Origin of the sequence: Pseudomonas sp. AL10 (assembly GCF_029960685.1) — a bacterium.
Classification (GTDB): domain Bacteria; phylum Pseudomonadota; class Gammaproteobacteria; order Pseudomonadales; family Pseudomonadaceae; genus Aquipseudomonas; species Aquipseudomonas lactis.
On sequence record NZ_JASBQZ010000002.1, the window covers coordinates 57,672 to 113,725 of the forward strand.

Genomic DNA, 56,054 nt, shown 5'->3' on the forward strand with positions numbered 1-56,054 from the left:
ATGGAAATGTCCAGGCGTATACACCTCAAGAGTACTCAACAAACCCTGAAGCTCTCCGTAGCGCTTTGCAGAATGCTTTCGAATTAGTGATAGCTAAACTAATAGCTGATTTGAAACAATAGGCGCTATAAGGCGTAGGGAGAAAAGGGTACAGATTTATTTGAATGAGGCTTGAAAAGCATATTAAATAAATATGTCCCCTTTGTTCTGCTGTTTGTCACGGTACTCCAGTCAGCAATATATTAAACCAAATTCCAGGGTTTAATGGGTTTGCTACATTGCACGATGGTTGGATGATTAACTTGAAAGCTCACAAACACGCTGATATGTCGTTTTTTGAAAATTTGGGCAGCATGCCGCCTGCTCTGCTTGTAAATTATGGAGCACTGTACGATAAGTACCGCCCAGCAATTGAGTCGCAGAAAAAGCGTGAAAATTAATAAATGGCTTTTGGTAGTATTATTGTCGGCCTTGGCTGGCTGCGCACCTTCCCATTCCAATTGGGAAAATGGAATGAATCTATGGGTAGGTACTCATTTCGATTCCCACCTTTACAAAGACTGCACTCGAGGATGTGGCGACTCATATTGGTCGCCTGTAAATAAAAATAAGACCTTTGATAAGGTTGTTGATGAAAACGGAGGCAGGCGGTATTACATAACTTGGATTAGAGATTGCCGATATTCGGTTTTTGTCGCTGCGGATCGGCTAATAAAGTCATGGAGATACGAAACTTCTAACGTAAAAGGATGTTATGTCTTTTAACTGTTGTTTTAAGGGAAAAGAAAAGAGAGAAAAGGGGGCGAGAGAAAAGGAAGAGAAAAGGGGGCGGATTTATTTAAATGGCTAAGTAAAAAATAAATCTGTTTCGAATGGAGCTGCGATCGAAGGGGACAGATCTATTTGCATGGAGCCGTTTCGGTGAAGAGTCGAATATAGGATATATTTTTTTTAGAGCAGAAAAGGGGGCAGATTTATTTAAATTAGAGTTGAAGAGCATATTAAATAAATCTGTCCCCTTTTGTTCCTTTTGTTCTTTTGTTCGCAACGGCCCGTGAGAACTCTTATCCAGGACGAATCAGGCCGGTATTGGTTGCAAGGGCAAGGTGGGGGAAAATTACCCCTTCAGGTTCTTACGATTTTGTCACATTGCCGGATGGGACTATCAAGGTAAGCCGCCCAAATGTGAATGAGCAATTTTCAACCCATCTGGGGTAGCGTGGGGGGGAAGTTAAATATGCCGGCTCTATACGCTTTGGTAATAATGACGGTCCAGAGCGAGGAAAAATAACAAGATGGGATAATAGTTCCGGTCATTATCAGCCACCTGCTACTCTAAAGGCTAACTCTGGGTTACCGGAAAACTCATTTAATCCAAGGAAATAGTTTGGTATGGATTCAAGATTGATATCACTCTGTAAAGAGTTGGCGAAAATGACTTCTGATCAGGCGGCAGCTTGGATATTGAGCCGGTACCCGCTTACTTCAGATAATTGGGGTGAAGCTTTATTACTCCTTCCTCATAGATCTTGGAAAAAACCAGAGCAGAAACGTTTAGCGGATTATTATTTTAAGAAAATTCCGTTCTCTAGCGCTAGAGGATATGAAACCTTCGCGTCAATTATGCCAGTTAAGTTAATGGTTGCATGCATTAACGATGCATTGCCCAAAGATCCTAGCAGGCTCGAGTTATTGTTTTATCATCTTGTCCCAGTGCTTAAGCGTTTTGCGAAGAATGATGCAGATCGAAAAATTATTGAGACTTTACTTTCGGCTTTTTCGATAAATTTTCCAAAAGATAATTGAGAACAAAAGGAGGCGGTTTGTTTGATCTTGCTAGAGAAGTGAAAAAAGGGAGCGGAAAAAAAGGGAGCAGATTTATTTGAATTAGGGTTGAAAAATCTATTAAAAAAATCTGTCCCCTTTTTCTGATTTCCGGATCAGCATCAGGGTGGAATACATCGTGCTGGAGGTGTGCCCAGAGAGATTTTTTCAGATAAAAAGTAGGGGGTGAAGGTGGATATTAAAACTTTTTTGAAGAGTAAGAAAGAAGAGCATTTGCTTGATGGCTTGGCTGCTGTAGATGATGTCAGTCTTAATGCAATAAAGGTAGGGCAGAAAAATGCTCCTGATGATTACTTGGAGTTTTTGCAGGAGTTCGGAAGTGGGGAAATTGAAACAGCCGGATTTATGCTTTATAACGGCCTCCTAGAGGCAAGTGATATTTTTGATGATGAGACTGCGGCGCAATTCGAAAGTGTTATGATTTTTGGTGATGATATGCAGGGGCGATGCGTCGGTTTTGATAAAAATGATAAATGGGCTGTAGTGAAAATAGACTCTGCAGATATGAGTGTTAAGAAATTATGTGAAACATTTTCTTTGTTTGTTTATAGTTTGTTGAGGTGACTCTGGGAGAAAAGGGAAGGAAATGGGAAGGGAAAGTGATTAAGCCTAGATCAAGGTGGCAGGCGTTTTTGTTATTGTTGATTTATCTGTTTTTATTGTTTTTGTTGGTGGGGGTTATCGCAAAGCTCATGGGGGCGCTGGTTAATTATTCAAAGATTGGTGTATGGGACTTTAGTTGGGCTGAAATCGTAGATATGTTACCCGGTGTTTTTGCCTATGCAATACCTACTGGGGTAGGCGTTTGGATACAGTCCTGGTTGAAAAATCGTAAAGAGAGTGGCCAAGGGAATTGAGCGCAAAGCGGGCGACACAAAGGCCGCCCGATTTTCACTCAGGACGGATCGGCATTAAGCCTGCGACTGATGACATCCAGCAAATCACACCCATCGCGCAGCGGAATGGCCAGCAAATGGGCGAAGTCTGAAAGTACTACGGCATCGCTGCTGAGTTGTTCGCGGAAGGCCAGGTTTTCCAGCAGTTGGGTGACGGCCCGAATGCGGTGCACGGCGGCGTCGTGAAGGACGTCGAGAGGTGCCTGGGTGTCGATGATCAGGGCTGGGACGGTGCAGTCGTGGCCGGTTAGGGGAATGTATCGATTCATCATTAAGCTCTCTGGATTATTGAGGGCTCGTTCTTCGGGTCGCCAAACCCGGTCGCTTTTTGAGTGACGGCCGGACTATAAGCCGCACCACCAAGCCCGCGCAAGGCATCAAAATGCCGCCGCTTCGGAGCGTGTACGCAGCTACTAACGTCTTGCCACCCATTGCCGACATACTGCTCACGAACAAACGCACTACGACTATGCAAATCTGAAAGCCTCACCCCAAACATTAAAGGACCAATGTGAAAAACCTCCTCCTCATTCTCCTCACCACCCTCATCCTCGGCGGCTGCGTCAGCCACCCCCTCACTCCCGAAAACCGCGCGCAGATCAAGACCGTCAAAGTCCTGCCCGTGAAGTGGGAAAAGAACATGGTGTACTTCGGCCGTGAACAGGCCTGGGGCGCGGCCCTGGGGGCCGGGGTTGGCGCGGGTGTTGGCATGGCCAGCGGGGCGTCCAAGCTGGGTACTGCGGCGTTGAGTGGCGCCGGGTTTGCCGGCGGCATGAAGCTCGGGCAGTTGGCCGAGATGCCGACGCCGGTGGCTATTCTGACGGTGATGGAGGCGGAAAAACTCGATGTTGGCGTGTTGCTCAAGCAGGGCTTTGTCGATGAGTTGGGCAAGACTTCGACGCTCAAGGTGGTCGGCGATGATGAGCCGGCTGATGCGCAGATTCAGCTGACCGTGTCTGAGTGGGGTTTTCGCCTGACCCAGGGTTTCAGCAGTGTGATTTATCCGACCCTTAACGTGTTAGCGCAGATGGATCGCGGCGATGAGATGATCTGGCGCACCTTTGAAGCGGTCACGCCGTTTAATGGTCAGAACGTTTATGGCTATACACCGTTAACCTACCGCACGGACCCTGAAGCTTTGCGCCGGGCGCTGACCGGGATTACGCAGATTTCTGCGCAGTACCTGGTGAAGGAGCTCAAGTAGGGCTGTGCGAAGGCTGGGGGTTGTTGGTGGGCGGGCTTGGGCTAATGCCAGTCAGGGTTAAGCGCAGTTCCCCTGTGGGAGCGGGCTTGCCCGCGAAGGCGGTGTGTCAGTCGCTGCATCTGTTGCTGCATTACCGCTTTCGCAGGCAAGCCAGCTCCCACATTTGATCTTCGTTGCTTTGAGTATTGCGGTCGGCAGTAGGGTAAGCCCCCCACCTATGGCCGAAACAACTTGAGAACCGCTCTCAACCCCGTAAAATGCCGCAGCCGTTGCATCACCGTCTTTCAGGGAAGAATTCAGGCCAGCACGTTTTCAGGCTGCCTTTCTCCTTGGAAAACCCAGCAACGCTGATTTCCTCACCCAAGGAGCACCCTGTGAAGACACTGTCCAAAATCCTGCTGTCGGGCCTCACCGCCGCGGCGCTGTTGACCGTGGCCGGTTGTGCCACCGAGAGCAACCGCGCGATGCCGGTGGAGCAAGTCGCCAGCGCCCACGTTGCCTATTCCGGCGTGCGTGTGCCGATTGCCGTGGGTAAGTTCGATAACCGCTCCAGCTACATGCGCGGCATCTTCTCCGATGGCGTTGACCGTCTCGGCGGCCAGGCCAAGACCATCCTCATCACCCACTTGCAGCAGACCAACCGCTTCAGCGTGCTGGACCGTGACAACATGGGTGAAATCTCCCAGGAAGCCAAAATCAAAGGCACCGTGCAGAAGCTCAAGGGCGCTGACTACGTAGTGACTGGCGATGTAACCGAGTTCGGCCGCAAAGAAACCGGCGACCGCCAGCTGTTCGGCATCCTCGGCCGTGGCAAGACCCAAGTGGCCTACGCCAAAGTTGCGTTGAATGTCGTCAACATCAATACCTCCGAAGTGGTGTATTCCACCCAGGGCGCCGGTGAGTACGCGCTGTCCAACCGTGAAGTGATCGGCTTCGGCGGCACCGCCAGCTATGACTCCACCCTCAATGGCAAGGTGCTCGACCTGGCCATGCGCGAAGCGATCAACCGCCTGGTCGACGGCATCAATGCCGGCGCCTGGAACCCGCGTAACTGATCAGCCACACCACAAGGAGCAGTACACGGATGAGCAAGGCAGTGAAATTGGCGCTGACGCTGGCAGCAGTCGCGACGGTAGCCGGGTGCCAGACGGCGCCCCAGCCCCTGTATCAATGGGAGAGCTACCAGCCGCAGGTTTACGAGTACTTCAAGGGCGAGCCCAAGGAAGCGCAGGTGGAAGCACTGGAGCGCGACCTGCAGAAGATCAACGCCAGTGGCCGCAAGGCGCCGCCGGGTTACCACGCGCACCTGGGCATGCTGTACATGAACATGGGCAAGGACGACCAGATGGTGCAGGAGTTTCGCACCGAGAAGGCCCTGTTCCCTGAGTCTGCTGCGTACATGGACTTTCTGTTGAAAAACGCCAAAGCCGGAGTCGCCACTAAATGAGCCTGTTAAAACTCACCGGCGCCTTGCTGGCCCTGGCGTTGCTCGGCGGTTGCGCCGCGCCCAAGACGGTTGATTATTCGGCGTACAAACAGGCGCGGCCCAAGTCGATCCTGGTACTGCCGCCGATCAATGAATCGCCGGAAGTGCAGGCGTCTTACAGCCTGGTGTCGCAAGTCACCTACCCGCTGGCCGAAGCCGGCTACTACGTGTTGCCGATTGCCCTGGTGGACGAAACTTTCCGCCAGAACGGCCTGACCACCGCCAACGATGTCCAGGCCGTACAACCGGCCAAGCTGCATGACATCTTTGGTGCGGACGCGGCGCTGTACATCACCATCAGCGAGTACGGCACCCAGTACATGCTGATCTCCAGCGACACCTCAGTGACGGCCTCGGCCAAACTGGTGGACCTGCGCACTGGCACCACCTTGTGGACCGGTTCTGCGCGGGCGTCGAGCGAGGAGGGCAACAACAACGGTGGCGGCCTGGTGGGCATGTTGATCACGGCGGCGGTCAAGCAGGTGATCAACAGCTCTACCGATGCGGCGCACCCGATTGCCGGTATCACCAGTGCGCGGTTGCTGTCGGCGGGGCAACGCACCGGCATCTTGTACGGCCCGCGTAACCCCAAATACGGCACGGACTAAAAGAACAACGCCATTCAACTGTGGGAGCTGGCTTGCCTGCGATAGCGGTGTGTCAGGCAGCCTTTCCAGCACTGGCCCACCGCTATCGCAGGCAAGCCAGCTCCCACATTGATCGGGGTGAATTTCAAGGGTTTAACCCGAACCCAACCTATCTCGCGTCTGACCTTGTGAACGGCTCATTCATTCACGAGGCTCAGCCCCATGTCCCGCCCTCTGCTTTACCTGCGTCCCGCTGCCCAAGGCTTTACCGTTACCCTGCTGGTAGCGCTGGCCGGGTGTGGGCTGTCTTCCTCTCCCGAGGGGGCCAAACCCGCACAACCCATCGCCGAGTTGCACAGCGCGCCAGTTGAGGGCGCGATGGCCAAACGCATGGCCATGCCGGCACCGATGGCGGTGCGTGAAATGGCGATGATGAATGACCGCAGCGAACCCCGCGAGCAATACGCCAACCTGCCTGACAACCCTGTGCAGCGCGTCGCCGAAACCCCGGTCTCCACCTTCAGCGTGGATGTCGACACGGGCAGCTATGCCAACGTACGGCGCTTCCTCAACCAGGGCCGCCTGCCGCCCGAAGGCGCGGTGCGGTTGGAGGAAATGGTCAACTACTTCCCCTATCACTACGCCCTGCCCACCGACGGCTCGCCCTTTGGCGTCACCACCGAAGTGGCCGCAACGCCGTGGAACCCGCGCACCAAACTGCTGCGCATTGGCATCAAGGCCTCCGATAAAACCGTGGCCGAACTGGCGCCCGCCAACCTGGTGTTCCTGGTGGATGTGTCCGGCTCCATGGACCGCCGCGAAGGCTTGCCGCTGGTCAAAAGCACGCTGAAATTACTGGTCGATCAACTGCGCGATCAGGACCGTGTGTCACTGGTGGTCTACGCCGGTGAATCCCGCGTGGTGCTCAAGCCCACCTCGGGCAGTGAAAAAGCCAAGATCCGCAACGCTATCGAGCAACTCACCGCTGGCGGCTCCACCGCAGGCGCGTCCGGCATCGAACTGGCCTACCAGATGGCCCGCGAAGGCTTTGTTGATCAAGGCATCAACCGCATCCTGCTGGCCACCGACGGCGACTTCAACGTGGGTATCAGCGACTTCGACAGCCTCAAGCAAATGGCCGTGGCCCAACGCAAAAGCGGCGTATCACTGACCACCCTCGGCTTTGGTGTGGACAACTACAACGAACACCTGATGGAACAACTGGCCGACGCGGGCGACGGCAACTACGCCTACATCGACAACCTGCGCGAAGCGCGCAAGGTGCTGGTAGAGCAACTCAGTTCCACCCTGGCCGTGGTGGCGCGAGATGTGAAACTGCAGGTGGAGTTCAACCCGGCCCAGGTCAGCGAATACCGCCTGCTGGGCTATGAAAACCGCGCCCTGAAGCGTGAAGATTTCAACAACGACAAAGTCGATGCCGGCGAGATTGGCGCAGGGCACACGGTGACCGCGCTGTATGAAATCGTACCCAAGGGCGAGAAGGGCTGGTTGGAGCCTCTGCGTTACGCCGCCGCGCCTGCGACCGAAGGCAAATCCGATGAGCTGGCGATGCTACGGGTGCGCTACAAACCCGCTGCGGGCGGTAACAGCCAGTTGATCGAACGCCCCATCGCCAACCAGGCCACCCCGGCCAGCGATGACCTGCGTTTCGCCGCTGCCGTGGCCGCCTTCGCCCAACAGCTCAAGGGCGATGGCCGCTACACTGGCACCATGAGTGTGCAAGACACCGCCAGATTGGCACGCTCGGCCCGGGGCGATGACCCCTTCGGGCTGCGCAACGAATTCGTGCAACTGGTGGAGCTGGCCCAAAGCCTCAAACCCTGACCTCGCTCACAACCGAGATCAAATGTGGGAGGTGGCTTGCTGCTAAAGCTTTTTGTAGGAGCGAGCTTGCTCGCGAAAAACTCACAGGCACCGCGTTTATCCAGGAAGCACGCGTTATCGTTGACGTTCTTCGCGAGCAAGCTCGCTCCTACAGTAATCCTGCTTCGGCTGACAAAAAGGAGTTCGCCCATTACATGGCCGTTCCAGACGACTCACCCAGCGACGAATCGCTGCTGGCCCGCTACCGAACCGGTGACGCGGGCGCCTTCGAAGCCTTGTACACGCGCCACCGCCAGGGCCTGTACCGCTTCCTCGTGTCCCTGTGCAACAAAGCCGAGCTGGCGGAAGAAATCTACCAGGACACCTGGCTCAGCCTCATCCGCAGCACCACCCAGCCACAAGGCCGGGCGAGTTTTCGCACCTGGTTGTTCCAGATCGCCCGCAACCGCCTGATCGACCATTGGCGCAAGCACGGCATCCACAACCCCCTGCATGACAGCTACGATGAACAGCTGCACGCCCAGCCCGACCACAGCGCTGGCCCCGAACAACAGCTGAGCCTGAGCCGCGACCAGGCCCGCCTCGACGCCGCCCTGCAAGACCTGCCCGAAGACCAGCGCGAAGTCTTCCTGCTACGCCTGCACGGCGAGCTCGAAATACCGCAAATCGCCACCCTCACCGGCGCCCCGCTGGAAACCGTAAAAAGCCGCCTGCGTTACGCCCAGCAGAAACTGCGCCGCCTGCTGGCCGAGGAGATACTCGCATGAACGACTCCCGACACACCCCGGACGACGCGCTGCTCCAGCACTTTCGTCAACACAGCACGGGCGAACCGCCCGCGTCCCTCGACGCCTTCATCCTCAACGCCGCCCGCCGCGAAGCGCCCAAGCCCGTGCCCAACCTGTGGCAGCGCTGGCTGCGTGCATGCCAGCAACCGCGCTGGCAAATGGCATTTGCCAGCCTGGCCGGTGTGGCGTTGCTGGTGGGCGTGATCACGCGCACCCCCGAGTTGGACCCGGTACACAACACACGTCTCGCTGCCCCGGCCGCGTTCTCCGCGCCTGCGCCGATGAGCGCACCGCCCCGTGCCGAGTCCTACAGTGCCGAAATGAGCAGCGATGCCTTGCCCCAAGGCAAGCTGGCCAAGCGCGCTGCGCCGCAACCTCTTGAGCTTGGCTTGCAGGAATTAGCGCGCCTGCGCGCGGCAGGGGATGAGGCCGCGGCGACGGCCAAACTTGCCGAGTTGCAAAAGCGCTTCCCTGGGCAAAACCTGGAAGAACGCCTTAAAACCTTGCCGCCGCACTGACCCCGTGGCGATGGTATCGCGCGATACCATCGCCGCTTGGCGGCAACGGGTCATAAGCATATGAATTTATATTCAGTTGCAGGGGGAGTAATTGCTGCTAGTTTAATCAGCGAAAGACGTCATTGTTCCTGCTGGCCAACAGAGCGGGTCATGTTTTCATTGGATGAAAAGTTGCAAGCGGACTTCAAGGATTAAAGTCTTCTCAGCATTCGCTACATGGCCACTGGGAAATAGCTCTACCTGTTGGAAGTCCATTCAATTGGATTAATGAACGGTACCTGATATGACGGCGACGCTGAATTACTCACTTGCACAGGCAATACCTGAACTGCAACAACCCTTGGATATATTCGAGCTGAAAGAGTCCAATGTACGCTCTTATTGCCGGGACTTTACCGATACGTTCAAAACCGCCGAGGGATCAACGCTGACCAGTGAGCAAGGTCAGCTTTTCATCGACTTTTTCAGCGGTGCCGGTGCCTTGAACTACGGGCATAACAACCCGGTATTAAAGTCCGCGCTGCTCGACTACATTGCGCACAATGGCATCACTCATGGCCTGGACTTCAAGACCACCGCCAAGAAAGCCTTTCTCACTGCATTCGAAGCGCAGGTGCTCGCGCCGCGCAACCTGCGTTACAAAGTGCAGTTTCCTGGGCCCACCGGCACCAATGCGGTAGAGGCCGCGATCAAGCTGGCGCGCAAGTACACAGGGCGCCAGAACATCGTAGCCTTCACCAATGCCTTCCATGGAATGTCCCTGGGCAGCCTGGCCCTGACCAGCAACCCGCGTAAGCGGGCCGGGGCGGGCGTTACCCTCAGCAACGTCACCTTCATGCCCTACGATGGCTACTTCGGCGACGAGGTGGACACCTCGCTGTACTTGGCCACTATGTTGCGCAGCGGCAGTGGCATCGACAAACCAGCGGCCATCGTGCTGGAAACCGTGCAAGGCGAGGGCGGCGTCAACAGCGCCTCGGCTGCCTGGGTGCAAGCCGTGCAGCGCATCGCCCAGGCCCATGACATTCTGCTGATCATCGATGACATCCAGGCGGGCTGCGGGCGCACGGGTGACTTCTTCAGCTTCGAAGCCCTGGGCGTCACCCCGGACATCGTGACCTTGTCCAAGTCCATCAGTGGTTATGGCTTGCCCATGTCGCTGGTATTGCTGGCGCCTCACCTGGACGTGTGGGAGCCGGGAGAGCACAACGGCACATTTCGCGGTAACAACCTGGCGTTCGTTACCGGCAAGGCGGTAATCGACCACTATTGGAGCGACGCAGGCTTTACCCGGGCGCTCAAGGCCAAGGCGGGCGTGCTGCATGAGGCCTTGCAGGGCTTGTCCGCAGGCTTCGCCGCCAAGGCGCCCAACCGCCTGAAGGGGCGCGGATTTTTCAGGGGTATCGAGTTCGAGGATGTAAGCCTTGCGCAGAAAGTCGCTGCGCGTGCCTATGCCCACGGGCTGATCATTGAAACCTCCGGCATCGATAACCAAGTGCTGAAGTTTCTTCCGGCCCTGACCATCACGGCTGCGCAGATCGCCCAAGGCGTGCAGATTCTGGAGCAGGCGTTTGCCGAGGTGACCACACCATGAGCGATGCAGTTTTTACTCGGCATGCGTCCCTCGATGACGCCGCCGCCATCGCGCCGTTGTTGGACAAATACCGCGAGTTTTATGGTGAGGCATCCGACCTGACCCGCTCGACGGCCTTTATTCAACAACGCTTCTATTTAGGCGAGTCAATTATTATCGTCGCGCTGGTAAACAATGAAATCATTGGGTTTACACAACTGTTCCCGAGTTTTTCCAGTGTCACGTTAGAGCGCCTGTGGATACTTAATGATTTATATGTTGAGGCGTCCAAACGCAGGGCGGGGGTTGGCCTGGCCTTATTGAATGCGGCCAAGACGTTCGCGGAAACAACCGGCGCCAAACAGTTGTTCATTGAGGGCGCGGACGATAACCCAAAGGCTCGAAACTTATACACGCGCTTCGGGTTTATCGAAAACACGGCGTATCACTATTACCATCTTCCACTGAAGCCAATCCAGGGATAGGAGCTTTTCCATGTCAGACACTGTTTTCGATATCGTAGGTATTGGTTTTGGTCCCTCCAACCTGGCGTTGGCTATCGGGCTGCAAGAGTCGGCTTCAGCGCTGACCTATCGGTTCCTCGACGCCAAGCCCACCCCCGACTGGCAGGATGAAATGCTGCTCAGCGGCTCGGACATCCAGAACAACCCCTTGCGCGACCTGGTCACGCCGCGCAACCCGCGCAGCCACTATGGGTTCGTCAATTACCTGAAAGAAACCGGGCGCCTGTTCGATTACCTCAATCTGCCGCTGACATACCCGTTGCGGCGTGAATATGCCGAGTACATCAAATGGGTGGCCGGGCATTTTCTCGCCAGTGTTGAATCCTCAGCGTTCGCCCACCGGGTCGAGCCGTTGCTATTCAAAGGCGAGCAGGTGTGGAAGGTGACCTATAACGACCAAAGGGTCATCTACGGGCGCAGTCTGGTGCTGGGCACCGGGCGCACGGCGAATATACCAGCGGTGTTCGAGGGCCTGACCGGCCCTCGGGTGTTCCATCTCAATCACTACCTGGAGCGTCTCAACCAGCTACCCCAGAGCGTGCAGCGCATCGGGGTGGTGGGGTCCAGCCAGAGCGCCGTGGAGATTGTGCTCGACCTGACCGCCAGGTTCCCGGACAAAGAGATTTACTCGCTGCACCGCAGCTTCAGCTTCCGCCTCAAAGACACCAGCCCATTCAGCGACAAGGTGTATTTTCCGGAATTTATCGACTACTACTTCAACCTGCCGCCCGAGGCCAAGGCGCGGGTGGACAAGCAACTGCGCGGCACCAACTACAGCTCGGCCGATGAAGACGTGATCAACGCGCTATACGTGCGCATCCATGAGGAAAAACTGCAGGGCAAACAGCGTATCCACATTCTCAACAACATCGCCATCGAGCAGGCGCAGATCAACGCATCAGGGCAGGTGGAGCTGGCGCTCAAAGAGGTCAACCAACTGACCCACTCGACCCTCGCGTTGGATGCGCTGGTGCTGGCTACCGGTTTCAAGGACATTGCCGCCAAGGAAAATGGTGAACTCTATCCACCGCTGTTGGCGCCTTATCACGCCCGGTTCCGAGCGGACACTCATGGCGCGCTGGTGGTGAACCGCGATTACAGCCTGACGGCGCTGGATGAATTGCCTGCCGTGTTCCTTAACGGCTTATGCGAAAGCTCCCATGGCCTGGGTGACGCCGGCTCATTCAGCCTGATTTCACTGCGGGTCGAACATATCCTCGCGTCCCTGGAGGCAAAGCTCGCGCAGGCCGAGGCTCCGTTGCACGCACTGGCCTGATCGGCTCTCGGCAGCGGCCTGCGCGGTCCGCTGCCTCATACAAGGAGTTCCCATGTTTACAGCAGCATTGATCTACATCCTGGCGGTGATAAGCCCGGGCCCCAACTTCATCATTGTCAGCCGCTTCGCCTCGCTGGGCTCGGTGTCGACCGGCATCGGCGCGACCCTGGGCATCTGCACGGTCGGGGTGTTTTTCTCGACGATTTCGTTGCTGGGCCTGGCGGCTTTGTTGCACCAGTACCCGGCGTTTTCCAAAGTCGCCACGTTATGCGGTTCGGCGTACCTGCTGTACATCGCGTACAGCATCATCAAAAGCGTGCTGGCCAAGAACACCGGCACGGCCGAAAGCACCGCACCGGGCGCGACCAGCTTCGCCAAGGCCTACCGCGTGGGGGTGATCACCAATATCAGCAACATGAAAACCATCGCTTTCATGATCAGTATCTATGCCGGCTTTCTCTCGGTGCCGCGCTCGGAGATCGACAAAGTGCTGGTGGTGATGCTGTGCTCGACCCTGGAAGTCATCTGGTATTCAGTGGTGGCGCTGCTGTTCGGCCAAGGTCCGATCAAGGCGCTGTTCCTCAAGTACACCCGGCAGATCGACGTCGGGCTGGCCGTATTTCTGGTGGCGTTCTCACTGAACAACGCCATTCCTGTGCTGATCGCCAGTCGATGAGGTTGGGTCATGGAATGGAACGCGTTGCTCAAGGATGTGGGGGTGCGCTTCAAGCATCGTAGTTGGTTGTTGATTGACCTGAAGCCGGAGGCGTTGGTGCTAAGCGATTCAACGGGGGAACTGACGAGGGATTATCCGGGGGTGACGTTGATTTTGGACTGCTGCCTTGAGGGCATTTTCCAAGTGATCGACAGCTTTGGGCCGGGTATCAATTACGCAGCATCACTGCAGGCTGTTCGGCGCAGGGCTTACTCCGTGCCGGTCGCGTTAGCCAGGGAGGTGGCTTTTCAAGATTTCAAATGGGCGTGCTGAAGGCCCATATAAATAGCCCCAGGTCGTTGGCCTGGGGCTTTCTTATAACCCGCCGTGAGCCCGGTACCAGGCCACCGTGTCCGTGAGGGTCTGCTCCAGCACACGAAAGCTCAGCCCCAGTTCCTCTTCACTTTTGCGGTGGTCAAAGCGGGTACGGTGTTCCTCGCGTATCAACAGCCGTAACGTCGCCATGCTCAGCAAAATGGGCTTGCCGGTCAGGTACGCGTAGGTCTCTTGCACAGCTGCCAACAGGTACAGCGCGGGCAGCGGCAGTTGGCGGGAGGGTACCTTGACCCCGGCAATACGCCCCAGCGCCGGAATCAGCTGGCGCATGGTCAAGTTGCGACCGGCCGCGAGATAACGCTCGCCCCGACGCCCGCGCTGGGCGGCAGCAATGTGCGCCCAGGCCACATCGCGGGCATCGACCAGCGAAAAGGTGCCAGGAATCAGCCCCGGCAACTTGCCGTTGATCACGTCCCTCACCAACTGCCCCGAAGACGTCGGCCCAAGGTCACCCGGCCCCCACATCCAACCGGGCAAGACCATGCAGGCGTGCATCTGCGGGTGGCTTTCAAGAAACCTCAACACCTCACGCTCAGCCAGGATCTTGCTGCGGTAGTAGTCATCCGCATCGGCTTCGTCCCGCAGGCACGTCTCGTCGATCGGCGTACCGGGGGCACCGTCGAGCACGGCAATCGACGAGGTATGCACAAACCGTCGCACACCGGCGTCATATGCCTGTTGCAGCAGGGCTCGCGTACCGACGACATTGATCTTATCCAGTTCCTCCCAATGGCTGCCGCCCTTGTAGTTATCGCGAAAAAACGCCGCGCAGTGAAACACCGTATCGCAGCCTTGCAACGCCGCCGCGAAGGCATCCACATCTGCCATGTCTCCCACCACCTGCTCCACGCCCGGCACATCGCCGAACTGCTGCGCACCCTTGACCGCCGAGCGCACCAGCGCCTTCACCGCATAACCCCGTGCGACCAGCTCCCGTACCAGGTTATTGCCCAGCAAGCCGGTGGCACCGGTCACAAAGGTGCTGTGCAAGCGATTGGGGTTCGTGTTCATACAGGCCATTCCATTTGTTGAGAAGGCCAGTAGATATACCCGCGAGCCCGCGCCGTAAAAACAGCGCCTGCGGCATAATGGCTTTGCACATCTGCACACCAGGGAAGCGCGGAGATATGGCATTGCAGGCAAATTGGGACGATCTTCGACTGCTGCTGGCAGTCTCACGGCGCGGCAGCTTTTTACAGGCAGGCCAGTTACTCGGTATCGCGGCCTCTACCGTCTCCCGCCGCCTCACCCAACTGGAAACCGCCCTGGGCGAACCACTGGTGGAACGCGGCGTGGAAGGCTGCCGGCTCACCTCCCGAGGCCAAGCCCTGGTAGACGTCGCCCTGGCAGCCGAATCCGGCCTGCGCCGCCAGGCGCCCGTCGACGGCACGCCCGAAACCCTCAGCGGCACCGTGCTGGTGAGCGCCGGCGAAGGCTTTTCCGCCAGTGTGCTCGAAGCCGCCAGCCGCTTCACAGCGCAGCACCCAGGCTGCTCCGTAGAACTCCTGGTCACCACCGACTTCCACAAAATCATACGAGGTGTGGCCGACATTGCCATACGCACCGCACACCTGGGCGAACCTTCCCTGATCTACCGAGGGCTTGGCAAACTCGCCTACGGCGTGTTCGCAACCGCCGAATACCTGCAACGGTTTCCTGCGCTAACGCCAGCCACCGCCGCCAGTATCGCCTTGCTGCCACCGCTGGACCTGCTACCGCAAATGCGCGCCGCGAAAGCTGCCGGGCTGGACCATGCGCCGATTAGGGTGAGTTCGTTCGCGGTGCAGCTTGAGTCGGTGAGGCGCGGGATGGGGGTGGCGGTGTTGCCGCGTATTTTGGCGACGGGGTTGAGTGAGGTTTTTCCGGAGATAGAACTGCCGGCGATGGAGGTTTATTTGGTGACGCGGCCACAGGCGTTGAAGCAGGGGCATATTCAGGGGTTTTTTGGGGTGTTGGAGGGGGTGTTGCGCGGTGAAATTTCAAGCCTGGAAAAGCAGCATTCCGGGAATTCATCAAGGCCTTCGTAATATTCAACCCATCGGGATGTAGGCGCTTAGCCACTCGTAGCAACATTGAGTTGCGCGTGCAAGTGGCTCACAAAAAAGCCCTGGGTCTTAAGGCCTCGGGTGTTTCATTCATATCTGGCTCCACACTTCTGCGGCGATGGTGCTGGCGTCCTTTGACATTTCCAACACACCAATGCGTTCTTGCCATTCCTCGAATTTGACAGGTAGAAAGGACGCATTTGTAATGCGCAGCGCAGCTTCGGTGATATACCTCTAAGGCATTAACTGCATCTCCGACAAACCGTATTCCCCCAACGAATACAGCAACGTCCCATACCCCAGCTGGACGTAGCCAGCCCTGTCAGCACCGTAATCCCCGCCACCACCTTCCACTTGGCCGTTATTTGCCATGGCCTGCACATTCGGTGCGCTGAGGCCCTTTCGCACGGCGTAGTGGTTGTAGAGCAGTTCCCATATCGGACGGGGTTCGCCGCGATGATCGGCCGAGATGACGGTCTGTTTGAAGCTGCTGTTGGGGATGGGGGTAAACGGCACCTCCTGGCCAAGGTTGTACTTGGCCACATACTCGGCGCCCTGCAGCACGCGGTTGTTCTGGTAGCCGAACAGGTCGTTGCCCTGGCTCCAGGCCATTTGGCAGAAACTGCCGAGCAGGGCTATGTCGAGCATGGCGTGTGACTGATCACGTCCGCTTTCCTGGACTTGACCAAGGCCATCGCCGTAGAGCTTCCACACCGCGTGGGCGATGGCGCCGTTACCGGTGCCGTGCTTGAAGTAGTCGACGGCCTCGTTGTAGAGATCGCGGCGGTCGGTCAGTACGCCGATGGCCAGCATCGAGTTCATGTTGGCTAGGTCCCAGCTGGCCCCATGATGATCAGGCCGGGCGCCGTCGTGGTTCACCAGGAAGTCATGATTGATGGGGTAGAACACAGTGAGCATCATGCCTTGAAAACGCTGGAAATCTTCCGCCCGCCACTTTGGGTAGCTGCGCAGCAGTTCGGCCGCGTTGGCCAGTTGGTAGCCGTACAAGCCTGCCACCAAAGCTCTGCCGGGCTTGTCTTTGATCGCGGTGAGGGTCAAGGCCCACTGGTTCAAAATACTCACGGCCTTGTCGGCATACGCCGGGTTGTTGGAGATCTGCCAGCGCAGGGCCAGTGCATACGCGGCGGCTGCGTCGTTGAACAGAACACTGTCGTTATTCGGGCCGCCTGAAGTGCGGTACACCACCGGCACCGGGTTGGGCTGCCAGTCTAATGAGGCATGGGGGTTGGCGATCAGCTTCTGCCAGCCTGCCAGCCACGGCTGGTTATAGTTGGCCAGCTTCTCGCGTATCCGCGTGAAGTCCTCCCGGGTCTGGAGCAGGCCAGGATGCACGAACGCTTCGGTATGCAGGGTGGGGGAGGCTTGACTGCCGATACTCATCAATAGCGCATAGAGCAGCACGGCTCTTTTGGACAGGTACTTCAAACGGATCATCGTGTGTACGCCCTGATGGGGAGAACCTTGCGCGGTCTGAAAAGCCATTCGCACAGGACTGGAATCTGCCCCAGGGATAGTTCAGATGAAGCCTGCATACCCGGGGCTTGTTGTCAGAACGTGTAGTTGATTGCAAACAGGCCCAAGCCTGCGGTTTCGCGCCTTACCAGCGGGCTGTCGCTGGCCTGGTCAGCGTATTGAGTCAGCGTCAGGCTGGCCAGCGTTGACCAGTGCGCGTCGAAGGTGTGCTGCCAGTTCAAGGCAGCGGAGTAGGCATAGATCCCGGCGTCGGCGGTGTACTTGCTGTAGATCGAGCGTTGGCTCTGAGCCTGGGTGACGCCGAAGAACGTCTGGTTGTAGCGGCTATCGCCGGCATGGGCGTCGATGGCCAGGCTCAGGGTGTCGCGGTCTGTGTGCAACAAGATGCCTTCCAGGCCAAAGCGGTAACGGTTGCCTCGGTGCTCGCCGGCCATGCGCAGTTCGGCTTCGCCGTTGACCGACAGCCAGTCAAGCAGTTGTTGGCTGAGGGTAAAGTCGGCGACGGTTGCGCCGTTGATATCGCCCATACCTCTGAGCTCGTCGCCGCCCGGGCTGGTGATGCTGTCCTTCTCTTTGCGGCCCAGGTCGTAATTGATCGCTGCGCTGGCGCCGAAGCCACTGTCGGATTGAAATTGCAGGCCCACGCCGCGAGTGGTGTCGGCGAACAACGCTCCGTGCTGGATGCTGAGCATCGGCAGTACGAGCGGACGGTAGCGGTCAGCACCCATGTAGCGAGGCGTGACACCCATGCCAAGGCCCAGGGTAACGGTGGTTTCTTCGGCTGTCGGGCTGGCGTCGGTCGCCTGAGCCTGGGGCGCGAGCGCGCAGCACAGCAGCGTGACGGCGCCCAACAGAACGTTGTGGGTAGGGGAGGTGGTGAAGTTCATGGTCAAGCCCTATGTGCAAAAGAAGACAGCAGTGCGCCCGCCGACGCGCGACACAACGCCTCCCTCTGATCGAGCTGTTCAGGCCCGTTGATAGGCTTGGACAGCGATGCAGTGGTCGGCATAGGATCGGCTCGCGAAAGCGGGCGTAGGGCAATACTGGCAGCGCACTTTCAATAAACCGTTCGTAAATTATCAAGGTTTCATCAAGAGGCTTCTTTGTGTCAGGAAAACGTATCCTCATCGTCGAAGACGACGCCGACAGCGCCAACATTCTCGAAGCCTACTTGCTCCGGGATGGCTATGAGGTGGCCCTGGCCGAAGACGGCCAGCGCGGTCTGGACCTGTACAAAAGCTGGCAGCCCGACCTGATCCTGCTCGACGTGATGCTTCCGCGCTTGAGCGGCACCGAGGTGTTATCCGCCGTGCGCCGTAGCAGTGACACGCCGGTCATCATGGTCACGGCCATGGGCGACGAACCGGAAAAGCTCGGTGCCTTGCGTTATGGCGCGGACGACTATGTGGTCAAGCCTTACAGCCCGCGCGAAGTGGTGGCGCGGGTGCACGCGGTGTTGCGGCGCACCACCGGCAACCAACCGGTCGAACACCTGCTGCGCCATGAAAACCTGCGGGTGGATCTTGTTGCGTTTACCGCGGCCATTGAGCAGGGCGAAGCACCACCGCAATGGCTGGACCTGACCCCAACGGAATTTAAGCTGCTGGTGACGTTGCTCAAGACGCCGTCCAAGGCCTTCACTCGTGATGAGTTGCTGGAAATCTGCCTACCGGAAAGCGAAGCCCTGGCCCGCGTCGTCGACACCCACGTGCACAACCTGCGCCGCAAGCTGGAAAACCACGGCATCGCCGGCGTTCTGGTCACGGTGCGCTCCATTGGCTATCGATTCAGGTAACGCACATGCTTGAGCAACCGCGGGTCAACGACAAACCCATGTGGCGCTGGATCGGCCTGCGCATGAGCCTGCTGGCGATCGGCGCGGTGGTGGTGATCTCGGTGTGCATGTGGATCAACGTCACACTGTCGGACTGGTATTTTGTGCAGCATCTGCCGCCTGGGCCGCGTGAGGAGCTGCTGGCGTTGCGCGCCGAGCCAGAGCTCAATGAGGCACGCTTGCGTCAAGTGGTTGCCCAGTACTATCCGCTGGACTATTTCCAGCCGGCTATCGCCAATCGCGACTGGCTGATACTGATCGGCCTGGTGCTGGCCGCGATCCCTATCATCATTGGCTTCGGCCTGTGGTTTTCGCGGCCCTTGTCCAGCCAGTTCTCGGCAATTGCCCAGGGCGCCCGGCGAGTCGCCGGCGGTGATTTCCTGACGCGCCTGCCGGTGCACCGCGACGCGCCCGACGAGCTGCAACGGCTGGTCAGCGACTTCAACAGCATGACCACGCAACTGGAGCGCTATGAGCGCGATGTGCGTGAATCCAGCGCGGTCATTGCCCACGAACTGCGCACACCCTTGAACGCCGCCATGGGGCGCGTGCAGGGTATGCTCGATGAGGTATTCCCCAGCGATGCCATGCAGTTGGGCATGGTCAAGCGTCAGCTCGATCAACTCAGAAAGCTGGTGGATGATTTGCACCTGTTGTCGATGGCTCGTGCTGGCCGGCTGGTGCTGGAGCGCAGCGAGTTTTCTCTGGTAGCTCTGGTGGCGGAGCGGTTGGCGTGGTTCCAGCCGCAGTTGGATGAGGCTTGCGTGCTGACGCAGGTCAGTATTGCTGATGGGCTTCGTATGCATGCCGATCGTGATCGCCTGGGCCAGGTGATCAACATTCTGGTCGATAACTTGCTGCGTTATGCGGCCGGGGGAGGCGAGTTGAATGTAACGGCGCGCCGGGTTCACGGTTCGGTGGTGATTGAAGTCGGTGACCGAGGGCCAGGTATCGAAGCCCAGCATCTGGACAGCGTGTTCGACCGCTTCTGGCGTGCAGAGCGCTCCAGGGCACGTTACTCGGGGGGGAGCGGGCTAGGCTTGTCCATCGCCCGTGCGATCTGCCACGCCCATGGCGGTACCATTACTGCCCGCAATCTGGCCGAAGGCGGTACGCTGATCAGGGCGGAGGTTCCTGTGTAGGCGTTTCTTCTTTGCCTTGAGACCGGCGCTCAAGGCGGTGAAATCGTAATGATCGTAGAGCTGGAAAACTGCTTGGGAAAAAGGGAGGGGAAAAGGGGATTTATTTTCACCTCTACTATCCCGACGCGACTCAACACTCTCTCACCACCCACCAAACGCACAAAAAAGCCCCAGATCTCCCGACCTGAGGCTTTTTCATTTCATATCTGGTGCCCCGGCGTCGTTTGAACTGGGCGGTAAGATGCCCGGTTTATAAGGGTTCTTGTGATGGTGTTTCGGTTAGGCATACACGAGGGCATACACGGCCCCCCGTGCTGGGTGTGCATCTAGCTTGAAATACGCCTGTATGCCCAGGTCTAGCACTGGTAACGATCCTTGATCATCCTATCGAAATAAGTACCTTTCGAGCCGGCCCCCATGAGGCCCTGATGGATGTTAGGTGGGACGCGGCAGTAGTCGTAAGTACGCCCTTGCTTGAACGTGATTTTCATCCTGCCTGTAGCGGGGTCATAGCCGACAGCTGTGATAGCCGTCGAGTTGACACGAACCATATCCATAGCGCTTTCCCTACCCCTGATTGATAACGTTCTCTGTTCTGATACTAGTCGGTGTTTCGTTCGGCGGTGCCATTGCGTCCGTGCAAAAGGTGGGCGGGGCTGAAAAGCTGCTGGGGACCCTGAGGTTTTTCTTCCAGCACGGGGCATGAAACCCGCGGGATCGTGGTAGCGGCAGCCGCACCAGGTTACTGAAATTTCAACGTTGAAATTGAAAGGATCTTGAAGAGAAAAGGGCATCCTTACCGTATCTGTAACGGTCATGGGTTTCGTTCAGGATAGTGAACGATAGTCCTGGTCAACTCGGTCAACCAGTCAACTAACTTTGGAGCCCAGCCACTAACGAGATCCGGCGGGTTCTATGCCCCGTACCTTTAAGAATGCTCCAGGGTCCCCATTATCGAACCAAAGCCAGGAGCATGACCTGCCTCGCTTCGCTGGAGGAGCAATACTAAATGGGGCTAGGGGGATACCCTGATAAAACCGTGTTACGGGTGTTACGCGTGTTACTTAAGTAGGTAAGCATATGATTTTAAATGATTTATATGGCGTTACACAGCTGTGACTGGTTTGCCGATATGCGTGTTACATGGCAAATAGGTGTTACATCAATGAATGCTCTGGGAGGAGCGGTTTGTGATGATTAAGGCGGGTCTTATCAAATTAGGGGCTTTCGCTAGAGGGCCGCTACCGCCGCTGCCCGTCGGCACCAGGGAATAAGGAGATTGATCATGTGGCTCAAAAATGTAGCATTTGCGCTGTTGATTTGCCCCCACGTCAGCGCTTGCTTTAGCAAGCCATTCCAGCCCCCCACGGCCGATGCCGACTTGTGGGAGAAACCCGGCGCCAGTCATCAGGATGTGGTTGCGTCCATGTTGGCGTGTGGTGAGAAGAATGGCTCCGGCGTTGATCCCGAGGCCAGCTTCCAAGAAATGGCCCAGCGATTTGTATGTATGAAGCGTGCGGGCTATACCCGGCGTGACGGTTTCGACATCTGTGCATTGCACCCCAAGGAGCCGTTGAAGGCCTGTGAGTCGGCGCAATGAAGCTATAAAGGCATCGCACGGTATTAAAACTCGTTAGGGCGAGTTGCCCCAGGTATCAATAGGTACATCCAGCTGACTGCTTCCGGCCAGAAGCTGACTCCCAATATGAGCAGCTATGGGCAAAGCCAATCATTTGTTAGGCCGTCGTAAGTACCGTTCCCAAGCCATCCGCATCTCTTCGTTTAGTCATCGCTCTCATTGCCGTTCGCAGGGCTTTCTCCAGTGTTAAGGCATTCATAGCTTCTGAAGAGTGGGGGAGAATACTGAATCGTTGACAGTGATGGCGCTCTGATCTAGATTCGACATCTCTTTACGCGTTCATAGCTTGATGGTTTCCGTCATTGCTTAGTCAGGCGCTTCGCCAGACTCAATTACATTGCGTTGTTTTATTCCGCAGACAAGATCTGCGGCCCTACGCTCGCTTCGCTCACTCCGGTCCACAGATCTTGTCTGCGGCTGATTCTTGGTAAAGAGCCCCCATCGCATGGATCCGCGACAAAGAACTCTTGCAGACGTTGATCTTGATCAGAGCAAGGTTCATTTCTCAAAAAATCCAATCGTTTTACTTTGCGGGGGACACGTTCCAGAAAAGGAGCATGCGGACGCTGACGACCCTCCAGTCCGTTCTCTTCGCGATGCAGTGAAGCGCAAAGCGCTTCAGATGGCCGCGTCACCGCATATATTCCGCCCGGAAGAGATAAAATCTTGGCACGAAGATGGTGTCTTTAGAAACCTTATGGATTTCGAAGCCGATCTCGGTAGTGTTTGCTCATTGGTAGCTATCGCAGTTGAAAGCGAAGGTGCGATTGCTGAACTGGGAGCATTTTCTCAGTTGCCAGATTTCAATAAAAAATTGATTGTTTTTGTTCCTGAAGAGTATGCGGGTGCTAACTCATTTATTAATCTTGGAATACTTCGCCATATTAAAGAGAAGCATGGGACAGGGGTGAAGGTTTATCCTTGGAGTCCGAAATATCCAAATGACATATCTGATGATGTGGTAAGCGACGTTCTTGAGGATATTGCTTCGGAAATATTAGAGCTTCAAAAAACTCAGGCCTTCAACGTTAATAATAATATTCATCTTATTGTGTTGATTTATGAGTTGCTCAAATTGTTTGTCGCCCTTAAGGAAAAAGAGCTGATTGATTCAATAAGAAGTTTAGGTCGGGAGGTGCATAGGGACGACCTAAGACGAAAGCTTTTTCTTCTTCAGGAATTCAGGCTTGTAAGGAAGATTGAGTACAGCGATTCAACGTTCTATGCATGTGATGATGATACTTTTCATAGCCTTCGCTTCGTCTTAAAATCAGGCATAGCTGTTGACCCTTTACGTTTGCGTGTTGAATGTGTTGATTATTATAAAGTAACAGGGACTGAAAGGAACCGAAACAGAGCGATTGATCGTGCGAAATTGGGAGGCCATAAATGATCCTGTATGACTTCCGCAAACATATGTCAGAAATTTTATCCCTATCAGAGCATGATGTGGCTCGATTGATAGTGAGAGCACCTTATGCATACAAGCGTTACTTTATACCAAAAAAATCTGGTGGTATGAGGCCTATTGCACAGCCTGCAAAAGAAACTAAAGTAATACAAGGTATTCTTGTTGAAAATTGGTTTACTCATCTTCCGGTTCACGAATGCGCTGCAGCATATCAGCAGGGCTCAAGTATCAAGGGTAACGCAGAGCGGCATAAGCAAAACAGTTATATCGCAAAGTTTGATTTTACAAATTTTTTCGGTTCCATAACTGAATTGGATCTAATAAAGCATTTGTCGTATGTGCTTTGTGGGAAATTAACAGCGCAAAGCATCAAGGATATAGCACGAGTCAGTTGTGTTAGAGAGCGATCTACTTCTCGACTTGCTCTTAGTATTGGAGCTCCAAGCTCGCCAATTTTGTCGAATTCAATAATGTATTATTTTGATCTGGCAGTGGAAGCCTGGTGCAAGGATCGAAATATAGTCTACTCCCGCTATGCGGATGATTTGACGTTCTCAACGAATGATAAAGGCGCAATGTTCGATATTGAGGATTTCATTTTGGAGGTCCTTGACAAAATCCCCTATCCAAGACTTCAAATAAATCCAGCGAAAACAGTGTATGCCTCTAAGAAAAGGCAGCGTCGAATCACTGGATTAATTATAACCAATGATAATAATGTTTCTTTAGGTCGCGATAAGAAGCGCTTGATTAGCTCGATGATTCATCATTATATGCTGAATAAATTAGATGAGGAGTCAATACTCCGCCTTCAAGGGTTGATGGGATTTGCTCAAGATATTGAACCGCTATTTGTTGCAAAAATGAGGGGTAAATATACAGGGGAAATAATTTCGGACTTGCTCAGGCAGAGAGGAAAAAAAATTAAGTAATATGATTTTTCTACGTTTGGCGGCCTACATGTCACAACCGTAGAATAACCAGTACGCTTGGTAGCCTTTTAAATCGTTAGTCTGATTTCACGAATTCTATGTTGAATGGTTCGACAGTGAGCGACAACATTATTGGAGTTATATGGTGCGCGCGGCGTGGCTTTTTAGACGTGGCGTATTGACATTATCTTGTGGGTGTTATAGTTTTGCTGTAATCGCAAATTCGTGCACCAAAAATAGACGAGTTAAATTACGCCATGGACGCCCTGCAAAATTCCGATATTGTTGTTAGGCACGCAAATCTGAAGTCTAAGTGCTGGGTGGTGAGACCTGGATCTAGGTATAGATTTATAAATAACTTCCTCGAGATGGGTTGCATTGCAATGGCGCATCTTGATGATTCTAGTCCTGATGAAGATATCTTTGAGGTTCTTCGTGATGCTAAGGGTGAAGATGTTTTCACAATCTGTGACGCAATAGAGCCAAATCTAACGATCAATGTACGGGGGCAAGTTCTATCTTTTCTAAAGGAGATGGCTGTTGGCGATGTCGTATTTACTTTGTCGGGATCCAATATTTACCCTGGAGTAATTAGCGGTGATCCTTACGTTGCCACTCAGGCGTTTTCTGACTCTGAACGATTCATTGTTAGAAGATCTGTAACTTGGGGCGATCCAATTGAGCGTAGTAAGATCCCCGTAACTTTGGCTAAAAGTTTTCACGCTTATCAAGCAATTTTTTCTTTGGGGGACAACTCAAAAGAAATTCATCATTGGTTGAGTGCTTTTTTTGTAAGTGAAGGAACATATTATAGTAGTCTTCGCGTCAATCAGGCTGGCGACCTTAGCCATCACTCATTAAAAAACTTGTCAGAAGTTATGGATAGGCTTCAGGTCTTATCTCTAATGATTGGGGATAACGAGAGGTTTGATTTTTCGAGCGATCTAGTGACTCTAGAAACTCTTCTAGACGTTATGAAACGCTTTGATCGAGAAAGTTTGCTAGTCCTTACTTCGCAACAGGTAATGATGTCGCCTGGAGATATATGGTACGGCTTTAAATCAAGCTCACTGCGTTCAGGTGTTGCTTTTCTTGTTGGGCTGGCGTTGCTTTTTAATCAAACCATTGCTTTCGCAGATGCAGAGCTGGAGAGAATCAAGGAAGAGGTAACTCCGGTGATTACGCAAAACCTTCCAGCTGTTAAAGACAATGTGGATCTGGAGGCCGTTAAGCAGGCGCTTTGGGTGAAACCTGCTGGTCAGAATCGATCCTTCGTAGATCAAGAGCCTTCTCCGGAATTGTTCCCTCAAGATGGTACTCCGCGATACTCAAGCAGGTAGGGATTATGTCGACCATGTGGGTATGGATTATCTGTTTGGGGGCTTTAATCGCCCTAGCGTTTGCCGTGCTCAATTTCAGAGTCATTCTACACGCACGCGTGTACGAATTTTTACGACATCATCAGGCGTATAATAATTTTGTTATAGCCTCCTGTGCGCTTGCAACATTACTGTGGGGGGCATATACCTTTGACGCCCTACAGCAGAAAGATCGGGCTTTGGCAGAGCTGGCGGATATTCAAAAGCGAATTAAAGACACAGAATCTACATTTTTATCAGTCAAGGTTTCAGTAGTTAAAGCTAGCGATGGTTATTATCTAACCCCGACAGTAACCATTAAAAATAGTAGTAATGAAGCTATCTACTTCAAGCTTTGCCCGGATTCTTTGTCTGTAAGCAAAATATCATACAACTTTGAGGGGCAAGCGCGGGCTGATAAAACGATTTTCCCGTTGCTTTATGAAAAAATATCTGATAGTCCACAGGTAAAAAATAGCCCACTTTTCGATTTGCGAATTCCAATTGCATCCGAACGAAATCTAAACTTCTTCGCAGCGGTTAAGGATGCTGGAGTTTACTATGTGACTTTTTCAGCTCTGTCTTCAAAAGATGCCGCGCAAGGAGCCGATGTTCAACAATGCAGCTTCAGTTCGAATATTAATATATCGGGAGGAAATAAGATCAATGGAAAAGACTCCATATGGTTCGCTTCGGCATACGTGATTGTTATCGGTCAGTAAAGCAGTAATTTCTCTAGTGTATAGTACTGTTGGCCTAGGCATTAATAATCATGCGTCGGCGGCTGCTTTTGGCCGATAGCTGTCACTCGCGCAGGGCGGCTATCGACCCAAAGCGAACGTTCTGTACTGCATATGGAGACGGGGCGACTCAAGCCACTACGTCAACTTTTAAATCAGAAGCTTGGCCAGCGCATCTTTAAAATCTTCCCTATACCTATTTTCATCATCGAACTGGAGTTCTGCCCCATGCAACTCTTCTAGCATGCCAAGCAACATGTTAAGCCTGACCAACATTTTAGAAAGCGCTCGAATTCGCTCTGCCTTATCAGGATCACACCAGATCCAATGCAAAGTAGTCTGAAATCGGCCATATCCGTCATGACTATTGCTGCCCTCAGCAATAAGCCTATCCTTAAAGTCTTCTGAAGTTACACTCGAACCTAGCAAATAGCATAAGGCATTTGGATTTATCCCGATATTTTCTATGCACGCATGATATAGAGGGCTGTGATGATAGAAGTCAGCTTGAGCCTCATTATAACAAACATCATTCTTTAACTCTTCAAGCACAACATTTCTGATGGCTCGGCAGTGCCCGGTCATCACAATATCATCAGTCAATGTTTCGAAGCCAAATTTTGCAGATATATAGACCCTGCAGAGCAGTATCTCTAAAGCAGCCTCTATATTAGATACAAAACTAGAAAATGCTGCCACTCTCTTACTTTGAGCTTCAAACGGAGTATCTTGATAGCTTGCGCGATAACCTATCGTTAGTCCGGGCAGCCTCGAATGAATCAAATTAAGAATATCTTCTGACTTTGTTACCAAGTTAGCTCCAAGAGCTCCCGCAAAACTACTGTCACTAGAAACTTTTATCTGCCTCCAGACATTATAGATTGAAGATCTCCCGAGCTTAACGTCTCGCTCTTCATGATACTCATTGTTTTTGTCAATATTTTTATGGAGAATCTCAACTAGTGGAGAGAAATCCAGCACAAAAGAAGGAACCCCCTGTTGTGATTTTATCATCAGCTGCATATACTCGCTGACACCCATAGTGTCCAGTTCAGCCACGTACCTATGGCTTTTACTATTAACCAGCATTGTTCTGATGTAATTCTTTTCTTCACTCACGCCATTTCCTCGCGCTATTTATTTAATTTCCGCATAACATCAGGCACCCAATACATTCAACATCTTTGCAGTTGGCCGAGTTGACCCCGGGAAAAGGGGACAGATTCACTGGCCCGTTGTCCGCTGTTGGCCGAAGATTAGCGTAATCCCAGTCCCTGGGCCTGTAGGCAAAGGACTGGGAAGTCCTTGCTCAGGCTTCTTGGTAATAAGATATCGTCTCTTTCAGCGAGGCTGAAAACTCATAGATCTCGTCGAGTGAGTTGATAGGGTGGCGAGTTTCGACTTTGTCCTTGTCGAAAATCCCAAGATATTTTTGGCTACGATTGAAGTGAAGTCTCGCGATAGGTTTGCGGTTGTTGTCGTCTAGAAGGATGCCGAAGTAGCTCTGGGTGTCTCTGCTGGCTATGCGCTTTGCATCTATGACGGTCCGGACAATCGCTTTGATAATATGAAAACCTTCCAACTCCTCCATCGTAGTCAGAATACGATCTTCAGGCTCTCCTTGGGCTTCAGCCTGATTTTCAGCGACGACCGATTCAGCGAGCGTGGGAAATGTGGCTTTGCTCATTGCTGACTTCAACCTGTCGTTGATTTGGTCACTGAGAAACTGGGCTGCGGCTTTCCTTGTGAGCAGAGTAAACTGGTCTCGAACTTTTTGGGTGATGACTCCTTCGTAGACTCGCGATGCGAAGAAGCGAACGAAATCATCATCAGGCTGGGTGAACTGCTTAGCCATTTCCTTTTTTATGTTGCCCACGTACTTCAGTTCGCCTGCGGCATTGATGATCGAATCAACGTCGAAAGCGGACTTCGTGAGCTTTTGAAGTTCAGGGATGACGTGCTCATCGATGTTAAGGAGGTCGATCTCTAGAAACGGCTTTTCATCCATTTTGTTTGGTGCATCAAGATCGGTGTAAAACCGATAAAACCTGCCATTTGTAAGGATGGAAATTCGTGCAGTGGTGACATGAAAGTATCGGAAGAGTTGGCTCGCATGGTTAATATTGAGCGGCTCGCCGACTTTTTTAGTTTCGATCAATATCTGGATTTGGCCATCTTTCAAAATCGCGTAATCAATCTTTTCCCCTTTCTTCGTGCCCACATCGCACACGTATTCGGGAACCACTTCGGAGGGGTCGAACACATCATAGCCCAGCACGGTATGAATAAACGGCATGACGAAAGCAGTTTTCGTTGCTTCCTCCGTTTGTATCGTCGACGCTAACTGATTAACCTTCGCTGACATTGCATTTAAGCGTTCTAAAAAATCCATTTCCCTGCTCCGTTGCACGTTCACCCGATCGGGGTTGTAGAGGCGTAACGCTACTATGCCTAAATTCACTTCTGCTACTGGCATTCCATCCACGCTGGATGCTTGGACAGGGGGATGACATTTGGGCAACTGCTATCGCGTTCGGAAACGCCTCTGATTCCCGAACACATTCGAACGACTCCTTTTGGCCGAAAGCGGTCCTAAGCCCGCAGCCGCCAAAGATCAGAAGCCGAAAAATCTAGAGGCTTGTTTCGTAATGGGAGAATCTAGAGAAGCGGAGGCTGTTTAGGCTTCCGCCTCTTCTTTATCCGGCCTTTCTTTTGAGCTGAAGGTCAATGAAGTGGAGCTCCGCCTTGATTGCATCAATCGTGAGCGTCTCAACTTTAGTTTCTTTGATTCCTATTGCGTTGAGCTTTTTCATTCTGGTCATGCCGACAATTATCCCGTTCAAATGCAGCTTTCGGGACTTTAGGTAATCCGGCATCTGAGCACTGTTCTGTAGTGTCTTGTTCATTGTTAGACCGATGGTAGGCCCGAATCAACCGGCCCTCGCCGGTTGCTTCGGGGAAGGTTTGAGTTAGGCCGCCAACAGGTCAAGCAGGCTGTGTTGGTGTGAGCGAGCCGCGAGTTCTCGCCAGGTCCAGCTTCCAAAGTGCTCGCCCAGTTCAGGGATATCCAGCTTCATCAGTGCAACCGGGTCACGACTAATCAGGTTGCGTGCGGCCCACAGCTTGCCGCCGGTCTCCAGCAGTGTTTTGGCGGCCTCATTCCACTGTTCTTCCAGCACAGTGTTCGCCAGGTGAGCCGCTTTATTCTCGATCTCGGTGCGTTCCTTTTGTGCCTCTGTGATATGCAGATCAATCGTCACCAGCTCCTGCTCCAGTGCGGTGATGAGCAGTTGTTGGCGGCGTTGATGCTCAGCCGCAGCCGTGAGGTTTTTTGCTGCCTTTTGAGCTTCGGCGTTTGCCGCTTTCTCGCCTTCCACATCGCCCCAGGCGACAGCCTGTGCGTAAGCAGTGGCCGCGTCCGTTTCAGCTTGTCGAGCTTTTGCCATGTTTTCCTGATCGCTCTGGCGCACTTGCTGCAACCTGGTCTCGATGCTGCTGCGCTTTTCGTTAAGCTCCATTTCGTCGGCTTTCCAGTTCGCCATATCGCTGAGATAGCCCGCAGCCAAGCTCTCACGGTTTGCCAGTGTCTCAAGGCGATTAATCTTCTGGTTTAGTCTGCTGATCTCAAGGTTTCGGGAGTCGATGCGTCTTTTGTGATCGTTGATTTCATCTTGCACTGCCCGTTGACGGCCTTGTTGGATAACCTCCGGGCTTTCCAGCGCTTCTTCGAAGGGCGCCAGGTCGCGCTGAATGCTCTCCACTTCGAGGGTCAGTTTTTCGCGGCGTTCTTTCAGTTCTTGGATAGTGTTCATCTGTATTGTCTCTGGGTACTGCGGTTGATAGGGATGGTTGTCGAACGGCTGGCGAGGCCGGGAATGAGCCGGCGCTACCTCGATCAGCAGGCATGCCGTTAGGCGGCCTTGGCCTCGCCTTCATTCGTTCCTGGAACGGTCTTCACCACGTAGCAGCGTTGAGGCCCCAGCCCAGGTAGCCGAATCAAGCTGTACGCCTTGCCGTCGCTTCCCGGCTCGAGTACGCCCCGTTGCAGCAGCTCCTTGTTCACCGCACTGATATTCATGCCCTTGAAGATCTCGGCCCTCCAGGCTTCCGGCAACACGTAATAGGTATTGGTGGTATGTAGGGCATCGCCCATGCCGTGTTCCATCGTCTTGCGAAAGCCCAGTCGATCAATCGTGCGTGGGCCGTGTTCATCGATCTTGGCGGCGGCAGATTCCCATCGGGTGAAGCGGCTCTCTCCAAACCGCTCGATGACCTGGTGCAATCTCGCCAGAATCGCATCACCCTCGAAGTTACCGGCGCCGCCGCGTTCGGCTAGCCATGCATGCAGGCAAACCCGTGCAGCCGTCGTGGCCGTACCATCAGGCCAACCAGTGACGCCGAAGGCGGTGGCCAACTCTCCGGCCGCTGCCGCAAGGCCAAAGCGAAGGGCGGCACGCTGAGCCTGACCACTGGCCGAGGCGGGCAGGTTTTGGGTGATAAACTGCTCCACCGTACGGCGAGCGATCACTGACCACCTGAGCATTTCTCCAGGCGCACACAGTGCGTGCAGGAGGGCGGTGAGGGGTGTGCCGTAGTATTTGGCGACACGGGCCTTGAGCGCATCGGAGAGGGCGGCAGCGTCCTCAAATCCGTTCAGCACATCGAACATGCCGAGGCCTTTGCTCGCATCCGCTGGTACGGCGAGCATGCGGACTTCCATACCCGCTTTTAGCTCCTTGTTGGCATCCGCCATGTGCTGCGCCAACGTCTTCTCACCCGTTGAGAGAAACAGTAAGCGCCACTCCTGCACCTGTCGGCCCGCTTGTCCTCGATCATTCGCCCGTGCCTTACCTGTGCCGTTGCCGAGCATGTACACCGTCTCGCCAATGATGTGTGGGTCGCACATGCCGATTTCATCCAGCACCAAGAGGCCGTCTGAGTGTGCGGCGGCGATGGACTCCAGGGCGTTGTCTGTCGAGCGCCACGAACGAACTAATCGCGGCCCGCCATAAACCGAGGCGGCGACTTGCAGGTGAGTAGTCTTGCCACCGGAGCTGTCGCCATACAGGTGGAAGCCGCCCGACTCATGCCCCAGCAGGTTCAGCAGAGGCCCTGCGAAGGCCACAGAGACGACAAACGCCAAGCGATGGTTACCAATGCACAACGCGCCGATTTGCTGCTGCCACTGCTCCAGAGAGCCCGCCTCGCTGATTGGTGGCAGCTGGGCACCAGCCTCATAAAAATGCAGGTGTTCGGCGTGCGAGCCGATCTGTTGTTCGGGCAGAAGAAAGGCGTTGTCGTGCCAACCCAAGCGCGTTACCAAACGTGCGCGCTGGGCACTGTCGAAACCGCCGAGATAGCTCTGCAGGTCATTCCGGGCATTGCGCCCCGACCGACTTCCGGCGAGGCGTAGGCCCATGTCGACCAGTGGACCGAGTACGTCCTTGCCGAAGTCGCCAGTCATGGTTCGGGCCGGAATGTTCCAGCGTTTTTTAGCTCCGTCGGGGTCGTCAAATTCGACCAACAAGCCCCAGTTGTGGCCCTTGTCGTCGCGAGTGCGGGCGATGATTTCCAGAGGCGAACACACAGGGCGCGCCTCACCATCATCACCGGAATAAAACACCCCGTCAGGCGTCAGCCGAAAGCCGCCCGGCAACAGATCATTTTTCGATTTCGCAGGTCGTTTGGCGGGCGCCTTGCCCTTCGGTTGTTTAGGTTCAGTTGGCTCAGCGGCACTGCCGAAAAACTCACCGCTGCGCACCAGCTCGGCGACGTGGCCACCGGTCCAGCCTTTGGCGAGTGCATCCGCTGCATCGTCGCCGTCTGCCCATTTTCCACCCTTGTTCAGCGTGGGCTTTCCGTCTTTGCTGCTGGGCTTGAGCTTGAACACGTCGAGGGAGATTCGTCGCACCGAAGCGGCGCCCAGCTCAATCAGCTTAAGCTCGATGGCGTCCATGCAGGTCTTGCCGCTGACATCGTTATCCGGCCACAGCACGACCGTGCGCCCTTTGAGTGGCGTCAGATCGGCTTTGTGCCAGGAGTTCGAGCCGTTCGGCCAGCACGTTGCTACATAGTCGGGCATCAGTTCAGCGGCAGCATCAGCGGCCTTTTCACCTTCACACAACACAACAGGTGCATCGGCGCGCTGTGTCAGCTCATCCAGGCGCAGCAAGGGCCGAGGTTCCGGCAATCCTTGCCAGCGCCATTGTGTAGTTTGCCCATCGGAGCGCTTGCACCAGGTCAACGGCGCAAAGACCTTTCGCGGTTTACCGTCTTCATCGGGGCCCAAGTCGAAGCGATACAGCGCCATGACCGGTTGGCCCTGTGCATCGCGATAGATCCATACCTTTGACGGAATACCGTGTTGCCGGTGTTTAGCTGGGCACTTGTTCATGGCCTCGGCCGGGATCGGCTGAATTACAATCCACTCCGGCGTTGCGCTCTTGGCCGGTGCGCTTTTGGTGGTTGCAGACCCTGCGGAAACGCTGAGCAGATCCGCCAGCTTTTTGCAGGCCTCAACGTCGGTGCCGCCATCGATGTAACGCACCAGGTCGATCAGGTCGCCGCCCTTATCGCCAGTGGCAAAATCTGCCCAGGTGCCTTTGCTCAAATTGACCTTGAGTGAACCTGCACGTTTGTCCGTGCGCGTCGGGTTCGGCGCGGTGTACTCCTTGCCGCCGTCGACGCGTTTTCCGTTCGGCAGCCAGTGAGTAAGGACGCGGTCAATGTTCTTCAGGGCGGCGCTTTTTACGTCGGCAAAGCTGGGGCGTTTTGAGGTGTTGCTGGTGCGCTGGGTCATGGCGCTTTACTCGCTGCGTACAGAGCATCGTTGACGTCATCAATCAGCGCTTTTGCCATTTCTCCCAGGTAGAGAGCAGGCCAACTGAACCGTTCGCCCTCATTACTCATTGCGGCGTCGAGGGTTAGTTGATTTGCGTAGTACTGAAACAGCGATATGGCCTCAAGTGCGTCCTCGATAGGCACGCCTGCATTGACCTTAAAAAGCTTTTGGGTACCGCTGGCAACGCATGAGAATTCGGCACGCCCGAGGGTATTGGCAGTTTTCACAGGGCACCGCCTTTCTGGCCCATTGGCACAGAGGAGGCGTCACCGTACAAGGCGAGTGTTTTGATCAAGCCCAAGGTGCCACGCACGTCCCAAATAACGGATGACAGCACGCGGTTGGAGAGCGCGGGTTTATCGCCGTCTAAATGATCTTCCAGCAGCATCAGAACTGAATCGGCACGGTCGAGGGCGCAAGTGATGGCATCAATGGGAATACCGGCTTCGGCGTCCTGGCTGACGCAGAGCAGATCCTCGGGCAGTGAGAAGCCTGGGAGCATGCTCATTGGGCACCCCCTGCGGCTTCCAGGGCGCGAGCTTTGGACATATGGGCGTTGTAACGGGAGAGGCGTGTAGCGAGGCTGGAGTTGGCGTGTAAGGCGGCGAGAGCCATTGCTCGATGAGCGGCGGCGCGAATTTTGGACGGACTGAGGGCGTGCATGGGGCGAAACTCCTATTGTTGAGGAGCTGCCACACTTCGTCGCCAAACGAATTAGGGTGGCAGCTGTGCGCAGGTTGGCGAACCGGGACAATAGGAACCCGGCAGACCCGAAGGTCTCCCACGCACAGCCGCCATAACACGTGAATGCGGGCACAAAAAAAGCGCCTGCAATCGTAATGGGGGCGCCTGTGCGCCTATTGTAGATCGGGTCGCCAAACCCGGTCGCTGAATTTGCAGCGACAGCCAGAGAGTAACGCTCGTTTTTTGAAAGTGCAACTGTCCGGAACGCTTGCGGATTTTTTCGATGCGGCATAAATTGATCACGCATTTAGATTTACCTCAACGCCTCCGGTTGCCGCCGGGGGCGTTTTCGTTTCAGGCATGGATGTCCCAGCGCAGGGAGACAAAGGGCAACAGGTCGCCGTCGAGGCAAGATCGTGCATCTTCGTAGGCGTCGATTTGTTGGCCTTCGTCGACGATGATTGCTTGCGGGGCTTGGCAGGGAACTGACAATGCGCACCAGATGCCATCTCTCCATCTCATCACCATCACGTCCCGGTTCAGGCGTTTTTGCTCTGTGCGGTAACGTTCAAAACGCTGCATACCTCGTGATGAGAAACCCACTTTTCTGAGTACAGAAAAGGGCTGCAGGATTGCCCTGTTGGCAGCTCGATTTTTCATGCTGCCACCTGATCGCGGGCAGCGATGCGTGCACGTGTCCATGCCTGAACTTCCCCCAATACCCACGCAACCGGAGCGCTTCGGGCATTGCTGTTACTCAGCTTTACCGGCAACGGGAACCCGCTTTCAGGTTGACGCATCAGCTTGTAGATAGTCGGGCGTGCGAGCCCTACGATTGAAATGACATCTGAAATTCGGATGAGAGTTGTGGCGGGATCATGCGAGGGATTTGTTTTTAATACGGTAGTCATAGCGAGCTAACCCTTTGTTAATTGAGACAACGGGTCATACGCTACGCAGGGGAGGGAGAGTGGACTGTGTCCGCTCCCTTTTTTATTTCAGAGGTCTAAGGCCCAGAGCGGTCAAATGCTCTCGAATGGTTTTTTTTGTGCCGTGGCTCTTCCGTTCGGAAAGAATATTGGTCAGTTCAGCATCGGTCAGACTTCGCATTTCAATTTTCCGACCGTTAATGATTTGCTCAGCAGCCGCCTTGATTTTTGCTCGTCTATCCATTGTGTCGGTCTGTATTTTTGAGCTGGGATCTCGGTTCCCCTTACCGGCGTCCTGACCTCGTCTTGTCGCCTTTGTTGAAAAGGCGTCGTCGAGAATTCGATGCATCAGGTTTGATGTGTTGAAGCCTTTTTTAAACACATCCATCTGCTCCACCTGGCGATAAAGACTCGCCATCAACAGCGCCTGATTCGCTTCGCCTAGTAATGTCGCGAATTCTTCTCGTGCCCTGATTTCGTTCCCGCTGCTGCGGTCCCGCTCTTTTTCGATCAGGGCAAGGTACTGGCGGGGTGAGTCATGTTTCAGCTGCTCTATCAGGTCTGCATCAATGTCGTAAGTGGTGAGCTCAAGGTCGAACAGCCAATTTGCAAGCGTCTCCACAGCCTGCATTCCCATTACTAGGGTAAAGGTAGCCGCAAGCTGTGAGTCTGCTGCGGAATGACTCACCCCAAGAAACCGTCGAATGACACTGGGCAATGAGCCTGCCTCTGCATAACTGGCATGCTCGCTAATGGGATCGCGAAGTCGATAAAGGGTTTTTGTTACCGACTCTGCACACGGAGCGTAGGAGCCCTCCTCAAGCCAGAACGAGGTGGCCGTGTTGATCAGATCGAAGGCATCTTTGAAGTGGTTGTTGAACTGAGGAAACAGCGCAAGACTGCGAACGGCTGCCTCAACGTCGTCCTGATCCCATACCAGGCACGTTACATCGAAGCCTGCGATTTCGAGCTCAAGCTCTTCTGCATCGATGTCCTGCTCAAAGTCCATTTAGATCTCCCCGCCGCCCCGAAGGCGATAGGCCGTTACAGCGATTCGCAAACGAAAACGCCGATGCCAGCAGGGTTGCGGGTGTGGCTTTTCTGTAACACGACTGCTCGATGTAACACGTGGTGCTCAGAAGTTTTTTAGCGAGTGTAACGCTGAATATGTCAAATAAAAACAATGGCTTAGAGGTATTCGTAACACGCGTAACGCGCGTAACACCATTTTTGAAGAGGTATAGGGTTAACGGCTTCACACGGCCTTCCCAAATTGACCTTGCACTACATTTCCGGCCACTAGGGCATCAAGGTAATCGGCGTACCACTGCATCATCACTCTGCGCTGAGGTAGGTACACCGCTTTGTTATAGACTCCGGCAATACCCTCCTTTGCATGAGAGAGCTGGGCCTCAATGTGATTCTCATCGAAACCCTGCTCATTGAGTATGGTGCTGGCTATGTGACGAAAGCCGTGGCCTGTTTGCCGACCGGCATATCCCAGTCTGCGGAGCGCCATTAGAAAGACGGTGTTACTACGAGGGATTGTCCTGTCTTTCCTGCCTGGAAATAGGAGAGGGTACGCACCTGTAAGTGTTCGTAACTCAGTGAGCGCTTCGATCGCCTGTCGAGAGAGGGGCACCACATGTTCGCGACGACGTTTCATTCGCTCGGCTGGGATCGTCCATAGCTTTTTGGAGAGATCAATTTCTGACCAGCGTGCTTCTCGGATCTCGCTCGGGCGCGATGCTAATAAGGAAAGCAAGCGAAGCCCTATGCGAACGTCCTTTGCGTGAGGGTAGGAGTTGATCGCCCGAAGTAGCGCAGGCAGTTCTTCAATCGAAACGTGTGCATAGTTTTCAGCGCTACGTGATTGCAGGAATTTGCTGAGACCTTCAAGGGGGTTGTGGACGGCTCGTCCTGTTACGCGGGCCAGGTCATAGATCTCTTTGCAAAAGGCGCGAACTCGGCCCATTTGTTCAATGATCCCCTTCTGCTCCATGCCACGTAGAAACTCCATCCATTCCAGGGGCAATATTTCTGTGTACACGCGCTTGCCGAAGACAGGAAACACATGAAGCTCCAGTGCTCCCAGTACTCGTCGGGACGTACCTGCTTCCCAGCTTGTGCGTCTGGCTTCAAACCACTCACGGCCTAACGCCTCAAAAGTGTTGTTGGCAGCAACCTGGTCTGCAACCTTGCGAGCTTGCTTGCTCACTAATGGATTTTTGCCGGTCGATGCGTCTTCCCGCAGTTGAGCTGCTTTCTGTCTCGCCAATGAGCCACTGATATCGGGGTAGCCGCCGAGGCCCAGCCACGACCATTTCCCGTCTGGCTTTTTGTAGCGCAGCTCCCATGATTTCTGCCCGTTAGGTTTCACCCGGAAGTACAGGCCATTCCCGTCCTGCTCCCGATACGTTGTGTGCTCAGGCTCCAGGCCTGCAAGCGTGGTGTCTGCTAAGGGGCGGCGTTTGATTTCAGTGCGCTTCACTTCCTGTATGCCTCCAGTTATAGGAATCTCAAAGCATACACGTGGGCATACACGGCGGGAAGTTATAGGGGTAGACAGGGATGGATAGCCAGAAACAAGAAAGCCCGCACGGGGCGGGCTTCTTGGAGTGTTTCGTAGACTGTCTGAGACAGCCCGAGACTGCTATATGGTGCACCCGGCGGGATTCGAACCCACGACCCCTGCCTTCGGAGGGCAGTACTCTATCCAGCTGAGCTACGGATGCTTGTGCGGGCGACATCATACCCATGTCGACCTGATGCGTCCATTCCGGCATTTGCCCCGCCCTCTGTCGTCCATTTCCGACAAAAAATGGCTAATCGCCACCCTCATTCACAACTCCCCGCGCCGCACGTCCCTTTGTTTGCTTTGCTCTTGTGGCTTTACACCGCTTCCACGCCGCAATTCCTCAGGTGAACGCATGCATTCCAAAGGAACCGTGATGCTCGATCTCCCGCTCAGACAAACCCTGCTGGCTCGCTCCGATTTGTTTCGAGGTATGCCGGAGCATCTCTTGCGCTACGTGGCCACCCATATGGTGGAGCGCACGCTGGATGATCGGGAGCTGTTGTATTTCAAGGACGACACCCTCGAATTCATTGCGCTGGTGGTGGAGGGCCGGATTTATTCGGTGGTGCATGGGCCCGATGGTCGAGAGCAGATCATCGGCAGCACTGGGGCCGGGCAGGTGGTGGGGGAGACGGCGTTGATCAAGGATCATGGGCGCGAGTCTTCCACCTTTGCCAGTGGCCCCACGCGGTTGTTGCAGTTGGGTAGCCGGCATTTTGCTGTGTTGTTTGAGGAGCCGGTGTTTCTGCGGCGTTTGTTGATGCTGATGATGCTGCGTTTGTTGCAGGCCATCGAGTTGCTGGAGTTGGTGTGTCTGCATCGGCTGGAGTCACGGTTGGCGCGGTTTTTGTTGGCCAACCTGGGTGAGATCGACCTGGCGTTGGCCTTGCCCAGTGTGTCGTTGCCCGCGAGCCAAGGGGTGTTGGCGTCGATGCTGAATACCAGTCGCCCCAAGCTGAATGTGCAGCTGCAAGTGTGGCGGCGCAGTGGGGTGATCAGCGGCGATCTGGAGCGCATGGTGATCAATGATGTTGAGCATTTGAGGCGCAAGGCTTTTGCGCTGAATTAGTTGTGGCGGTGTTCCCCAGGTAACAGCGTACCCCCGTCGAGCCCTCGCAGACTGGCCCTTCATCAAGGATGCACAGGAGTGCTGGCGATGGGGATGACTGTTCAGTTCAAGGATCAATGGGCCGCCGATGACCGTTTGTTCGAAGCGAGTTGGCGTGCTGTGCACGGCGAGCTCAGGCGCCGGGCGTTGCGGCGGGCCAAGGGCAATCTGGATCAGGGCCAGGAGTGGTTGGCGGCCACGGCGATCAAGGCCCTGTTGTTTTTTCGGCGCTCGCCCGAGCGCATTCGCGACCCTCAGGGGTTTCTGTTTCTGGTGCTCGATCATGTGTTTCTCGACAGCGTGCGGCGCAGCAAGCGCGAGGGGCGGTTGTTCGATGATTCGGTGGACCTTGAGCACGATCACCTGGCCGCGCTCGCCGCGCCCTGCGCTTCGGTGCTGGAGCGGGTGGAGTGTTATGAGCGCCTGGAGCAGCTCGAGGCGCACGTCGCACGGTTACCGCTGTTGCAGCAGCGCTTGTTCGAGATGCGTTTTGTCGATGACCTGCCTTACCCGCAAATCGCTGCCGCGCTGCACGTGAAGCTGCCGCTGGTGCGCAAGCGTGTGCAACTGCTGCGCGATGCGTTGCGCTGAAGGTAATTCACACATGCTGGCGTGGGGCGTTCTAGTGGTATGAGCGCAGCACGCCGCCGCTATCCACACCCAAACCTGGGTGAATGCCATCAAGGAGAGATGTATGACAGAGGTCAACAGCCAGATCACCGACGCGGTCACTCAAACCAACGTCAAGGTGGTGGCCGAGGCGCCAGCCCAGGCCATCGCGTCGCTGTACCAGGTGGCCAGCAGCGCGGCGGGCCTGTCGTTGCAGAACGCGGTCAACAGCCAGCAGGCGATGAACCAGATTTCCAACGCGGTGATTTCCAAGGCCGTGGCGCTGATCATGCAGATTGGCGAGAAGGGCTGAGCCCTCGGGAGATCGATTATGTCGTGGTTCAGCAGAAAGAAACCCGCCGCCTCCCCAGCAACGCCCGCCGCCGATTCACCTGCGACGGCGCCCGCCGCACCGGCCTCGCGCTCGATCATGGCGCGCATGAACGAGCACTTGCTCAATCAGGTGAGCGCACCGTCATCCGACAGCACGGCGGCGCTCAATAGCCAGATCGTGCAGGCGGTGCAGTTCACCAATTCGCAGAACTTTGCCTATGCGCCGGCGCAGATCGCGGTGCCGGCCGACATGATGATCAGCCAGGCGGCCGGGCTGGTGGCGCAAGCGGCGGCGGGGTACTTCGATGGGGTCAGCAAGATCGCCCTGGCGGCCCAGGCCGTGCTGCTCCAGCAAATGACCGAGAACATCGTCAAGGACAACCTGCCGGCCGCTGCCGAAGATGCCTTGGGCGCCCTGGCCACCGACCTGCTGGTGGGCGCCGCTGCCGCCGTGGCTGCCGCTGCCGGTGCGATGGAAGCCGAAGCCGCCAGCGTGGCCATCGACAAGATCGACCAGAGCATCGCCAAGTACGCCGACACCCTGGCCAACCGGGCCGCGCCAGCGGCCTGAACCGAGCACAGCGCTCCAGCGTTCTGCTGGGGCGGTGCAACAGCAACTTGAAAGCAACTTTTCTTGAGTGAGGAGCGACATCATGCAGCCTGGAGATATTATTTTTTCTGTCAAACAAGATGACGACAGCGCAACGCGGGCGTTTATCAAAGCCGGTCAATTGGTCAAGGCCAAGGTGTTCTCGCAGGACACGACGTACCTGAATGTGGTTCACCCGGCGATTGCGGTGAGCGACACCCTGGTGATCGAAAGTGTCGGCAGTGGCCTGGCCCTGACCGACCTGAGCCTGGAAAAACCGCCACGCTCGGCGATGGTGTTTTCCTGCGTGGATACCGAACTGGGCGAGGCAGCGACGGTGGCTGCCAAGCAGTTCTACTTCGACAAGATCGGTGGTGATATCCGGGGCCGCTACAGCGTGTGGAACGCGATGATTTCAGCCTTTCGGCGCTGGACTTCCGATACCAGCCTGGTGACGCGGATCAACGAGTCCATCGACATCGGCAGCGGGTCCTTTTGTTCGCAGTTCGCGGCCAACTGCTATGAGGTCGGCAACCTCTACAACGAGGCCAATCTGCTGCCGCCTCCGCCGGCCATTTTTCCCAACCAGCCCAGCGCCATAACGCCTGCGGAGTTGGCGACCTTCTGTGATTCGTCGCCGCATTTTTACTTTGCCGGTTTCTGGCAGGACAACGTTGAGGTGCGGCTTTAGCGGGCGTGTCGCCGCCAAGGCAGCCCCTAAGGAGCTCGATATGCAACCCTCGGTCCTGTCCACCGACGACCGCCAGCGGCTCGAAGCGATGCTGCGCAACCCGCAGGTATTCGCCGGCACGCCCCAGGCCATCGTCGACGAAACCCTCAAGCGTGCCGCCCAGGTGCTTGAGCAATCGAAGGCCAACGAACAAGCGCTCAAGACCGCTGCCCAGCAACGTGAAGCGGCCCTGCGCCAGGTGTTGGACGGCGCAGCTCCCGATCAGGACGCGCAACGCAAGGAAGTACAGGCACTGATCCAAGGGTTGATCGCCCAGATTGAAGCGGCGCTGGGCCCCACTGCAAAACCTTGACCCCGCGTTTCACAGCGCCTGTTTCGCAACGTTCATTGATGAACACGGAATGCACCGTGTACTAAATAAGGAAATTGATCATGCCATTAGTCAACGAGCAAATTACCGACGCGGTCACCCAGACCAACGTCAAAGTGGTGGCCGAATCGCCAGCGATGGCGATGAGCACTATTTATCAATCCATGGCGCAGGCCACGGCGATTCTGTTCCAGAACGCGGTGTCGGCCCAGCAGCAGCAAAACACCCTGGCCCAGGCGGCCACCAACCAGGGCGTGATGCAGATCTACAGCGTCGATACCACCGCAGGTGCGGCGGCCACCGAGAAAGTCGCCCAAGGCGGCGTATCGGATAACCTCACCAGCCTGTTGACCGTGCTCAAGTCGTTCCAGCCTTAAGCACTGAGCAATAACGGATGTTGTTCTTTCTCAACCCAGGAGTTTCAACCATGAGTACAGTCAGCCCGCAAATCACCGATGCCGTCACCCAGACCAACGTCAAGGTGGTTGCCGAATCACCCGCGATGGCCATGAGCACTATTTACCAATCCATGGGCCAGGCCACGGCGATCCTGTTCCAGAACTCGGTCTCGGCCCAACAGCAACAAAACACCCTGGCTCAGGCGGCCACCAACCAGGGCGTGATGCAGATCTACAGTGTCGACACCACCGCTGGCGCCGCCGCCACCGAAAAAGTCGCCCAGGGCGGCGTGGCCGACAACTTGACTAGCCTGCTGGCCGTGCTCAAGTCGTTCCAACCTTAAGCTGCAAGGTCCCCAACAGCCCCGGCGCCCACCTGGCTCCGGGGCTGTTGTCGTGTGGGCACTTGATCCGAAAGATGAGCCGGATGCGCCATATTCGTTCTTTTTTTCGAACATCCTATTGCCCTGTACCCCCATTGATCCTAGGATTCGTTTGAGATTTCAAACGCTCTGTCTCCCGTGCGCTCTTTCATTTTTTCTGCGCGCTGGGGCTGATTTCCCTGACGGCAGCCCACAAGGCGCCTTTCAACAACTCTAATTCGCTCCGCGTGCGCGCGGTGCTGTTAAGGAAAGCCGACATGCAGCTTAAAGACACCCAGTTGTTCCGCCAGCAAGCCTTCATTGATGGCGCTTGGGTCGATGCGGACAATGGTCAAACCATCAAGGTCAACAACCCAGCCACGGGCGAGATTCTTGGCACCGTGCCGAAGATGGGCGCCGCGGAAACCCGCCGCGCCATCGAAGCCGCCGATAAGGCCCTGCCAGCCTGGCGCGCACTCACCGCCAAGGAGCGCGCCAACAAGCTGCGCCGTTGGTTTGAGCTGCTGATCGAAAACCAGGACGACCTCGGCCGCCTGATGACCCTCGAACAAGGCAAGCCGCTGGCCGAAGCCAAGGGTGAAATCGTCTACGCGGCCTCCTTTATCGAGTGGTTCGCTGAAGAAGCCAAGCGCATCTACGGTGACGTGATCCCCGGCCACCAGCCCGACAAGCGCCTGATCGTGATCAAGCAGCCCATCGGCGTGACCGCAGCCATCACCCCGTGGAACTTCCCCGCCGCTATGATCACCCGCAAAGCCGGCCCGGCCCTGGCTGCCGGTTGCACCATGGTGATCAAGCCGGCCTCGCAAACCCCGTTCTCGGCCCTGGCCCTGGTTGAGCTGGCGCACCGCGCCGGTATCCCCAAAGGCGTGCTCAGTGTGGTCACCGGTAGCGCCGGCGACATCGGCGGCGAGCTGACCAGCAACCCCATCGTGCGTAAATTGTCCTTCACCGGCTCGACCGAAATCGGTCGCCAGCTGATGGCCGAATGCGCCAAGGACATCAAGAAAGTCTCCCTGGAGCTGGGCGGTAACGCGCCGTTCATCGTGTTTGACGACGCCGACCTGGATAAGGCCGTCGAAGGCGCGATCATCTCCAAGTACCGCAACAACGGCCAGACCTGCGTCTGCGCCAACCGCCTGTACATCCAGGATTCGGTGTACGACGCCTTCGCTGAAAAGCTCAAGGTGGCGGTGACCAAACTGAAGATCGGCAACGGCCTGGAAGACGGCACCACCACCGGCCCGCTGATCGACGAAAAAGCCGTGGCCAAGGTGCAGGAACATATCGCTGATGCCCTGAGCAAAGGCGCCAAGCTGTTGGCCGGTGGCAAGGTGATGGAAGGCAACTTCTTCGAACCGACCATCCTGGTCGACGTGCCGAAAAACGCCGCCGTCGCCAAGGAAGAAACCTTCGGCCCGCTGGCGCCACTGTTCCGCTTCAAAGACGAAGCCGAAGTGATCGCCATGTCCAACGACACCGAGTTCGGCCTGGCCTCCTACTTCTACGCCCGCGACCTGGGCCGTGTGTTCCGCGTGGCCGAGGCCCTGGAATACGGTATGGTCGGCGTCAACACCGGGCTGATCTCCAACGAAGTGGCGCCGTTCGGCGGCATCAAGGCCTCGGGCCTGGGCCGTGAAGGCTCCAAGTACGGGATCGAGGACTACCTGGAAATCAAATACCTCTGCCTGGGCATCTAAGGCACGGGATTGCAGTAAACGCAGAGGGCACGAGAGCGCTGCCCCTTTGCGTGTTTCACATGGTTATTCGCAGTGGCCGGGAAAGCTGTGGCAGTCGATCATCGCATGCTGCCGTAGTTGCCTCCCCGCCACCTATCCTTGAGCCACGCCGCCCGATGAGCGGCGAATGAGGACTTTATGAGCAAGACCAACGCATCCCTGATGAAACGCCGCGAAGCCGCTGTACCGCGCGGTGTTGGCCAGATTCACCCGATCTTCGCCGACTCCGCGAAGAACGCCACCGTGACCGACGTTGAAGGTCGCGAGTTCATCGACTTCGCCGGTGGTATCGCCGTGCTGAACACCGGCCACGTGCACCCCAAAATCATCGCGGCCGTGACCGAGCAACTCAACAAGCTGACCCACACCTGCTTCCAGGTATTGGCCTACGAGCCCTACGTAGAAGTGTGCGAGAAAGTCGCCGCCAAGGTGCCAGGTGATTTCGCCAAGAAAACCCTGCTGGTCACCACCGGTTCCGAAGCGGTAGAAAACGCCGTGAAAATCGCCCGCGCCGCCACGGGCCGTGCCGGTGTAATCGCCTTCACCGGTGCTTACCACGGCCGTACCATGATGACCCTGGGCCTCACCGGTAAGGTGGTGCCTTACTCGGCCGGCATGGGCCTGATGCCAGGTGGCGTGTTCCGTGCGCTGTACCCTAACGAACTGCACGGTGTGAGCGTCGACGACTCCATCGCCAGCATCGAGCGCATTTTCAAGAACGATGCCGAGCCGCGTGATATCGCCGCCATCATCATCGAGCCGGTGCAGGGCGAAGGCGGTTTCTACGTCGCGCCAAAAGCCTTCATGAAGCGCCTGCGCGAACTGTGCGACAAGCACGGTATCCTGCTGATTGCCGACGAAGTGCAAACCGGTGCCGGGCGTACCGGTACCTTCTTCGCCATGGAACAGATGGGCGTTGCCGCCGACCTGACCACCTTCGCCAAATCCATCGCCGGCGGCTTCCCGCTGGCCGGTGTGTGCGGCAAGGCCGAATACATGGATGCCATCGCCCCGGGTGGCCTGGGCGGCACCTATGCCGGTAGCCCGATCGCCTGCGCCGCGGCCCTGGCCGTGATGGAAGTGTTCGAAGAAGAACACCTGCTGGACCGCTGCAAGGCCGTGGGCGAGCGCCTGGTGACTGGCCTCAAGGCTATCCAGGTCAAGTACCCGGTGATCGGCGAAGTGCGTGCCTTGGGCGCGATGATCGCGGTCGAGCTGTTCGAAGACGGCGATACCCACAAGCCAAACGCTGCCGCTGTTGCCTCCGTGGTGGCCAAGGCGCGTGACAAGGGCCTGATCCTGCTGTCCTGCGGTACCTACGGCAACGTATTGCGCGTACTGGTGCCCCTGACCTCGCCGGACGAGCAGTTGGACAAAGGCCTGGCGATCATCGAAGAGTGCTTCTCCGAACTCTGACACGCCCCTGTAGGAGCGAGCTTGCTCGCGAAAAACCCCCAGGCACCGCGCTTCAAAGGCTGCCCGCGTTTTCGTTGACGACCTTCGCGAGCAAGCTCGCTCCTACAAAAAGAAAAAGCAAAAAAACCGCTTCGGCGGTTTTTTTGTGCCTGCTTCATTGTACGCACGCGCCTGCATTGTCTAAGGTGCAAGCATTGCCGATGGAGCGTGCTGGATGACTGCTGTTGATTTACCCGCTGTACCCCGAGTGTTAATCGCCGAAGCAGACCCTTGGTCGCGGGACCTGCTCAAGCAAGTGCTGTTGAATGTGCGCTGTGACGCACGGCTGGATGTGTGCGCCGACGGGCAGCACGCCGCCACGCTGTTGGGTGAAAAAACCTATGACCTGATCCTCGCGGATTGGGAGCTGCCGGGCGTGGATGGCCTGAGCCTGCTGCGCAGCGTGCGCCAGAAGCGTCGCTCGCTGCCGTTTATCTTGCTGAGCAGTCGCAACGACAGCGCCAGCGTACGCGAAGCCTTGCCCCTGGCGCCCACCGCCTACCTCACCCGCCCACTGAACATGGAAAGCCTGACCCAGCGCCTGCAAGATCTGCTGCTCAACGAAGGCGAAAGCGTGTACTGCGAGATCCCACCGCTGGCGCCGGGCATGACCTTGCCAGCCTTTCTGGAGCGGCGCCGTGAGGTCTGCGATGGGGCGCCACTGCGCGTGGATGTGAAAGCGGCCGTGCAACACAGCCTCGGCCCCGAAGGCCTGGACCTCAAGCAGTTGGAAGACCAGGTGCACAGCGACCCGCAAATCACCGCCGTACTGATCGCTGCCGCCAACAGCGCCGGCTACCACGGCACGCCGGTGCAGACCCTGCCAGAAGCCCTGCACAAGTTGGTGCCCGGCCAGAGCATGAACCTCATCCTCGGCCTGGCGCTCAAGCACAACGTAGTGTTGGGTGACCCTGGGCTGGTGGCCTACGCCGAGCGGCACTGGCAATTGTCTCAAGATAGCGCCGACTACGCCCGGCGCCTGGCGCGCATGCTGGAGCTCGATCACGAGCGTTGCTACAGCGCCTGCATCCTGCACCGCTTGGGCGACCTGGCCTTGTTGCGCTGCCTGGAAGACTGGCGCCAGGGCGGCGGCGCCCTGGATGACCAAACCATCGGCGAATCCCTCGACGCCTTTGGTGCCGCCTACGGTTCGGCATTGCGCACACGTTGGCGCTTGCCGCTGGAGTTGCGGCAGTTGATCGCGGGGATCTATTCACTTGAAGGCGGGGTGTATTCGCGCGAAGCCCTGGTGGTGAACCTGGCGGTGCAAATGGCGCGGCTGACCGAGCACGAAGGGCTCGAAGAACTGGCTGGCAGCAAGACCGCGCGGCTGCTCAAGGTAGGCTTGCCAGAACTGACCCGCGTGCGCAAAACCTGAAACACACACCGATCAATTGTGGGAGCTGGCTTGCCTGCGATAGCGGTGGGTCAGTTAAGCCGCCATCGCAGGCAAGCCAGCTCCCACAGTTGGTCGGTGTTAACCGGCTATAACGCGGTTCTTGCCTTGGCGCTTGGCCTCATACATCGCCGCATCCGCCCGGGCAAACAGGCTGTCGAGGGTGGAGTCATCTTCGCGCAGGCCGGCCAGGCCCTGACTGACGGTCACATTGAATTCATGCCCCTCGTAACTGAACACCAACGCCTGGATTTCCTTGCCCAACCGTTCGGCCACCTGCAGGGCCATCTCCGGTGGGCAACCCGGCAGCACAGCAGCAAATTCTTCGCCGCCAACGCGCCCGAACAGGTCGCCCCGGCGCAATACCCCGCGACCGCTCTCCGCGATACGCCGCAGCACCTGGTCGCCCTCCAGGTGGCCGTAGGTGTCGTTGATGTCTTTGAAATCATCGATGTCCAGCAACAGGAACGCCAGCGGCGTGCCCTGCGCGCAGGCATTGTCGAAGGCTTGGTTGGCGAGTTCGAAGAAGTGTCGGCGGTTGCTGCTTTGGGTCAGTACATCGGTGGTGGCGAGGCGATGCAGTTCCAGCTCAAGTTGCTTCTTTTCGGTGATGTCTTCGGCGATGCCCACCACGATCAGCGCTTCACCGGGCACCACCTGCTGGTTGATGTAGCACTTGTCGCTCAACCAGCGGATCTGCCCGTCAGCGGTGATGATGCGGTACTCGCGGTCCTCCACGGCACCTTGTTCCAGCACGCGGGCCAGGCTGTGTTCGGCGTAGTCGAGGTCTTCGGGGTGGACGCTGTTGCGCCATTCACGGTGGTCGGCCAGCAGCAGGCCGGCAGAGCGGCCAAACAGGCGCTCGTAGGCCGGGCTCACATACAGCACGCGGCGTGTTTCCCAATCAATGGCCCAAAGCACGGCGTTCACGCTGACCAGCAGTGAGCTGAGCAGTTGCTCACGCTCACTCAGCCGCTCGACTTCACCTTGAGCATGCATAAGCGCCAACAGGGTCGCCGCCGCGGCCGGGCGCGGCGGCTCTGCGGTGGGCACATCGGGCAGGCTGGGCTTTTCGTGAACCATCGGTACAACTCTCTCTGGGCGCGCCGCAGGTGCAAAGGCGGTCACTACAAGGGGTCACCATGATGGCGAAGTGTTCTTTGAGAGAGGGGAATTGCGGTGAAGTTCCGTGAACAGCGTGGATTGACGGTGCCCGGAAAATGGCGCCAAAAAGCCAGTGCGTGGGAGGGCGAGCCCTCCCACGGCGCCCTTACGCCGCTGTAGGGCGCAACGAGTAAGTCTTCAACTGGTGGGCAAAATCGCGCAGGGATTGGATGCCGCTGGCCTCGGCTTCATGCACCCATTCCTTGATCGCGGCCAGCATATCGTGGCCGTTGGAACTGGTCTTGAGCCAGATCTGCTGCAGCGCCAGGCGCTTTTCGTAGATCACGGTCAGGGCATGGCTGTGTTCCAGCATGCTCTGGATGCGCAGGTGGTGGCGGTCTTCCAGCAAGCTGGTTTCCCGCGACAACAGGCGCTTGGCGCGATGGAACTGGTGGCGCACTGAATGATCGACCTTCTCAAGCTCCTGCTTGACCAGCGGGCCAATTACCAACTTGCGGTATTGGGCCATGATCTGGAAGCGGTTGTTGAGGATCGCCATGGCAGTGTCCATGTCCAGGCTGCCCTTGCCTTCCACGCGGTGGGCGATGGGCGCTACACGCTGCACCTTGGCCAGGCGCAGGAAGCTGAACACTTTGATCCAGGCCCAACCCAGGTCGAACTCCCACTTCTTCACCGACAGCTTGGCCGAGTTGGGGTAGGTGTGGTGGTTGTTGTGCAGCTCTTCGCCGCCGACGATGATGCCCCACGGCACCAGGTTGGTGGCGGCGTCACGGCATTCGAAGTTGCGATAGCCCACGGCATGCCCCAGGCCATTGATCACGCCGGCGGCCCAGAACGGGATCCACATCATCTGGATCGCCCAGATGGTGATACCGATGGTGCCGAACAGCAGCAGGTCGATCACGCCCATAAGCGCCACGCCCAGCAGCGGGTAGCGCGTGTAGAGATTGCGTTCGATCCAGTCGTCCGGGCAGTTTTTGCCGTAGATGCGTAGCGTCTCGGGGTTTTCCGCCTCGGCGCGGTACAGCTCGGCACCTTTGCGCAGCACGGTGGACAAGCCCTTGATCACCGGGCTGTGCGGGTCATCGACGGTTTCGCATTTGGCGTGGTGCTTGCGGTGGATGGCGGTCCACTCGCGGGTGTTCTGCGCCGTGGTCAGCCACAGCCAGAAGCGGAAGAAGTGTTTAAGGCCGGCATTGAGCTCGAGCGAGCGATGGGCCGAATAACGGTGCAGATAGACAGTGACCCCAATAATGGTCACGTGGGTCATCAACAGCGTGACTGCCACCAGTTGCCAGGCGGACAGATCAAGAAAACCGTTGTACCACATAGGCTGTATGGCCCTCAGATAAAGAAAAAAACAGCACCCGCATTATCACTTCCTTTGCAGATAAAACCAGTCACTGTTTCAGATAAGACTTACAAAGTGTTTCCTCCTCTATAATCCTGATCCTTTGTAGGGCGATTCTGGTTATTTAGTAAGGATTACTAAACATATGCTGTTTTCATACCGAGGTGCCCTACGTGCGGGGTTGGTATACCTGCTGGTTTCTATCGTTTGGCTCCAGCTCAGCAATTACCTATTAATCAACTTTATCGATGAACCCATGGAGCTGGGGCACTGGCTGCAGGCGCGTGGATACGTGGGGGTCAGCCTCAGCGCGTTGCTCATTTACTGGATAGGCCGGCGTTTTGCCCGCGCCCACGCGTTGCAACAACCCCTGAAAGAGAATCGCGAGCGCCTGCGCCAGGCCGCTGCGGTGTTCGATTGCACCCGCGAAGGGGTGCTGGTCACCGATACTCAGGGGCTGATCGTGCACGTCAACCGCGCGTTCATGGAGATCACCGGCTATCAGCGCGACGACGTCATGGGCCAACGGCCAAGCCTGTTCAAGTCCGGGCGCCACTCGGCGCATTTCTACCAGCAAATGTTCCAGGCCCTGGAAAGCACCGGCGAATGGAGCGGCGAAATCTGGAACCGGCGTAAAAGCGGCGAGGTTTACCCCCAGTGGCAAACCATCCGCGTGATTCACGACGACCAGGGCAAGGTCAGCCACTACGTCGCGGTGTTTTCGGACATCAGCGCCATGAAGAACTCTGAGCACGAATTGGCGCACCTAGCCCATCACGACCCGCTCACCGACCTGCCCAACCGCCTGTTGTTTACCGATCGCGCCGAGCAGGCCCTGGCCTCTGCGCAGGTGCATAAGCGTGGCTGCGCCCTGCTGTTGATGGACCTGGACCACTTCAAGATCATCAACGACAGCCTGGGCCATAACGTCGGCGATCAATTGCTCAAGCTGGTGGCCGAACGTCTGAGCGGCCTGTTTGGGCCGGGGGTGACCTTGGCGCGCCTGGGGGGCGACGAATTTGCCGTGCTGGCAGAAAGCTGCCCGCAGGTGGTGCAAGCGGCGGCCTTGGCGCAGCGCATGCTCAACGCCATGAAGGATCCGTTCATTTTTGACGGCAACCAGCTGTTTATCAGTGCCAGTATCGGTATCAGCCTGTTCCCCAGTGACGCCCTCAGCGCCGAGCAATTGCTGCGCAACGCCGATTCCGCCTTGTTCAAGGCCAAGAGCGCCGGGCGCGAAGGCTACGCGTTGTATACCGAAGAGCTGACCGCCCACGCCCAGCATCGGGTGGAAATCGCCGGCGAGTTGCGTCGCGCCCTCGACCAACATGAATTGCGCGTGTATTACCAGCCGGTGCACGACCTGCACGACAGCCGTTTGGTCGGCGTCGAAGCACTGGTGCGCTGGCAGCACCCGGAACGCGGCCTGGTTCCGCCGGGCGAGTTCATCCCCATCGCCGAGCGCACTGGGCTGATTGCCGACATCGATGCGTGGGTGATGGACCAGGCCTGCCGCCAGATGTGCCAGTGGCTGGCCGACGGCGCGCCGCTGAGCTTTATCGCCATCAATGTCTCCAGCCGCCTGTTTGCCCGGCGCGAGCTGTATGAGCAAGTCGCCCAAGTGCTGCACACCACTGGGCTGGATCCGGCCTTTCTGGAGCTGGAAGTCACCGAGAGCGCCGTGATGGACGACCCGGAAGTCGCGCTGGAGCAACTGCACCGCCTGCGCGAACTGGGCCTGCGCCTGGCCATCGACGACTTTGGCACCGGCTATTCCTCGTTGCTGCGCCTCAAACGCCTGCCGGTGCAGAAGCTCAAAATCGACCAGGGCTTTGTGGCGGGCTTGCCGTGGGACGAAGACGACGCGGCGATTGTGCGCGTGGTGATCGCCCTGGCCAAAAGCATGGGCATGCAGGTGCATGCAGAAGGGATCGAGCAGGTGGAACAGGCGCGGTTCCTGCTGGACCAGGAATGCGACATGGGCCAGGGGTACTGGTTTGGACGGCCGATGCCGGCCCAGGAGATTGATTGGACGCGGGCCCCTCTGATCCGCCAAGACTGACTCGGTCAATGTGGGAGCCGGGCTTGTCCGCGAAGGCGGTGTGTCAGTCACTGCATGTGTTACTGCACCACCGCTTTCGCAGGCAAGCCAGCTCCCACAGGGGGTTCTGCGGCGCCTGTGTGTGAGCGTTTTTGCTGCCAAAACTCTTGCAACCCCATGCCCCATCAGAAAATTCTTTCTGGTTATATAAACATTCTTAAATAGTATTTTTAAGAATATCCGCGCTTATCTACTATCGCCCTCACGCCGCAAGCAGTGCCGCCACTGCCAGGCACTACTCATTTTCAGGAGCGAGACCATGAGCGCATCTCTACGTAGCGTTGACGGCCAGGACGAAGCAGCCATTTTGCGTGAAATCCAGAGCGCCCTGCGCGACCTGCGGTTTGGCGCGGTGGAAATCACCGTACACAACGCCCAAGTGGTACAGATCGAACGCAAGGAAAAATTCCGTCTGCAGAACCCCGGTAACAAACCGAGCTGAGCTAGAACGGCGATAGACCCGCAATTACAAGAAAAGCCAATACTCAAGAATTTCAGGAGCTTCTATGTCGTCGATTCGCCGTTATGCCTTGGCCGCATTGGCCAGTGCCGTGTTTGCCGGTTCCGCCGTTGCCAAGGACTACGAGTTGCTCAACGTCTCGTACGACCCCACCCGTGAGCTGTACCAGGATTACAACGCTGAATTCACCAGCTTCTGGAAACAGTCCCACCCCGGCGACAACGTCAAGATCCAGCAGTCCCACGGTGGCTCGGGCAAACAAGGCCGGGCGGTGATCGATGGGCTGCGCGCCGATGTCGTCACCCTGGCCCTGGCCGGCGACATCGACGAAATCGCCAAGCTGGGCAAGACCCTGCCGGAGAACTGGCAGACCCGCCTGCCGGACGCCAGCACGCCGTACACCTCCACCATTGTGTTCCTGGTGCGCAAGGGCAACCCCAAGGGCATCAAGGACTGGGGCGACCTGATCAAGAAAGACGTGTCGGTGATCACGCCCAACCCGAAAACCTCCGGCGGTGCACGCTGGAACTTCCTCGCCGCCTGGGCCTACGGCCTCAAGGCCGGCGGCAGTGAAGCCAAGGCCCAGGAATACGTCAAAGAGCTGTTCAAGCACGTCCCGATACTGGACACCGGCGCGCGCGGTTCTACCATTACCTTCGTCAACAACGGCCAGGGTGACGTGCTGCTGGCGTGGGAAAACGAGGCGTTCCTGGCCTTGAAGGAAGACGGCGGCGCCGACAAGTTCGACATCGTCGTGCCGTCCCTGTCGATCCTGGCGGAACCGCCGGTGGCTGTGGTCGACAAGAACGCCGAGAAAAAGGGCAACACCGAGATCGCCACCGCGTACCTCAACCACCTGTACAGCCCGGCGGGCCAGGAGATTGCGGCGAAGAATTTCTACCGTCCACGGGATGAAAAAGTCGCCGCCAAATACGCCCAGCAGTTCCCGAAACTGGACCTGGTGACTATCGACAAAGACTTCGGCGGCTGGAAAACTGCCCAGCCGAAATTCTTCAATGACGGTGGCGTGTTCGACCAGATCTACACGGCGCAATAAGCCAAAGTAACTGTAGGGGCCTGACTTTTTGTAGGAACTGGGCTTGTGTGGGAGCTGGCTTGCCTGCGATAGCATCACCGTGGTGTGACTGACACACCGAGGTGCCTGCATCGCGGGCAAGCCCGGCTCCCACAGAAAAGCCAGCTCCCACAAAAAGCGCGCTCCTACAGTGGTTTCTACCCTTTAACCAAGGACTCTTATGTCGCGTCGTATCTCCCCCGTCATACCCGGCTTCGGGCTGACGCTGGGCTACACCGTGGTGTACCTCAGCCTGATCGTACTCATCCCCCTGGCGGCGATGTTTGTACACGCCGCTCAACTCACCTGGGATCAGTTCTGGAATATCATTTCCGCACCTCGGGTACTGGCGGCCTTGAAGCTGAGCTTCAGCACCGCGCTGTACGCCGCGCTGATCAACGGTGTGATCGGCACGCTGCTGGCCTGGGTGCTGGTTCGCTACACCTTCCCCGGGCGCAAGGTCATCGACGCGATGATCGACCTGCCGTTCGCCCTGCCCACCGCCGTCGCCGGTATCGCGCTGACGGCGCTGTACGCGCCCAACGGCCTGGTCGGCCAGTTTGCCGCCGACCTGGGTTTCAAGATCGCCTACACCCCCCTGGGTATCACCCTGGCGCTGACCTTCGTCACGTTGCCCTTCGTGGTGCGCACGGTGCAGCCGGTGCTGGCCGATATCCCCCGGGAAATCGAAGAGGCCGCCGCCTGCCTCGGCGCCAAGCCGTTGCAGGTGTTCCGCTACATCCTCGTGCCGGCATTGTTGCCCGCCTGGCTGACCGGCTTCGCCCTGGCGTTTGCCCGAGGCGTGGGTGAGTACGGGTCGGTGATCTTCATCGCTGGCAACATGCCGATGAAAACCGAAATCCTGCCACTGCTGATCATGGTCAAGCTCGACCAATACGACTACCGCGGCGCCACCTCCATTGGTGTGCTGATGCTGGTGGTGTCCTTTGTCTTGCTGCTGCTGATCAACTTGTTGCAGCGGCGCATCGAACGTCCATAAGGAGGCGCGGAACATGTCCCAATCGTCTATTTCCGCCGCGTCCTCGGCCAACGCCGCCCGCCGTGGCAGCGCGACCTCGCGACGTATCCTGATCGGCCTTGGCTGGCTGGTATTTGTGCTGTTCCTGCTGCTGCCGTTGCTGGTGGTGGTGTCCCAGGGCTTGAAGAACGGCCTCGGCACGTTCTTCACCGCAATCCTTGAACCGGACGCGCTGTCGGCGCTGAAACTCACGGTGATCGCCGTGCTGATTTCGGTGCCGCTCAACCTGGTATTCGGCGTCAGCGCCGCCTGGTGCGTGAGCAAGTACTCGTTCCGCGGCAAGAGCATTTTGGTCACGCTGATCGACCTGCCGTTCTCGGTCTCGCCGGTGATCGCCGGCCTGGTATACGTGTTGATGTTCGGCGCCCAGGGCTTCTTCGGGCCGTGGTTGCAAGACCATGACATCCAGATCGTGTTCGCCCTGCCGGGCATCGTGCTGGCGACCATCTTCGTCACCGTGCCGTTCGTGGCCCGTGAGCTGATCCCGCTGATGCAGGAGCAGGGCACCCAGGAAGAAGAAGCCGCACGCCTGCTGGGCGCCAATGGCTGGCAGATGTTCTGGCATGTCACCGTGCCGAACATCAAATGGGGCCTGATCTACGGCGTGGTGCTGTGTACGGCGCGGGCCATGGGGGAGTTCGGCGCGGTGTCGGTGGTGTCCGGCCACATTCGCGGCGTCACCAACACGCTGCCGCTGCATGTCGAGATTCTCTACAACGAATACAACCACGTTGCCGCGTTTGCGGTGGCCAGCCTGTTGCTGATCCTGGCGCTCTTCATCCTGCTGCTCAAGCAGTGGAGCGAGAACCGAATCAACCGCCTGCGCAACAGCGCGGGTGAGGAATAAGTCATGTCGATCGAAGTCCGTAATGTCAGCAAGAACTTCAACGCCTTCAAGGCCCTGGACAGCATCAACCTGGATATCCAGAGTGGCGAGCTGGTGGCGTTGCTGGGCCCGTCCGGCTGTGGCAAGACTACGTTGCTGCGCATCATTGCCGGCCTGGAAACCCCGGATGCCGGCAGCATTGTGTTCCATGGCGAAGACGTTTCCGGCCACGATGTGCGTGATCGCAACGTTGGGTTTGTGTTCCAGCACTACGCGCTGTTTCGCCACATGACCGTGTTCGACAACGTCGCTTTCGGCCTGCGCATGAAGCCGAAAAACCAACGCCCCAGCGAAAGCCAGATCGCGAGCAAGGTTCATGAGCTGCTGAACATGGTGCAGCTTGATTGGTTGTCCGACCGTTACCCCGAACAACTCTCCGGTGGCCAGCGCCAGCGTATCGCCCTGGCCCGCGCCCTGGCGGTGGAGCCCAAGGTGTTGCTGCTCGACGAACCCTTCGGCGCCCTCGACGCCAAGGTGCGTAAAGAACTGCGCCGCTGGCTGGCGCGCCTGCACGAAGACATCAACCTGACTTCGGTCTTCGTGACCCACGACCAGGAAGAGGCCATGGAAGTCGCCGACCGTATCGTGGTGATGAACAAGGGCGTGATCGAGCAGATCGGTTCACCGGGCGACGTCTACGAAAACCCGGCCAGCGACTTTGTGTACCACTTCCTGGGTGACTCCAACCGCTTGCACCTGGGTGACGACCAGCACGTGCTGTTCCGCCCTCACGAAGTGTCGCTGTCGCGCCATGAGCTGGAGGATCACCATGCGGCGCAGGTGCGGGATATCCGGCCGTTGGGTGCGACCACGCGGGTTACGCTCAAGGTTGAGGGCCAAAACGAACTGATCGAGGCCGAAGTGGTGAAAGACCACGACAGCCTCACCGGCCTGGCGCGGGGCGAGACCCTGTTCTTCAAACCCAAAACCTGAGCCCAACACAATACCCCTGTGGGAGCCGGGCTTGCCCGCGATGGCGATGTGTCAGTCGACGGTTATGCCAGCTGATCCACCGCCATCGCGGGCAAGCCCGGCTCCCACATTGGGTCTTCAGTACCTGTTAGACCGTGGCGTTTTTCCCGCGTACCGCCACCGGCCCCGAACGCTCTTCAATCTGCCGCTTGAGGTCCTGCCGCAACCCCAGCAAAAACGCCAACTCCGCCACCACAAACAACGGCCCCACGATCAGCCCCGACACATCGTCCACAAACGCAGGCTTTCTGCCTTCGTAGTAATGCCCGACGAACTGAATCACCCAGCCCACCACAAACATGCCCACGCCGCTGCTCAGCCACACCGCCGTGCTTTGCGCCGCCAGCACATGCCCGGCCCACACCGACAAGCCCATCAGCACCGTCATCAACACGCCCAAGGCCAGTTCCAGGCGCAGGTAAAACCACGCCGAAAACAACGCCAGCAGCACCGCAGGTGATAGCCACAGCCCGCCCACCGACCACTCGGGGCGCGACAGCAGCACGGCCACCGCCACCACAATCAGCGGGATACCGATGAAGTGGCTGGCGATGTTGCGTGGGTCGCGGTGGTATGCGGCGTATTGACTGAGGTGGTCGACGAGGCTTTTCATTGTTGTTCCTCCTGTAGGATGTTTGATCATGCCCTGTCAGCCTGTACCTAACTGTCAACTGGGCGACAATCTTCGGAGTTCGCATGGACACAGGGACATGGCACGCGCAATTGGCTCGCGGTCATTGGTTCAGCCATTTGC

Annotated in this window: 60 protein-coding genes and 1 tRNA gene (2 of these 61 cut by a window edge); 42 read left to right on the forward strand and 19 right to left on the reverse strand. The window is 56.8% G+C overall.

The window, feature by feature from the left end; all coding sequences use genetic code 11:
- The 4 genes from QK296_RS02810 to QK296_RS02825 all read left to right on the forward strand — a co-directional run.
- Window positions 1-122: the 3' end of a hypothetical protein gene (locus tag QK296_RS02810; RefSeq protein ID WP_169856402.1), read on the forward strand. Its footprint begins 574 nt before the window's first position; the window shows 122 of its 696 coding nt (coding positions 575-696); its start codon lies beyond the left edge, outside the window; it ends in the stop codon at window positions 120-122.
- A 1,312-nt stretch (window positions 123-1,434) separates the two neighbouring features.
- Window positions 1,435-1,806, forward strand: coding sequence for a hypothetical protein (locus QK296_RS02815; RefSeq protein WP_232289401.1), 372 nt, complete (start codon window positions 1,435-1,437; stop codon window positions 1,804-1,806).
- Window positions 1,807-2,016: 210 nt separating this feature from the next.
- Complete coding sequence (locus QK296_RS02820) at window positions 2,017-2,409, forward strand: SMI1/KNR4 family protein (protein ID WP_106117644.1); 393 nt, start codon at window positions 2,017-2,019, stop codon at window positions 2,407-2,409.
- Window positions 2,406-2,702 (forward strand): hypothetical protein, encoded by a 297-nt coding sequence (locus QK296_RS02825; protein WP_146135763.1) that lies wholly within the window; start codon window positions 2,406-2,408, stop codon window positions 2,700-2,702. The genes QK296_RS02820 and QK296_RS02825 overlap by 4 nt, the downstream gene beginning before the upstream one ends.
- Before the next feature lie 38 nt (window positions 2,703-2,740).
- On the opposite strand, the gene QK296_RS02830 is transcribed toward QK296_RS02825, so the two are convergent.
- On the reverse strand, window positions 2,741-2,998 hold the full coding sequence (locus QK296_RS02830) for a hypothetical protein (RefSeq protein WP_005783616.1): 258 nt from the start codon (window positions 2,996-2,998) through the stop codon (window positions 2,741-2,743).
- Window positions 2,999-3,252: 254 nt separating this feature from the next.
- Here QK296_RS02830 and QK296_RS02835 point away from each other — a divergent pair, with 254 nt between their 5' ends.
- From QK296_RS02835 to QK296_RS02890, 12 genes are all read left to right on the forward strand, one after another.
- A complete protein-coding gene (locus tag QK296_RS02835; protein WP_003187502.1) occupies window positions 3,253-3,945 on the forward strand; it encodes a hypothetical protein in 693 nt (230 codons plus the stop codon).
- Between the two features lie 374 nt (window positions 3,946-4,319).
- Window positions 4,320-5,000, forward strand: a complete 681-nt coding sequence (locus tag QK296_RS02840) for a CsgG/HfaB family protein (protein ID WP_003187503.1) — start codon at window positions 4,320-4,322, stop codon at window positions 4,998-5,000.
- 29 nt (window positions 5,001-5,029) lie between these two features.
- A complete protein-coding gene (locus QK296_RS02845) occupies window positions 5,030-5,392 on the forward strand; it encodes a DUF4810 domain-containing protein (protein ID WP_003187504.1) in 363 nt (120 codons plus the stop codon).
- Window positions 5,389-6,039 (forward strand): DUF799 domain-containing protein, encoded by a 651-nt coding sequence (locus QK296_RS02850; RefSeq protein WP_003187506.1) that lies wholly within the window; start codon window positions 5,389-5,391, stop codon window positions 6,037-6,039. The genes QK296_RS02845 and QK296_RS02850 overlap by 4 nt, the downstream gene beginning before the upstream one ends.
- Window positions 6,040-6,240: 201 nt before the next feature.
- Complete coding sequence (locus tag QK296_RS02855; protein WP_282390562.1) at window positions 6,241-7,863, forward strand: VWA domain-containing protein; 1,623 nt, start codon at window positions 6,241-6,243, stop codon at window positions 7,861-7,863.
- 194 nt (window positions 7,864-8,057) lie between these two features.
- On the forward strand, window positions 8,058-8,630 hold the full coding sequence (locus tag QK296_RS02860; protein WP_282390563.1) for an RNA polymerase sigma factor: 573 nt from the start codon (window positions 8,058-8,060) through the stop codon (window positions 8,628-8,630).
- The gene (locus tag QK296_RS02865) at window positions 8,627-9,169 is read left to right on the forward strand and encodes a hypothetical protein (RefSeq protein WP_057709506.1); all 543 of its coding nucleotides are present in this window, start codon (window positions 8,627-8,629) and stop codon (window positions 9,167-9,169) included. The genes QK296_RS02860 and QK296_RS02865 overlap by 4 nt, the downstream gene beginning before the upstream one ends.
- 340 nt (window positions 9,170-9,509) lie before the next feature.
- Window positions 9,510-10,763, forward strand: a complete 1,254-nt coding sequence (gene ectB, locus QK296_RS02870) for a diaminobutyrate--2-oxoglutarate transaminase (protein ID WP_282390640.1) — start codon at window positions 9,510-9,512, stop codon at window positions 10,761-10,763.
- Window positions 10,760-11,227 carry a GNAT family N-acetyltransferase gene (locus QK296_RS02875; protein ID WP_034134588.1) on the forward strand — a complete coding sequence of 156 codons (468 nt, stop codon included), beginning with the start codon at window positions 10,760-10,762 and terminating at the stop codon, window positions 11,225-11,227. The genes ectB and QK296_RS02875 overlap by 4 nt, the downstream gene beginning before the upstream one ends.
- Before the next feature lie 10 nt (window positions 11,228-11,237).
- Window positions 11,238-12,542, forward strand: coding sequence for a SidA/IucD/PvdA family monooxygenase (locus tag QK296_RS02880; RefSeq protein ID WP_034134589.1), 1,305 nt, complete (start codon window positions 11,238-11,240; stop codon window positions 12,540-12,542).
- Window positions 12,543-12,594: 52 nt separating this feature from the next.
- A complete protein-coding gene (locus QK296_RS02885) occupies window positions 12,595-13,218 on the forward strand; it encodes a LysE family translocator (protein WP_034134590.1) in 624 nt (207 codons plus the stop codon).
- 9 nt (window positions 13,219-13,227) lie between these two features.
- Entirely contained in the window at window positions 13,228-13,530 is a 303-nt protein-coding gene (locus QK296_RS02890; RefSeq protein WP_034134591.1) for a hypothetical protein, read from the forward strand.
- A 42-nt stretch (window positions 13,531-13,572) separates the two neighbouring features.
- Here the strand turns inward: QK296_RS02890 and QK296_RS02895 are convergent, their stop codons facing one another.
- Window positions 13,573-14,604 (reverse strand): SDR family oxidoreductase, encoded by a 1,032-nt coding sequence (locus tag QK296_RS02895; RefSeq protein ID WP_282390564.1) that lies wholly within the window; start codon window positions 14,602-14,604, stop codon window positions 13,573-13,575.
- 116 nt (window positions 14,605-14,720) lie between these two features.
- Here QK296_RS02895 and QK296_RS02900 point away from each other — a divergent pair, with 116 nt between their 5' ends.
- Complete coding sequence (locus tag QK296_RS02900; RefSeq protein WP_282390572.1) at window positions 14,721-15,620, forward strand: LysR family transcriptional regulator; 900 nt, start codon at window positions 14,721-14,723, stop codon at window positions 15,618-15,620.
- 252 nt (window positions 15,621-15,872) lie between these two features.
- Here QK296_RS02900 and QK296_RS02905 read toward each other — a convergent pair whose 3' ends face one another.
- On the reverse strand, window positions 15,873-17,093 hold the full coding sequence (locus tag QK296_RS02905) for an alginate lyase family protein (RefSeq protein WP_282390573.1): 1,221 nt from the start codon (window positions 17,091-17,093) through the stop codon (window positions 15,873-15,875).
- 113 nt (window positions 17,094-17,206) lie between these two features.
- Window positions 17,207-18,019 (reverse strand): MipA/OmpV family protein, encoded by an 813-nt coding sequence (locus QK296_RS02910; protein WP_282390574.1) that lies wholly within the window; start codon window positions 18,017-18,019, stop codon window positions 17,207-17,209.
- A gap of 218 nt (window positions 18,020-18,237) precedes the next feature.
- Between QK296_RS02910 and QK296_RS02915 the strand changes: the two genes are divergently transcribed.
- Window positions 18,238-18,927, forward strand: a complete 690-nt coding sequence (locus tag QK296_RS02915) for a response regulator (RefSeq protein ID WP_282390575.1) — start codon at window positions 18,238-18,240, stop codon at window positions 18,925-18,927.
- Window positions 18,928-18,932: 5 nt separating this feature from the next.
- Window positions 18,933-20,108, forward strand: a complete 1,176-nt coding sequence (locus QK296_RS02920) for an ATP-binding protein (RefSeq protein WP_054896825.1) — start codon at window positions 18,933-18,935, stop codon at window positions 20,106-20,108.
- 356 nt (window positions 20,109-20,464) lie between these two features.
- Here QK296_RS02920 and QK296_RS29030 read toward each other — a convergent pair whose 3' ends face one another.
- Complete coding sequence (locus QK296_RS29030) at window positions 20,465-20,926, reverse strand: KTSC domain-containing protein (RefSeq protein WP_348775204.1); 462 nt, start codon at window positions 20,924-20,926, stop codon at window positions 20,465-20,467.
- A gap of 467 nt (window positions 20,927-21,393) precedes the next feature.
- On the opposite strand from QK296_RS29030, the gene QK296_RS02930 reads away from it, so the two are divergent.
- From QK296_RS02930 to QK296_RS02950, 5 genes are all read left to right on the forward strand, one after another.
- Window positions 21,394-21,708 carry a hypothetical protein gene (locus tag QK296_RS02930; RefSeq protein ID WP_282390576.1) on the forward strand — a complete coding sequence of 105 codons (315 nt, stop codon included), beginning with the start codon at window positions 21,394-21,396 and terminating at the stop codon, window positions 21,706-21,708.
- Between the two features lie 484 nt (window positions 21,709-22,192).
- Window positions 22,193-23,140, forward strand: coding sequence for a retron St85 family effector protein (locus QK296_RS02935; RefSeq protein ID WP_198833316.1), 948 nt, complete (start codon window positions 22,193-22,195; stop codon window positions 23,138-23,140).
- Entirely contained in the window at window positions 23,137-24,090 is a 954-nt protein-coding gene (locus QK296_RS02940; RefSeq protein WP_282390577.1) for a retron St85 family RNA-directed DNA polymerase, read from the forward strand. Before QK296_RS02935 ends, QK296_RS02940 begins: the two co-directional genes overlap by 4 nt.
- A gap of 257 nt (window positions 24,091-24,347) precedes the next feature.
- On the forward strand, window positions 24,348-25,430 hold the full coding sequence (locus QK296_RS02945) for a hypothetical protein (protein ID WP_198833318.1): 1,083 nt from the start codon (window positions 24,348-24,350) through the stop codon (window positions 25,428-25,430).
- Between the two features lie 5 nt (window positions 25,431-25,435).
- The gene (locus tag QK296_RS02950; RefSeq protein ID WP_143513835.1) at window positions 25,436-26,170 is read left to right on the forward strand and encodes a hypothetical protein; all 735 of its coding nucleotides are present in this window, start codon (window positions 25,436-25,438) and stop codon (window positions 26,168-26,170) included.
- Between the two features lie 168 nt (window positions 26,171-26,338).
- Here QK296_RS02950 and QK296_RS02955 read toward each other — a convergent pair whose 3' ends face one another.
- From QK296_RS02955 to QK296_RS03005, 11 genes are all read right to left on the reverse strand, one after another.
- Window positions 26,339-27,307: a hypothetical protein gene (locus QK296_RS02955; RefSeq protein WP_282390578.1), complete on the reverse strand. Its 969-nt coding sequence runs from the start codon at window positions 27,305-27,307 to the stop codon at window positions 26,339-26,341.
- 190 nt (window positions 27,308-27,497) lie between these two features.
- Window positions 27,498-28,580 (reverse strand): type I restriction endonuclease, encoded by a 1,083-nt coding sequence (locus tag QK296_RS02960; RefSeq protein ID WP_282390579.1) that lies wholly within the window; start codon window positions 28,578-28,580, stop codon window positions 27,498-27,500.
- Window positions 28,581-29,157: 577 nt separating this feature from the next.
- Window positions 29,158-30,000 (reverse strand): chromosome segregation protein SMC, encoded by an 843-nt coding sequence (locus tag QK296_RS02965; protein ID WP_282390580.1) that lies wholly within the window; start codon window positions 29,998-30,000, stop codon window positions 29,158-29,160.
- Window positions 30,001-30,098: 98 nt separating this feature from the next.
- The gene (locus QK296_RS02970) at window positions 30,099-32,987 is read right to left on the reverse strand and encodes a DUF927 domain-containing protein (protein ID WP_282390581.1); all 2,889 of its coding nucleotides are present in this window, start codon (window positions 32,985-32,987) and stop codon (window positions 30,099-30,101) included.
- Window positions 32,984-33,256, reverse strand: coding sequence for a DUF3077 domain-containing protein (locus tag QK296_RS02975; protein WP_282390582.1), 273 nt, complete (start codon window positions 33,254-33,256; stop codon window positions 32,984-32,986). The genes QK296_RS02970 and QK296_RS02975 overlap by 4 nt, the downstream gene beginning before the upstream one ends.
- Window positions 33,253-33,537, reverse strand: coding sequence for a hypothetical protein (locus QK296_RS02980; RefSeq protein ID WP_015636993.1), 285 nt, complete (start codon window positions 33,535-33,537; stop codon window positions 33,253-33,255). The genes QK296_RS02975 and QK296_RS02980 overlap by 4 nt, the downstream gene beginning before the upstream one ends.
- Before the next feature lie 530 nt (window positions 33,538-34,067).
- Window positions 34,068-34,373: a hypothetical protein gene (locus QK296_RS02985; RefSeq protein ID WP_177015233.1), complete on the reverse strand. Its 306-nt coding sequence runs from the start codon at window positions 34,371-34,373 to the stop codon at window positions 34,068-34,070.
- Window positions 34,370-34,624, reverse strand: coding sequence for an AlpA family phage regulatory protein (locus tag QK296_RS02990; RefSeq protein WP_082630465.1), 255 nt, complete (start codon window positions 34,622-34,624; stop codon window positions 34,370-34,372). Before QK296_RS02990 ends, QK296_RS02985 begins: the two co-directional genes overlap by 4 nt.
- Before the next feature lie 82 nt (window positions 34,625-34,706).
- A complete protein-coding gene (locus QK296_RS02995; protein WP_282390583.1) occupies window positions 34,707-35,651 on the reverse strand; it encodes a hypothetical protein in 945 nt (314 codons plus the stop codon).
- A 246-nt stretch (window positions 35,652-35,897) separates the two neighbouring features.
- Complete coding sequence (locus tag QK296_RS03000) at window positions 35,898-37,133, reverse strand: tyrosine-type recombinase/integrase (RefSeq protein WP_282390584.1); 1,236 nt, start codon at window positions 37,131-37,133, stop codon at window positions 35,898-35,900.
- Window positions 37,134-37,300: 167 nt separating this feature from the next.
- Window positions 37,301-37,377, reverse strand: a tRNA-Arg gene (locus QK296_RS03005).
- A 216-nt stretch (window positions 37,378-37,593) separates the two neighbouring features.
- Between QK296_RS03005 and QK296_RS03010 the strand changes: the two genes are divergently transcribed.
- From QK296_RS03010 to QK296_RS03060, 11 genes are all read left to right on the forward strand, one after another.
- Complete coding sequence (locus tag QK296_RS03010) at window positions 37,594-38,289, forward strand: Crp/Fnr family transcriptional regulator (protein WP_198844488.1); 696 nt, start codon at window positions 37,594-37,596, stop codon at window positions 38,287-38,289.
- An 87-nt stretch (window positions 38,290-38,376) separates the two neighbouring features.
- Entirely contained in the window at window positions 38,377-38,919 is a 543-nt protein-coding gene (locus QK296_RS03015) for a sigma factor-like helix-turn-helix DNA-binding protein (protein ID WP_282390585.1), read from the forward strand.
- Between the two features lie 103 nt (window positions 38,920-39,022).
- Complete coding sequence (locus QK296_RS03020) at window positions 39,023-39,250, forward strand: RebB family R body protein (protein WP_003187543.1); 228 nt, start codon at window positions 39,023-39,025, stop codon at window positions 39,248-39,250.
- Between the two features lie 18 nt (window positions 39,251-39,268).
- Entirely contained in the window at window positions 39,269-39,841 is a 573-nt protein-coding gene (locus QK296_RS03025; protein WP_019819925.1) for a hypothetical protein, read from the forward strand.
- Window positions 39,842-39,923: 82 nt separating this feature from the next.
- On the forward strand, window positions 39,924-40,550 hold the full coding sequence (locus tag QK296_RS03030; RefSeq protein WP_014716414.1) for a hypothetical protein: 627 nt from the start codon (window positions 39,924-39,926) through the stop codon (window positions 40,548-40,550).
- 40 nt (window positions 40,551-40,590) lie between these two features.
- Complete coding sequence (locus tag QK296_RS03035; RefSeq protein ID WP_282390586.1) at window positions 40,591-40,902, forward strand: hypothetical protein; 312 nt, start codon at window positions 40,591-40,593, stop codon at window positions 40,900-40,902.
- 80 nt (window positions 40,903-40,982) lie between these two features.
- Window positions 40,983-41,297 carry a RebB family R body protein gene (locus QK296_RS03040; protein WP_003187550.1) on the forward strand — a complete coding sequence of 105 codons (315 nt, stop codon included), beginning with the start codon at window positions 40,983-40,985 and terminating at the stop codon, window positions 41,295-41,297.
- A 50-nt stretch (window positions 41,298-41,347) separates the two neighbouring features.
- Window positions 41,348-41,662 carry a RebB family R body protein gene (locus QK296_RS03045; RefSeq protein ID WP_003187551.1) on the forward strand — a complete coding sequence of 105 codons (315 nt, stop codon included), beginning with the start codon at window positions 41,348-41,350 and terminating at the stop codon, window positions 41,660-41,662.
- A gap of 296 nt (window positions 41,663-41,958) precedes the next feature.
- Window positions 41,959-43,401, forward strand: coding sequence for an NADP-dependent succinate-semialdehyde dehydrogenase (gene gabD / locus QK296_RS03050; RefSeq protein WP_003187552.1), 1,443 nt, complete (start codon window positions 41,959-41,961; stop codon window positions 43,399-43,401).
- A 177-nt stretch (window positions 43,402-43,578) separates the two neighbouring features.
- Entirely contained in the window at window positions 43,579-44,856 is a 1,278-nt protein-coding gene (gene gabT / locus QK296_RS03055) for a 4-aminobutyrate--2-oxoglutarate transaminase (RefSeq protein WP_282390587.1), read from the forward strand.
- A gap of 214 nt (window positions 44,857-45,070) precedes the next feature.
- Window positions 45,071-46,273 carry an HDOD domain-containing protein gene (locus QK296_RS03060; RefSeq protein ID WP_003187555.1) on the forward strand — a complete coding sequence of 401 codons (1,203 nt, stop codon included), beginning with the start codon at window positions 45,071-45,073 and terminating at the stop codon, window positions 46,271-46,273.
- A 99-nt stretch (window positions 46,274-46,372) separates the two neighbouring features.
- On the opposite strand, the gene QK296_RS03065 is transcribed toward QK296_RS03060, so the two are convergent.
- Window positions 46,373-47,374 carry a sensor domain-containing diguanylate cyclase gene (locus tag QK296_RS03065; RefSeq protein WP_032894198.1) on the reverse strand — a complete coding sequence of 334 codons (1,002 nt, stop codon included), beginning with the start codon at window positions 47,372-47,374 and terminating at the stop codon, window positions 46,373-46,375.
- 187 nt (window positions 47,375-47,561) lie between these two features.
- The gene (desA, locus tag QK296_RS03070; RefSeq protein WP_003187559.1) at window positions 47,562-48,746 is read right to left on the reverse strand and encodes a delta-9 fatty acid desaturase DesA; all 1,185 of its coding nucleotides are present in this window, start codon (window positions 48,744-48,746) and stop codon (window positions 47,562-47,564) included.
- A 166-nt stretch (window positions 48,747-48,912) separates the two neighbouring features.
- Between desA and dibA the strand changes: the two genes are divergently transcribed.
- The 6 genes from dibA to QK296_RS03100 all read left to right on the forward strand — a co-directional run bounded on the left by dibA (window position 48,913) and on the right by QK296_RS03100 (window position 55,261).
- A complete protein-coding gene (dibA, locus tag QK296_RS03075) occupies window positions 48,913-50,829 on the forward strand; it encodes a phosphodiesterase DibA (RefSeq protein WP_034134600.1) in 1,917 nt (638 codons plus the stop codon).
- Window positions 50,830-51,127: 298 nt separating this feature from the next.
- Window positions 51,128-51,310, forward strand: a complete 183-nt coding sequence (oscA, locus tag QK296_RS03080) for a sulfur starvation response protein OscA (RefSeq protein WP_003170956.1) — start codon at window positions 51,128-51,130, stop codon at window positions 51,308-51,310.
- Between the two features lie 64 nt (window positions 51,311-51,374).
- A complete protein-coding gene (locus QK296_RS03085) occupies window positions 51,375-52,385 on the forward strand; it encodes a sulfate ABC transporter substrate-binding protein (RefSeq protein ID WP_003187562.1) in 1,011 nt (336 codons plus the stop codon).
- 199 nt (window positions 52,386-52,584) lie between these two features.
- The gene (gene cysT / locus QK296_RS03090) at window positions 52,585-53,403 is read left to right on the forward strand and encodes a sulfate ABC transporter permease subunit CysT (protein ID WP_003187564.1); all 819 of its coding nucleotides are present in this window, start codon (window positions 52,585-52,587) and stop codon (window positions 53,401-53,403) included.
- 13 nt (window positions 53,404-53,416) lie between these two features.
- Window positions 53,417-54,289, forward strand: a complete 873-nt coding sequence (gene cysW / locus QK296_RS03095) for a sulfate ABC transporter permease subunit CysW (RefSeq protein ID WP_003187565.1) — start codon at window positions 53,417-53,419, stop codon at window positions 54,287-54,289.
- A gap of 3 nt (window positions 54,290-54,292) precedes the next feature.
- Complete coding sequence (locus tag QK296_RS03100) at window positions 54,293-55,261, forward strand: sulfate ABC transporter ATP-binding protein (RefSeq protein WP_094774325.1); 969 nt, start codon at window positions 54,293-54,295, stop codon at window positions 55,259-55,261.
- Between the two features lie 127 nt (window positions 55,262-55,388).
- Here the strand turns inward: QK296_RS03100 and QK296_RS03105 are convergent, their stop codons facing one another.
- Window positions 55,389-55,913: an Mpo1-like protein gene (locus tag QK296_RS03105; RefSeq protein ID WP_019819908.1), complete on the reverse strand. Its 525-nt coding sequence runs from the start codon at window positions 55,911-55,913 to the stop codon at window positions 55,389-55,391.
- A gap of 83 nt (window positions 55,914-55,996) precedes the next feature.
- On the opposite strand from QK296_RS03105, the gene QK296_RS03110 reads away from it, so the two are divergent.
- A protein-coding gene (locus QK296_RS03110) for a Crp/Fnr family transcriptional regulator (protein ID WP_003187570.1) crosses the window boundary here: on the forward strand, window positions 55,997-56,054 show its 5' end (the start). It continues 629 nt past the right edge of the window; only the first 58 of its 687 coding nucleotides appear in the window; the start codon lies at window positions 55,997-55,999; its stop codon lies beyond the right edge, outside the window.

Bases quoted from the DNA above. Each gene is read 5' to 3' on its own strand.
- QK296_RS02815 (WP_232289401.1), top strand. From the start codon at position 1,435: ATGACTTCTGATCAGGCGGCAGCTTGGATATTGAGCCGGTACCCGCTT.
- QK296_RS02845 (WP_003187504.1), top strand. From the start codon at position 5,030: ATGAGCAAGGCAGTGAAATTGGCGCTGACGCTGGCAGCAGTCGCGACG.
- QK296_RS02850 (WP_003187506.1), top strand. From the start codon at position 5,389: ATGAGCCTGTTAAAACTCACCGGCGCCTTGCTGGCCCTGGCGTTGCTC.
- QK296_RS02855 (WP_282390562.1), top strand. From the start codon at position 6,241: ATGTCCCGCCCTCTGCTTTACCTGCGTCCCGCTGCCCAAGGCTTTACC.
- QK296_RS02860 (WP_282390563.1), top strand. From the start codon at position 8,058: ATGGCCGTTCCAGACGACTCACCCAGCGACGAATCGCTGCTGGCCCGC.
- QK296_RS02865 (WP_057709506.1), top strand. From the start codon at position 8,627: ATGAACGACTCCCGACACACCCCGGACGACGCGCTGCTCCAGCACTTT.
- QK296_RS02875 (WP_034134588.1), top strand. From the start codon at position 10,760: ATGAGCGATGCAGTTTTTACTCGGCATGCGTCCCTCGATGACGCCGCC.
- QK296_RS02880 (WP_034134589.1), top strand. From the start codon at position 11,238: ATGTCAGACACTGTTTTCGATATCGTAGGTATTGGTTTTGGTCCCTCC.
- QK296_RS02885 (WP_034134590.1), top strand. From the start codon at position 12,595: ATGTTTACAGCAGCATTGATCTACATCCTGGCGGTGATAAGCCCGGGC.
- QK296_RS02890 (WP_034134591.1), top strand. From the start codon at position 13,228: ATGGAATGGAACGCGTTGCTCAAGGATGTGGGGGTGCGCTTCAAGCAT.
- QK296_RS02895 (WP_282390564.1), bottom strand. From the start codon at position 14,604: ATGAACACGAACCCCAATCGCTTGCACAGCACCTTTGTGACCGGTGCC.
- QK296_RS02900 (WP_282390572.1), top strand. From the start codon at position 14,721: ATGGCATTGCAGGCAAATTGGGACGATCTTCGACTGCTGCTGGCAGTC.
- QK296_RS02905 (WP_282390573.1), bottom strand. From the start codon at position 17,093: ATGATCCGTTTGAAGTACCTGTCCAAAAGAGCCGTGCTGCTCTATGCG.
- QK296_RS02910 (WP_282390574.1), bottom strand. From the start codon at position 18,019: ATGAACTTCACCACCTCCCCTACCCACAACGTTCTGTTGGGCGCCGTC.
- QK296_RS02920 (WP_054896825.1), top strand. From the start codon at position 18,933: ATGCTTGAGCAACCGCGGGTCAACGACAAACCCATGTGGCGCTGGATC.
- QK296_RS29030 (WP_348775204.1), bottom strand. From the start codon at position 20,926: ATGACCGTTACAGATACGGTAAGGATGCCCTTTTCTCTTCAAGATCCT.
- QK296_RS02930 (WP_282390576.1), top strand. From the start codon at position 21,394: ATGTGGCTCAAAAATGTAGCATTTGCGCTGTTGATTTGCCCCCACGTC.
- QK296_RS02935 (WP_198833316.1), top strand. From the start codon at position 22,193: ATGGATCCGCGACAAAGAACTCTTGCAGACGTTGATCTTGATCAGAGC.
- QK296_RS02940 (WP_282390577.1), top strand. From the start codon at position 23,137: ATGATCCTGTATGACTTCCGCAAACATATGTCAGAAATTTTATCCCTA.
- QK296_RS02945 (WP_198833318.1), top strand. From the start codon at position 24,348: ATGGACGCCCTGCAAAATTCCGATATTGTTGTTAGGCACGCAAATCTG.
- QK296_RS02950 (WP_143513835.1), top strand. From the start codon at position 25,436: ATGTCGACCATGTGGGTATGGATTATCTGTTTGGGGGCTTTAATCGCC.
- QK296_RS02960 (WP_282390579.1), bottom strand. From the start codon at position 28,580: ATGGATTTTTTAGAACGCTTAAATGCAATGTCAGCGAAGGTTAATCAG.
- QK296_RS02965 (WP_282390580.1), bottom strand. From the start codon at position 30,000: ATGAACACTATCCAAGAACTGAAAGAACGCCGCGAAAAACTGACCCTC.
- QK296_RS02970 (WP_282390581.1), bottom strand. From the start codon at position 32,987: ATGACCCAGCGCACCAGCAACACCTCAAAACGCCCCAGCTTTGCCGAC.
- QK296_RS02980 (WP_015636993.1), bottom strand. From the start codon at position 33,537: ATGAGCATGCTCCCAGGCTTCTCACTGCCCGAGGATCTGCTCTGCGTC.
- QK296_RS02985 (WP_177015233.1), bottom strand. From the start codon at position 34,373: ATGAAAAATCGAGCTGCCAACAGGGCAATCCTGCAGCCCTTTTCTGTA.
- QK296_RS02990 (WP_082630465.1), bottom strand. From the start codon at position 34,624: ATGACTACCGTATTAAAAACAAATCCCTCGCATGATCCCGCCACAACT.
- QK296_RS02995 (WP_282390583.1), bottom strand. From the start codon at position 35,651: ATGGACTTTGAGCAGGACATCGATGCAGAAGAGCTTGAGCTCGAAATC.
- QK296_RS03010 (WP_198844488.1), top strand. From the start codon at position 37,594: ATGCTCGATCTCCCGCTCAGACAAACCCTGCTGGCTCGCTCCGATTTG.
- QK296_RS03015 (WP_282390585.1), top strand. From the start codon at position 38,377: ATGGGGATGACTGTTCAGTTCAAGGATCAATGGGCCGCCGATGACCGT.
- QK296_RS03020 (WP_003187543.1), top strand. From the start codon at position 39,023: ATGACAGAGGTCAACAGCCAGATCACCGACGCGGTCACTCAAACCAAC.
- QK296_RS03025 (WP_019819925.1), top strand. From the start codon at position 39,269: ATGTCGTGGTTCAGCAGAAAGAAACCCGCCGCCTCCCCAGCAACGCCC.
- QK296_RS03030 (WP_014716414.1), top strand. From the start codon at position 39,924: ATGCAGCCTGGAGATATTATTTTTTCTGTCAAACAAGATGACGACAGC.
- QK296_RS03035 (WP_282390586.1), top strand. From the start codon at position 40,591: ATGCAACCCTCGGTCCTGTCCACCGACGACCGCCAGCGGCTCGAAGCG.
- QK296_RS03040 (WP_003187550.1), top strand. From the start codon at position 40,983: ATGCCATTAGTCAACGAGCAAATTACCGACGCGGTCACCCAGACCAAC.
- QK296_RS03045 (WP_003187551.1), top strand. From the start codon at position 41,348: ATGAGTACAGTCAGCCCGCAAATCACCGATGCCGTCACCCAGACCAAC.
- gabD (WP_003187552.1), top strand. From the start codon at position 41,959: ATGCAGCTTAAAGACACCCAGTTGTTCCGCCAGCAAGCCTTCATTGAT.
- gabT (WP_282390587.1), top strand. From the start codon at position 43,579: ATGAGCAAGACCAACGCATCCCTGATGAAACGCCGCGAAGCCGCTGTA.
- QK296_RS03060 (WP_003187555.1), top strand. From the start codon at position 45,071: ATGACTGCTGTTGATTTACCCGCTGTACCCCGAGTGTTAATCGCCGAA.
- QK296_RS03065 (WP_032894198.1), bottom strand. From the start codon at position 47,374: ATGGTTCACGAAAAGCCCAGCCTGCCCGATGTGCCCACCGCAGAGCCG.
- desA (WP_003187559.1), bottom strand. From the start codon at position 48,746: ATGTGGTACAACGGTTTTCTTGATCTGTCCGCCTGGCAACTGGTGGCA.
- dibA (WP_034134600.1), top strand. From the start codon at position 48,913: ATGCTGTTTTCATACCGAGGTGCCCTACGTGCGGGGTTGGTATACCTG.
- oscA (WP_003170956.1), top strand. From the start codon at position 51,128: ATGAGCGCATCTCTACGTAGCGTTGACGGCCAGGACGAAGCAGCCATT.
- QK296_RS03085 (WP_003187562.1), top strand. From the start codon at position 51,375: ATGTCGTCGATTCGCCGTTATGCCTTGGCCGCATTGGCCAGTGCCGTG.
- cysT (WP_003187564.1), top strand. From the start codon at position 52,585: ATGTCGCGTCGTATCTCCCCCGTCATACCCGGCTTCGGGCTGACGCTG.
- cysW (WP_003187565.1), top strand. From the start codon at position 53,417: ATGTCCCAATCGTCTATTTCCGCCGCGTCCTCGGCCAACGCCGCCCGC.
- QK296_RS03100 (WP_094774325.1), top strand. From the start codon at position 54,293: ATGTCGATCGAAGTCCGTAATGTCAGCAAGAACTTCAACGCCTTCAAG.
- QK296_RS03105 (WP_019819908.1), bottom strand. From the start codon at position 55,913: ATGAAAAGCCTCGTCGACCACCTCAGTCAATACGCCGCATACCACCGC.